Annotated in this window: 47 protein-coding genes and 1 pseudogene; 41 read left to right on the plus strand and 7 right to left on the minus strand. The window is 31.9% G+C overall.

Annotated elements, in window-relative coordinates:
• Positions 1-136: 136 nt before the first annotated feature.
• On the plus strand, positions 137-1168 hold the full coding sequence (locus tag B5G32_RS05160; protein WP_087244782.1) for a MerR family transcriptional regulator: 1032 nt from the start codon (positions 137-139) through the stop codon (positions 1166-1168).
• A gap of 162 nt (positions 1169-1330) precedes the next feature.
• Positions 1331-1873 (plus strand): annotated as a pseudogene (locus B5G32_RS05165) (GTP pyrophosphokinase).
• Between the two features lie 8 nt (positions 1874-1881).
• Here B5G32_RS05165 and B5G32_RS05170 read toward each other — a convergent pair.
• Positions 1882-3552 carry a glutamine--tRNA ligase/YqeY domain fusion protein gene (locus B5G32_RS05170; RefSeq protein ID WP_087244781.1) on the minus strand — a complete coding sequence of 557 codons (1671 nt, stop codon included), beginning with the start codon at positions 3550-3552 and terminating at the stop codon, positions 1882-1884.
• A 132-nt stretch (positions 3553-3684) separates the two neighbouring features.
• Between B5G32_RS05170 and ispF the strand changes: the two genes are divergently transcribed.
• The 6 genes from ispF (at position 3685) to B5G32_RS14375 (ending at position 8098) form a co-directional block, all read left to right on the plus strand.
• Positions 3685-4164 (plus strand): 2-C-methyl-D-erythritol 2,4-cyclodiphosphate synthase, encoded by a 480-nt coding sequence (ispF, locus tag B5G32_RS05175; RefSeq protein ID WP_087244780.1) that lies wholly within the window; start codon positions 3685-3687, stop codon positions 4162-4164.
• Positions 4165-4169: 5 nt separating this feature from the next.
• On the plus strand, positions 4170-5600 hold the full coding sequence (gltX, locus tag B5G32_RS05180) for a glutamate--tRNA ligase (protein WP_087305496.1): 1431 nt from the start codon (positions 4170-4172) through the stop codon (positions 5598-5600).
• An 83-nt stretch (positions 5601-5683) separates the two neighbouring features.
• A complete protein-coding gene (locus B5G32_RS05185; RefSeq protein ID WP_087244778.1) occupies positions 5684-6481 on the plus strand; it encodes a DUF5011 domain-containing protein in 798 nt (265 codons plus the stop codon).
• Entirely contained in the window at positions 6471-7040 is a 570-nt protein-coding gene (locus B5G32_RS05190; protein ID WP_087244777.1) for a rhomboid family intramembrane serine protease, read from the plus strand. Before B5G32_RS05185 ends, B5G32_RS05190 begins: the two co-directional genes overlap by 11 nt.
• Positions 7037-7480, plus strand: coding sequence for a DUF188 domain-containing protein (locus tag B5G32_RS05195; RefSeq protein WP_087936048.1), 444 nt, complete (start codon positions 7037-7039; stop codon positions 7478-7480). Before B5G32_RS05190 ends, B5G32_RS05195 begins: the two co-directional genes overlap by 4 nt.
• Positions 7481-7789: 309 nt before the next feature.
• Positions 7790-8098 (plus strand): UTRA domain-containing protein, encoded by a 309-nt coding sequence (locus B5G32_RS14375; RefSeq protein WP_087936049.1) that lies wholly within the window; start codon positions 7790-7792, stop codon positions 8096-8098.
• A 1-nt stretch (position 8099) separates the two neighbouring features.
• Here the strand turns inward: B5G32_RS14375 and B5G32_RS05205 are convergent, their stop codons facing one another.
• Positions 8100-9065, minus strand: a complete 966-nt coding sequence (locus B5G32_RS05205) for a hypothetical protein (RefSeq protein ID WP_087936050.1) — start codon at positions 9063-9065, stop codon at positions 8100-8102.
• Between the two features lie 125 nt (positions 9066-9190).
• On the opposite strand from B5G32_RS05205, the gene B5G32_RS05210 reads away from it, so the two are divergent.
• The 15 genes from B5G32_RS05210 to B5G32_RS05280 all read left to right on the plus strand — a co-directional run bounded on the left by B5G32_RS05210 (position 9191) and on the right by B5G32_RS05280 (position 23156).
• Positions 9191-10009: a Cof-type HAD-IIB family hydrolase gene (locus B5G32_RS05210; protein WP_087936051.1), complete on the plus strand. Its 819-nt coding sequence runs from the start codon at positions 9191-9193 to the stop codon at positions 10007-10009.
• Positions 10009-10182, plus strand: coding sequence for a DUF4250 domain-containing protein (locus B5G32_RS05215; RefSeq protein WP_087244772.1), 174 nt, complete (start codon positions 10009-10011; stop codon positions 10180-10182). The genes B5G32_RS05210 and B5G32_RS05215 overlap by 1 nt, the downstream gene beginning before the upstream one ends.
• Positions 10183-10509: 327 nt before the next feature.
• Positions 10510-11022 (plus strand): metallophosphoesterase, encoded by a 513-nt coding sequence (locus B5G32_RS05220; protein ID WP_087304512.1) that lies wholly within the window; start codon positions 10510-10512, stop codon positions 11020-11022.
• Positions 11023-11138: 116 nt separating this feature from the next.
• Positions 11139-12341 (plus strand): threonine ammonia-lyase, encoded by a 1203-nt coding sequence (gene ilvA, locus B5G32_RS05225; RefSeq protein WP_087297373.1) that lies wholly within the window; start codon positions 11139-11141, stop codon positions 12339-12341.
• 230 nt (positions 12342-12571) lie between these two features.
• Complete coding sequence (carB, locus tag B5G32_RS05230) at positions 12572-15790, plus strand: carbamoyl-phosphate synthase large subunit (protein WP_087936052.1); 3219 nt, start codon at positions 12572-12574, stop codon at positions 15788-15790.
• A gap of 146 nt (positions 15791-15936) precedes the next feature.
• A complete protein-coding gene (locus B5G32_RS05235; RefSeq protein WP_022356404.1) occupies positions 15937-16482 on the plus strand; it encodes a DUF7010 family protein in 546 nt (181 codons plus the stop codon).
• A gap of 21 nt (positions 16483-16503) precedes the next feature.
• Positions 16504-16824, plus strand: a complete 321-nt coding sequence (locus tag B5G32_RS05240; RefSeq protein WP_087936053.1) for a TfoX/Sxy family protein — start codon at positions 16504-16506, stop codon at positions 16822-16824.
• Positions 16825-16854: 30 nt separating this feature from the next.
• Positions 16855-17823 carry an alpha/beta hydrolase gene (locus tag B5G32_RS05245; protein WP_087297375.1) on the plus strand — a complete coding sequence of 323 codons (969 nt, stop codon included), beginning with the start codon at positions 16855-16857 and terminating at the stop codon, positions 17821-17823.
• A gap of 26 nt (positions 17824-17849) precedes the next feature.
• Positions 17850-18332 (plus strand): ABC transporter permease, encoded by a 483-nt coding sequence (locus B5G32_RS05250; protein ID WP_087297376.1) that lies wholly within the window; start codon positions 17850-17852, stop codon positions 18330-18332.
• 42 nt (positions 18333-18374) lie between these two features.
• Positions 18375-18566 carry a hypothetical protein gene (locus B5G32_RS05255; RefSeq protein WP_087297377.1) on the plus strand — a complete coding sequence of 64 codons (192 nt, stop codon included), beginning with the start codon at positions 18375-18377 and terminating at the stop codon, positions 18564-18566.
• A 41-nt stretch (positions 18567-18607) separates the two neighbouring features.
• Positions 18608-19423 carry an AAA family ATPase gene (locus tag B5G32_RS05260; RefSeq protein WP_087936054.1) on the plus strand — a complete coding sequence of 272 codons (816 nt, stop codon included), beginning with the start codon at positions 18608-18610 and terminating at the stop codon, positions 19421-19423.
• 65 nt (positions 19424-19488) lie between these two features.
• Positions 19489-19971 carry a GNAT family N-acetyltransferase gene (locus B5G32_RS05265; protein WP_087297378.1) on the plus strand — a complete coding sequence of 161 codons (483 nt, stop codon included), beginning with the start codon at positions 19489-19491 and terminating at the stop codon, positions 19969-19971.
• 190 nt (positions 19972-20161) lie between these two features.
• On the plus strand, positions 20162-20773 hold the full coding sequence (locus tag B5G32_RS05270; protein ID WP_087297379.1) for a hypothetical protein: 612 nt from the start codon (positions 20162-20164) through the stop codon (positions 20771-20773).
• Positions 20774-21236: 463 nt separating this feature from the next.
• Positions 21237-22391, plus strand: a complete 1155-nt coding sequence (locus B5G32_RS05275; RefSeq protein WP_239386199.1) for an ATP-binding protein — start codon at positions 21237-21239, stop codon at positions 22389-22391.
• Positions 22392-22787: 396 nt separating this feature from the next.
• Positions 22788-23156 (plus strand): hypothetical protein, encoded by a 369-nt coding sequence (locus B5G32_RS05280; RefSeq protein WP_087297380.1) that lies wholly within the window; start codon positions 22788-22790, stop codon positions 23154-23156.
• 26 nt (positions 23157-23182) lie between these two features.
• Here the strand turns inward: B5G32_RS05280 and B5G32_RS05285 are convergent, their stop codons facing one another.
• The gene (locus tag B5G32_RS05285; RefSeq protein ID WP_087244762.1) at positions 23183-23533 is read right to left on the minus strand and encodes a hypothetical protein; all 351 of its coding nucleotides are present in this window, start codon (positions 23531-23533) and stop codon (positions 23183-23185) included.
• Between the two features lie 110 nt (positions 23534-23643).
• Between B5G32_RS05285 and B5G32_RS05290 the strand changes: the two genes are divergently transcribed.
• Both B5G32_RS05290 and B5G32_RS05295 read left to right on the plus strand, forming a co-directional pair.
• Positions 23644-23979, plus strand: coding sequence for a hypothetical protein (locus B5G32_RS05290; RefSeq protein ID WP_129737755.1), 336 nt, complete (start codon positions 23644-23646; stop codon positions 23977-23979).
• Position 23980: 1 nt separating this feature from the next.
• Positions 23981-24370, plus strand: coding sequence for a hypothetical protein (locus B5G32_RS05295; RefSeq protein WP_087936056.1), 390 nt, complete (start codon positions 23981-23983; stop codon positions 24368-24370).
• Between the two features lie 24 nt (positions 24371-24394).
• On the opposite strand, the gene purF is transcribed toward B5G32_RS05295, so the two are convergent.
• Positions 24395-25798, minus strand: a complete 1404-nt coding sequence (purF, locus tag B5G32_RS05300) for an amidophosphoribosyltransferase (RefSeq protein ID WP_087936057.1) — start codon at positions 25796-25798, stop codon at positions 24395-24397.
• 255 nt (positions 25799-26053) lie between these two features.
• Between purF and B5G32_RS05305 the strand changes: the two genes are divergently transcribed.
• The 8 genes from B5G32_RS05305 (at position 26054) to carB (B5G32_RS05340) (ending at position 41832) form a co-directional block, all read left to right on the plus strand.
• Positions 26054-28147: a glutamine synthetase III family protein gene (locus B5G32_RS05305; protein WP_087936058.1), complete on the plus strand. Its 2094-nt coding sequence runs from the start codon at positions 26054-26056 to the stop codon at positions 28145-28147.
• A gap of 26 nt (positions 28148-28173) precedes the next feature.
• Complete coding sequence (gene asnB, locus B5G32_RS05310) at positions 28174-29754, plus strand: asparagine synthase B (RefSeq protein WP_087936059.1); 1581 nt, start codon at positions 28174-28176, stop codon at positions 29752-29754.
• A 13-nt stretch (positions 29755-29767) separates the two neighbouring features.
• Positions 29768-34249 (plus strand): glutamate synthase large subunit, encoded by a 4482-nt coding sequence (gene gltB, locus B5G32_RS05315; protein ID WP_204209635.1) that lies wholly within the window; start codon positions 29768-29770, stop codon positions 34247-34249.
• An 11-nt stretch (positions 34250-34260) separates the two neighbouring features.
• A complete protein-coding gene (locus tag B5G32_RS05320; protein ID WP_087936061.1) occupies positions 34261-35715 on the plus strand; it encodes a glutamate synthase subunit beta in 1455 nt (484 codons plus the stop codon).
• 25 nt (positions 35716-35740) lie between these two features.
• A complete protein-coding gene (locus tag B5G32_RS05325) occupies positions 35741-36979 on the plus strand; it encodes an ammonium transporter (RefSeq protein ID WP_087244754.1) in 1239 nt (412 codons plus the stop codon).
• Between the two features lie 13 nt (positions 36980-36992).
• Positions 36993-37340: a P-II family nitrogen regulator gene (locus B5G32_RS05330; RefSeq protein WP_191341213.1), complete on the plus strand. Its 348-nt coding sequence runs from the start codon at positions 36993-36995 to the stop codon at positions 37338-37340.
• A gap of 225 nt (positions 37341-37565) precedes the next feature.
• On the plus strand, positions 37566-38645 hold the full coding sequence (locus B5G32_RS05335) for a carbamoyl phosphate synthase small subunit (protein WP_087936062.1): 1080 nt from the start codon (positions 37566-37568) through the stop codon (positions 38643-38645).
• A complete protein-coding gene (gene carB / locus B5G32_RS05340) occupies positions 38638-41832 on the plus strand; it encodes a carbamoyl-phosphate synthase large subunit (RefSeq protein ID WP_087936063.1) in 3195 nt (1064 codons plus the stop codon). The genes B5G32_RS05335 and carB (B5G32_RS05340) overlap by 8 nt, the downstream gene beginning before the upstream one ends.
• 80 nt (positions 41833-41912) lie before the next feature.
• Here the strand turns inward: carB (B5G32_RS05340) and B5G32_RS05345 are convergent, their stop codons facing one another.
• The 3 genes from B5G32_RS05345 to bilS all read right to left on the minus strand — a co-directional run bounded on the left by B5G32_RS05345 (position 41913) and on the right by bilS (position 44620).
• Complete coding sequence (locus B5G32_RS05345; protein WP_087936064.1) at positions 41913-43148, minus strand: MFS transporter; 1236 nt, start codon at positions 43146-43148, stop codon at positions 41913-41915.
• Positions 43138-43992: a zinc dependent phospholipase C family protein gene (locus B5G32_RS05350; RefSeq protein ID WP_087244749.1), complete on the minus strand. Its 855-nt coding sequence runs from the start codon at positions 43990-43992 to the stop codon at positions 43138-43140. Before B5G32_RS05350 ends, B5G32_RS05345 begins: the two co-directional genes overlap by 11 nt.
• Positions 43993-44128: 136 nt before the next feature.
• Entirely contained in the window at positions 44129-44620 is a 492-nt protein-coding gene (gene bilS / locus B5G32_RS05355) for a flavodoxin family protein BilS (protein WP_087936065.1), read from the minus strand.
• A 162-nt stretch (positions 44621-44782) separates the two neighbouring features.
• Here bilS and B5G32_RS05360 point away from each other — a divergent pair, with 162 nt between their 5' ends.
• The 8 genes from B5G32_RS05360 (at position 44783) to B5G32_RS05395 (ending at position 50427) form a co-directional block, all read left to right on the plus strand.
• Entirely contained in the window at positions 44783-45679 is an 897-nt protein-coding gene (locus tag B5G32_RS05360; RefSeq protein WP_087936066.1) for a D-alanyl-D-alanine carboxypeptidase family protein, read from the plus strand.
• Between the two features lie 10 nt (positions 45680-45689).
• A complete protein-coding gene (locus B5G32_RS05365; protein ID WP_087297395.1) occupies positions 45690-46199 on the plus strand; it encodes a dCTP deaminase/dUTPase family protein in 510 nt (169 codons plus the stop codon).
• Positions 46200-47330 carry a CapA family protein gene (locus tag B5G32_RS05370; protein ID WP_087936067.1) on the plus strand — a complete coding sequence of 377 codons (1131 nt, stop codon included), beginning with the start codon at positions 46200-46202 and terminating at the stop codon, positions 47328-47330. It begins immediately after the preceding gene.
• Between the two features lie 113 nt (positions 47331-47443).
• Positions 47444-48031, plus strand: a complete 588-nt coding sequence (locus B5G32_RS05375; protein WP_087936068.1) for a hypothetical protein — start codon at positions 47444-47446, stop codon at positions 48029-48031.
• A gap of 204 nt (positions 48032-48235) precedes the next feature.
• Positions 48236-48799, plus strand: coding sequence for a sugar O-acetyltransferase (locus B5G32_RS05380; protein ID WP_087244743.1), 564 nt, complete (start codon positions 48236-48238; stop codon positions 48797-48799).
• Between the two features lie 198 nt (positions 48800-48997).
• Positions 48998-49615 carry a nucleotidyltransferase family protein gene (locus B5G32_RS05385; protein ID WP_087358601.1) on the plus strand — a complete coding sequence of 206 codons (618 nt, stop codon included), beginning with the start codon at positions 48998-49000 and terminating at the stop codon, positions 49613-49615.
• Complete coding sequence (locus B5G32_RS05390) at positions 49587-49808, plus strand: DUF6718 family protein (RefSeq protein WP_087358603.1); 222 nt, start codon at positions 49587-49589, stop codon at positions 49806-49808. The genes B5G32_RS05385 and B5G32_RS05390 overlap by 29 nt, the downstream gene beginning before the upstream one ends.
• Positions 49809-49968: 160 nt before the next feature.
• Positions 49969-50427 (plus strand): HIT family protein, encoded by a 459-nt coding sequence (locus tag B5G32_RS05395; RefSeq protein WP_087936069.1) that lies wholly within the window; start codon positions 49969-49971, stop codon positions 50425-50427.
• Positions 50428-50595: the final 168 nt, after the last annotated feature.

The following is a 50595-nucleotide window of genomic DNA, read 5'->3' on the forward strand; positions in this document are numbered from 1 at the left end:
ACCGACATGCTTTGGTCCCCGTTGGGTTATCCCCGCGAGGTAAGTCGGTTGCTTTACATCGCATTGCAGGAGCGATGATTTCAAAAGAAATATATATTAAGCGCAAGAACGTGCGCACGGAAAGAAGGGAAATAATATGAAAACAAGTGATTTAGAAAGAGAATTGGGACTAAGTAAACATACAATTCGTTATTATGAAAAAGAAGGTTTTATTACTCCTCAAAGAGATGATAATGGTTATCGTAACTATAGTGATGAAGATTTACAGGTCTTAAAATTAGTTAAATTTTTAAGAGGATTAAATATTTCTATTGATGATGTTAAAGCTATTGTTAATGGACATTTAGATTTTCATGAATGTTTAAGAGTCAATCAGGTTCATTTGGATAATCAAATAGAAAATATGAAAGAAATTAAAAAAACGATTGATAACTATCATGATAAAGATTTACCATTAATTCCAGCTTTACAGGATATTGAAGAAACCTCACATCATTGGAAGTTAGGTATTCAAAAAACAACCAATACTGTATCGTTAGGAAGAAAGCTAACAAAGGCATGGGCTAAAAGACAAATTATTTATGAAGTATTAGGTTCATTATTTTTGACAGGAACAGTCATGATCTGGTTAAGGCTTGTTATAGAACAGTCTTGGATATGGTGGACTCTTTTTGCTTTGATGTTTATCACTTTAACCATTGTGTCGATTGGTGTGGCTAATCGTGCAACAGGTCCATCCATGATGTTAGATAACTCTTTAGACCAGTCTGTAGAATTTTTAAGAGATGGTATTCGCTATTATAAATTTAAAGGAATGATGGATAATTTAAAATATTTCTTTGCAGTGTTAGTGGGTAAAGATGAAAAGATTATGCATTATTATCGTTATGAAGATATTGAAAAAGTCAATGTTTATGCAAATCGTAAATATATGAATGTCATGGGAGCAAGCCTTGTTGCCTATGAAGTCTATGTTCCTGATTTTGAGTTTTTCTTTAAAGATGGGACAAGATTCTACTTTTTCTGGCCGATGATTTTAGATGATGATGCCAGATATATTGCGACAATCCTAGAAGCAAAAGTGGCTCATATCAATGATAAAAATCATGTTCTATATGCTATGAAACATGGTATTAATTTAACAGATTATATGATAAAGCAGAGTTAATTCTCTGTTTTATTTTTTCACATATTTATATGATAATCCTTTTCATAATCTGACATACAATGATGATTGGGTGATGTTATGGACTTGAAAGATGAATTGAATGATCATAAGACTTTTTGGAAAATAATGCAGCCTTATCGACAGGCTATTAAAGTCATGAAAATGAAGTTAGAAAATATTGATGATGAATTGAAGTGTGAAAATGGATATAGTCCCATTCATAATATTCAATCACGTATTAAATCTCCTGAAAGTATCATAGACAAACTGCAACGAAAGCAATATCCTTTAGAAAGGCAATCTTTAGAAAAGTTAAATGATATTGCTGGTTTAAGAGTTATTTGTCATTATATCAATGATATTCAATATATTTCTCAATTATTAATCATGCATGATGATATTATATGAGTAAAGAAAATGAATTATATTGATTATCCTAAAGATACAGGTTATCGCTCTTTGCATCTTGTGTTAGAGGTGCCTGTTTATTTGAAATCTGGAAAAATGAAGCTTCCAGTTGAAATTCAAATGCGAACAATTGCAATGGATTTTTGGGCCAGTTTAGAACATGAAATTTTATATAAAAACAAAGATCAGGTATCACAGGATATTTGTAAAGAACTCCAACAATGTGCCAGTCGTATGGCATTAACAGATTTACAAATGCAAAAAATATATCAGAAAGTACATAAAAAAGATGGGTAGCTCCCATCTTATTTCTTTGGTAATTTAAATGAACTTTTTAAAGAGACAATTCTATTAAAGACAAGATGATCATCAGTAGAATCTTTTGTGTCAACACAGAAATATCCATTTCTTACAAACTGGAATGAATCTCCAGGTTTTGCCTCTTCAATAGCTGGTTCAATATAACAGTTTTCAACAACTGTTAATGAATTTGGATTTAAATTGACACTTCCATCTTCATTGTAAACACCTTTTTCTTCATCCACAAGATTTTCATATAATCTGGCAGTGACTTTCTTTGCGAAAGGTACTGGTACCCAATGAATTGTTCCTTTGACTTTACGACCTGTAAATCCAGTTCCATTTTTTGTGATTGGATCATAAGTACAATGTACAACAGTCACTTTTCCATTTTCATCTTTTTCATAACTTACACATTTAACAAAGTAAGCATTCATTAAACGGACTTCATTACCTGGGAATAAACGGAAATATTTTTTAGGTGGTTCTTCCATAAAGTCATCTCTATCTATCCATAACTCCTTGCAGAATGGAATTTGTTTTACACCTAATTCAGGATTTTCCATATTCACTTGCGCATCTAAGTATTCAACCTGATCTTCTGGGTAGTTGTCAATCACAAGCTTAATAGGATCTAAAACAGCCATAACACGAGGTGCTTTTGGTTTTAAATCATCACGAATACAATATTCAAGCATTGCATAATCAACTGATGAATTGCTTTTTGCGACACCAACTAAATCCATGAAATTCTTTAATGATTCAGGTGTAAATCCTCTTCTTCTTAAAGCAGCAATGGTAACTAATCGTGGATCATCCCATCCATCAACAATACCCTGATCAACTAAACGCTTAATATAACGTTTTCCAGTAATGACATTTGTTAAATAAAGCTTTGCAAATTCAATTTGTTTTGGTGGTTCAGGATATTCAAGTTCTTGGACAACCCAATCATATAAAGGACGGTGATCTTCAAATTCAAGTGTACAGATAGAATGAGTGATATGTTCAATTGCATCTTCAATAGGATGAGCAAAATCATACATTGGATAAATACACCATTGATCACCAGTGTTATGATGTGTCATTCTGGCAATTCTATAAATAATCGGATCACGCATATTGATATTTGGTGAAGCCATATCAATTTTAGCACGTAAGACTTTGCTTCCATCTTCAAATTCACCATTTTTCATTCTTTCAAACAAATCAAGGTTTTCTTCAATACTACGATCACGATAAGGTGAATTTTTTCCTGGTTCTGTTAATGTTCCACGGTATTCTTTGATTTGTTCAGCTGTTAAATCACAAACATAGGCTTTTCCTTTTTTGATTAACTTTACTGCAGCTTCATACATATCTTCAAAATAATCAGAAGCAAACTTGATTTCACCATCATAATGAGCACCTAACCATTCCACATCTTTAACAATAGAGTCAACGAATTCAGTCTTTTCTTTTGTTGGATTTGTATCATCGAAGCGAAGATTAAAAGTTCCGTTATATTTTTTAGCGAGTCCATAATTTAATAAGATAGACTTCGCATGTCCAATATGTAAATATCCATTAGGTTCAGGTGGAAAACGTGTAGCAACTTTTGTGTATGTTCCTTCCTCTAAATCTTTATCTATAATTCTTTCAATAAAATTTTTACTTATAACTTCTTTATTATCCATGTGTCCAACCTTCCTTGTTTCAATATATGCTTTAGTTTACCATATTTTTTGAAAATATAAAACAGTTTCATAAGATATAGTTTTGTATATTCATCTTATTTGTGCTAGAATAGGGCAGAAAGGGTGATGTGTATGATGAGAATTGGACAATCTATTGATATTCATCAGTTAGTAGAAGGTAGACCACTTATCTTAGGTGGTGTGGAAATTCCTTACGAAAAAGGTTTAAAAGGACATAGCGATGCGGATGTTTTGCTTCATGCGATTATTGAAAGTATTATTGGTGCTATGGGACTTGGTGATATTGGAAAGCATTTTCCAGATACAGACCCTAAATACAAAGGGATTTCATCCATGTTATTATTAGAATATACGTATCAGATGATGAAAAAAGAAGGTTACCAGATTGGAAATATTGATAGCTTAATTTTGTGTGAAGAACCTAAAATGGCTCCACATATTGCCAAGATGAAAGACAATGTTGCTCGTGTTCTTCATTGTGACATCACACAAGTTAATATTAAAGCCACAAGAGGCGAAAAGATGGGCTTTGTTGGAAGAAAAGAAGGTATTGTTGCCCAGAGTGTTGTATTATTAAATAAGGAAGGATAGAGAAAATGAGTAAAGTACGTACAAGATTTGCCCCAAGTCCAACAGGTTATATGCATATTGGGAATTTAAGAACAGCTTTGTATGAATATTTGATTGCAAAACATGATGGTGGGGATTTCATTTTAAGAATTGAAGATACTGACCAGCAAAGAGAAGTTGCTGGGGCAGTTGATATGATTTATGATGTTCTTGATAAGACAGGTTTACATTATGATGAAGGACCAGATAAACCAGGAGATGTAGGACCTTATATTCAATCACAAAGATTAGCTATTTATAAAGAATATGCTGATAAATTAGTAGAATTAGGTGGCGCACATTATTGTTTCTGTGATGAAGAAACAATTGAAGAAGCGAAAAAGGAAAATGCTGATCATGAAGAATTAGGATATATCGATCCATGTAAATCATTATCTTTAGAAGAAGCAAAACAAAGAATTGCTAATGGTGAAAAATATGTTGTCAGACAAACAATTCCAAGTACAGGAGTCACTTCTTTTGATGATGAAGTTTATGGACATATTGAAGTTGAAAATGCAGGATTATCTGAAGGTGTATTGTTAAAGAGTGATGGATATCCAACATATAATTTTGCTAATATTGTTGATGATCATTTAATGAATATTACACATGTTGTTAGAGGAAATGAATATTTGTCTTCTACACCTAAATATAATTTGATATATCAGGCATTTGGATGGGAACCACCAGTTTATATTCACTGTCCACCTGTGATGAAAGATGAAACACATAAATTAAGTAAGCGTAATGGGGATGCTTCTTATCAGGATTTAATTTCAAAAGGATATTTAAGTGAAGCTATTTTGAATTATATTGCATTGTTAGGATGGTCACCAAAAGAAGAAAAAGAATTATTTACATTGGATGAATTGATTCAATCATTTAGTGTTGATCGTATCTCTAAATCAGGGGCTATTTTTGATAACGATAAATTAAAATGGATGAATAGCCAATATTTAAAAGAAAAAACTTTAGATGAATTGGTTGATTTATGTCTACCATTCTTACAAAAGGCTTATGATTTATCTGATAAGAGTGATGAATGGATCAGACAGTTAATTGATGTTCATCGTGATCATATCAGTTATGGTGAAGAAATTGTTGAACAGGTTGCATTATTCTTTGAAGATGACATGCAGATCAGTGAAGAAGCTCAAGAATTTATGCAGGATGAATCTATTCCAAATACATTAGCGGTGTTTAAATCACATTTAGAACAATTGTCAGATGAAGAATTTGATGCAGATCATATCTTTGCATGTATCAAGGCAACACAAAAAGAAGCAAAAGCAAAAGGAAAGATGTTATATATGCCAATTCGTATTGCAACGACTGGTATTATGCATGGACCAGATTTAACAAAATCAATTGCTTTGCTTGGAAAAACAAAAGTTTTATCAAGATTAGAAGGGTAATCCCTTCTTTTTTCAAAAGAAAAAGCATTAGACACAAAAATTTCATATTTTAGTGATATAATATTTAATAGGGGGTGTATACTATGCAGAATAAAATTATTGTTTCAATTTTAACCTTTTTTATTCTTGTTGATACAATATTAATTTATTTAGCATTAACAATTTCCCCAATTAAATTAAAAAGAAATGTTTTTACATTTCAATATGGACAAGTTATTCCTACAGATGTTAGTGAATATGTCAATGCGAATCATTCGGTCTTAGAAAATGTGAAATTAGATTTATCACATGTTTCAAAGGAAGTTGGAACATATCAGGCATCTATTACTTATTTTAATGAAACACAATATTTTGAGATTGTGGTAGAAGATACAATTAAACCTAAGTTTCAATTAAAGAAAGTAGAATGGCATGTTCAGTTAGGTGAAACACTTCAAGCTGAAGATTTGATTGAAAATGTTGAAGACCATTCACTTACAAAGGTTTATTTCTATGATGAAAAAAGTGGTAAAAAGAGTGAAACAAAATCTTTTGAAATTGAAGGAACACAGATTGAACGTATCATTGTAGAAGATCAGCATGGCAACCAGTCAAGTTCTTTAAGAGTCAAGGTTGTTGTAGAAAAAAATGCTATTGCACCAACAATTAAAGGTATTGAAAACCTTGAAATTCATGTTGGAGAGAGTGTGGATTTATATGATGGTGTTTATGCGACAGATGATATTGAAGGAGATATTACATCACGTCTGATTGTCGATGGACATGTTGATAATCAAGTACCAGGAATCTATGAGATTATGTATACGGTTAGTGATAAAGATGGAAATACGACACAAGTCGTAAGAACAATTACAGTTATAGAGGTAGAAGATGATAACTAATATTTATGTATTAATTTGTGCAGTTATATTTATATATATTCAGTTTATACAACATGATGATAAATGGAGTTGTGCATTAAAATTAGGAGGATTTTATCCTCCTTATATTCAAGAACGTCATCAATATTGGCGTTTTATAACATGTCACTTTATACATGTAGAATTCTTTCACTTTTTAATGAATGCATATGCATTATATCAGGTAGGACATTTTCTAGAGGCTTGTCTAGGAACAGTTCCTTACTTGTATCTGGTTATTATATCCATGATATTAAGTTCATTATTAAGTTATAGTGCATCACAAATTTCATCACGTTATTATCAGACTTTAACGATTGGAGCCAGTGGTGTTGTTTTTGGATTTTTTGGAGCCATCATTGCTTTAGGATATATTTTAGGTGGTCCGTTTATGAGTGTATTAAATGATTTTGCATTTGTGATTATTATCAATCTGATTTATACATTCATGGATAGACGTATTTCTAAAACAGGTCATATTGGTGGACTCATTGGTGGTATTGTCGCTATGGTTTTGATTTTGGCACTACATATTGTATGAGAGTGATTGTTGATGGCGATGCTGCCATGTATAAAAATGACATTTATCAATTAGCATTAAACTATCAAATAGAGATGTTTGTGTATTTAGATTATGCCCATTTATTAAAGGATGCCCCTTATCCTGTTATAGAATGTGAAATTGGTAAAGATAGTGTTGATATGCGTATTTTATCTGATTTGAAAAAAGGGGATTTACTCATTACTCAAGACTATGGGTTGGCAGCCCTGGCATTAGGAAAAGGCGCTTATGTTTTACATATCTCAGGGCTAAAAATCACATCACAGAATATTGATGAGCTTTTATTAAGACGTTATATTGGGGCTCATCAAAGAAAAAGTCATAAGCATATCAAAGGTCCATCTAAACCAACAAAAGAGAGTAAGGATTATTTTTTAAAACAGTTAGAAACTATTTTGAGTATTTCGTTAAAAAGGTGATAATGTTTCATTCATTTGATGATAAAACATAGTCACTATAGATTGATTATTAATGACGTAGTTGATTAAGTATTTTGATTTAAGTGATGATTCGCTTTGATATAATGAACTCACTATATAGTATTTAATTGTAGAGAGGTATCGAAGACGTGTAAGTAATAAATCATTTCTTTGTATTGAAATAAAAAATATTTTTATTGAATGATGAATTTTTTTGAATACGACTTAAAAGCGTCCATTTGGACGCTTTTTGGTCTTCTTATAGGAATTTGTTTTCGTCTGCGTTTATTGCATAAAGAACTCTATTGAATAGAATATTTAAAAGTTCCAGTTCAAGTTATACCCCATTTAACAGAAGAGATTTTATTATCTTCGTTTTATAATGATATAAAGGAAAATTTTAAACTCAAGATTGTTGGTGCTAATCGTAAGATTAGGGCTGATTTACCAAACAACTTGGAAGTCGAATACTTAAAATGTACACCAACAACACCTATGCTTGAAGTACAACAAGTAACGTATTTAAATAATGGACTCCTTTTGAATGTGTTCGTTCACGTTATACGTATGGTAAAAGGTCTGTCCTTGTTCATAGTCTTTATAATGTTGATTAGATGAATTATATTTTGGCTTCTGCCCATTCAAAAATTGTTTTGATTTGAGGTGGAAGATCATTATGAGATGATAGTATTTGTTTTTTGAGTTGAAGAACTTCTTCAGGTTGATTATGAATATAAGCGACATAAAGAGAAACAATCAAAGTTAATGTTTTGATATTTTCTCTTTGGTGTAAACGAGGATGACTTTGATAAAGAGTTTGAAACTTTGTATAAGCATCCTCAAACTTTTCAAGGTCCTGTAGCATTGCTAAGTGAGCAATGCAATGTTCATAGTAATAAAGTTTTGTGAGGGCAGGAAGTCTTTTGGCATTTTGTTTCCATATAAGTAAAAAATCATAAGCTTCCTGAGGATAACCCAATCTTCCCAATGCTGATGAAACATTCATAAGTGTATTGTAACTCAAGATGGCTTTTTGAAAGACAGGGATACAACAAAGATGATAAGTCATTTGAATATAGAGTTTATAATCATGATATAAATAAGACTGATAATATGTTTTTTCAATATGCGTATAGATGTATGCATATACAAATACAATTATCAACAAACAGACTATAAACAACAAGAAAATCATACTTATAGGCTGATCAAAGATAATACGCATAATAATATAATAAGAAAAAACAATAGCCATGATATTTAAACAGAAATAATAGACTAATAAGGCGAAGATACGTTTTTGAGCGTATTTTGTAGCGTAAGATAAAGATTGCAAATGTTGAATATCTGGATGTTTGGCAAGAAAGTTTTCTAACCAGTCATGAATAGCTGGTATTTTTTTATTTTGAGAAAAATACATGATCCATTGTATCAATATGATACTTATAAAAACGATTGTATAGATTATACGAAAGATAGGTGTATAAGTATAAACATTAATACGCAAGAAGAAAAAGAGAAATATAAAGAATGATAGTATTGTGAGAATAATCATCTGATTTCTTAATTTGTTTTTGAGATTCATTTTTATCCCCTCCTGATAGTCATTATACCATAAATATGCTTATAAAATATGTGATTATCTTGGAAAATAGAATATAGACAAATGATACAAAATTTTATAAGATAGTAAAAAAACAGGAGGTTATGATGAAATATAAATTAATCGCATTAGATTTAGATGGGACTTTAAAGAATTCTGATAATCAAATCACTGCTAAAACAAAAGAAGCTTTAATCGAAGTTCAAAAACAGGGAGTTAAGATTGTTTTGGCTTCAGGTAGACCAACAGCAGGACTTAGACATGAAGCTAAAGAATTATTGTTGGATGAATTTGGTGGATATTTACTTTCTTTTAATGGTGCCAGAGTGGGAACTGTACCGAATCAGGAAACAGTATATGAACAAACATTATCTATTGAAGAAGCTAAAAAGGTGTATATACAAGCTAAACAATACAACTTAGCTTGTATGACATATAAAAATGATAGTATCTATACAGAAGATATTGACGATGAGTATGTTTGCATTGAAGCAAAAATTAATGATATAAGAAAATATCAGGTTTCATCTTTTATTAATATATTAGAAAATCCTATACATAAAGTTTTATTAACGGGAACACCAGAATATATTGCTTCTATTGAAGAAGAATTTAAAAAGCCTTTTGGAAATGAATTAAGTATTTATCGTAGTGCACCATTCTTTTTAGAAGTGATGGCCAAAAATATAGATAAAGCAGCATCTCTTGATCGTTTAGCTAAGAGTTTAGGCATTAAACAAGAAGAGGTCATAGCTTTTGGAGATGGCTATAACGATTTAAGTATGATTGAATATGCAGGACTTGGCGTTGCGATGGAAAATGCAGTTGAAGAAGTGAAACAACGTGCAAAAGTCGTAACGAAATCAAATAATGAAGATGGTATTGCATATGTTTTATCACAAATCTATGAAGGAGTTGAATACTAATGTTACCTAAAGATCCAGCCATGCTTTTAAGTTTTATCAATATGAAACTGAGAGATCAATATGATTCATTAGAATCATTATGTGATGATTTGGATGTTTCACAGGATGAAGTTATCCAAACATTACAAAAGATTGATTACATCTACGATGAACAATTAAATCAATTTAAATAAAAAAGCCTCTACAAATATGAGAAGAATTTTGTTATTTGGGTGTTCTAATAACGAGATTCATTTCATATTATAGAGGTTTATTTTTTTTAGAATACTCTTTTTATAACAAACGTCATTTGAAATACATTTGTTATTATAAGGTTTACTGATAATTGTGTTTTTTATGGGAATTAAACTCATTTTAGATTGGAAATAAGTATAGTATCTTATTCATATGACTTTTTATATCAGAAAAATCTTTATAAAATATTAACATGTCATGAAAGGTGTGTTATCGTAAAGGTATGGTTTATCAACTATACCTTTTATTGTCATGGAGGTGATCAAATGATTTATTTTACAAGTGATTTACATTTAGGACATCAAAATGCTCTGCGTTTATGCAATAGACCATTTCAAGATGTTGATGAGATGAATAGAACATTGATACAAAACTGGAATCAGTTTGTAAAAAAGAATGATTTTATCTATATCTTAGGAGATTTAACAATGAAATTGTCTTTAGATGAAGCTAATCAAATCATTTCAAAGCTAAATGGAAGAAAAATATTGGTGAGAGGAAATCATGATAAAAAGTATGATGAATGTTTGTTTGAAGAAGTCTGTGATTATAAAGAACTAAAGTATCAAAAGAAATTTCTTGTTTTATCACATTATCCTTTTTTAGAGTGGAATCATTCCTTTAGAGGTTCTATTCATTTACATGGACATCAACATAATGATAGGAGTTATAATTTAAAAATGAGAGAAGAAGGTATTTATAGATATGATGTTGGTGTGGATGCGCATGAATATAGACCTGTAAGTATTGATGAAATTTTTAATTTCTTTCATATATAAATTTGTATTTGGCTAAATCGTTAATGTGGTATTTATGAATATGAAAAAAATCAATTCAAATCTATAATGAGTTATGTTATAATGTTGAAAATATATGAAAGAGAGGGAGATTCAATATGTTAGATTTAAAGCATTTTCAAGAAGCCAAAAAGAGAGTTGATGAAGTCATTATTCCTACTCCCTTAATATATAGTGAAGCTTTTTCAAAGGAATGTAAAAATCAGGTTTATATCAAACCTGAGAACTTACAGAGAACAGGTGCTTTTAAAATAAGAGGGGCTTATAATAAGATTGTCAAAATGGATGATGAAGCGAAAGCTAAAGGTTTAATTGCTTCTTCAGCTGGTAATCATGCGCAAGGAGTGGCATATGCAGCTTCTAAATTAGGTGTCAAGGCCACAATTGTCATGCCTCAACATACACCATTGATTAAAGTAGAAGCAACAGAAGCACATGGGGCTGAGGTTGTTTTGGCTGGTGAAGTTTATGATGAAGCCTATCAGAAAGCTTGTGATTTACAAAAGGAACATGGATATACATTTGTGCATCCATTTAATGATGAAGATGTTATTGAAGGGCAAGGAACAATTGCGTTAGAAATACTTGAAGAATTGCCTGAAGCAGATATTATCTTAGTGCCAATTGGTGGTGGTGGATTGATTTCAGGTATTGCCTGTGCTGCCAAACAAATCAAGCCAACAATCAAGATTATTGGAGTAGAACCAGAAGGTGCTGCCAGTGCTTTAGCAGCTATTAATGAAGATCAGGTTGTGGCTTTAAAAGAAGCCAATACAATTGCTGATGGGACAGCCGTTAAAGAAATTGGTGATATGACTTTTGATTATATTAAAGAATATGTGGATGGTATTATTACGGTTTCTGATTATGAATTGATGGATGCGTTCTTATTGCTTGTGGAAAAACATAAACTGATCGCTGAAAATTCAGGTATTTTATCTCTTGCAGCATTAAAGAAATTAAATGAAAAGAATAAAAAAGTGGTATCATTGATTAGTGGTGGAAATATTGATGTTTTAACAATTTCTTCAATGATTAATAAGGGATTGATTGCTAGAGGTCGTGTCTTTACATTTACTGTACAGTTATTAGATAAACCTGGTGAACTTGAATATGTATCTCATGTTTTAGCTCAATGTAATGCGAATGTTATTGGTGTGGAACATAACCAGTTTAAGAACTTTGCACGTTTTTCTGAAGTGGAATTACGTGTCACTTGTGAAACCAATGGAGAAAAGCATATACAAAGAATTATAGATACATTTGCCAAAGAGGGATATGAAATCACAAGAATAAATTGATAATATATTATCTTTTTGATTATTATTTATCATTTTCTTGAATGTATAAATACAAAAATATATACTTATTAAGGATAAGGAAAGGAATGAGAAAAATGATGGATTTTGGTTTAAAAACAACGAATCAAATAGCTGTTTCTCCAGAGTCTTCTTTTTCTTATTTTTTATATTTGTTATAGGACATATCATTTGATTTGATATGTCTTTTTTATGGATAAGGAGGAAAAGATATGCCAAAAAGAGAAGATGTAAACACAGTATTAGTTATTGGTTCAGGACCTATTATTATTGGTCAGGCTTGTGAATTTGACTATTCAGGAACACAGGCATGTAAAGCATTGAGAAGTTTAGGATACAAGATTGTCTTAGTCAATTCTAATCCAGCGACAATCATGACAGATCCAGAAACTGCTGATGTGACTTATATTGAACCATTGAATTTGAAAAGATTAACACAAATTATTGAAAAAGAAAGACCAGATGCCTTATTGCCTAACTTAGGTGGACAATCAGCATTAAACTTATGTGCTGAATTACATAATGCTGGAGTTTTAGATAAATACAATGTCAAAGTTCTAGGTGTGCAGGTTGATGCAATTGAACGTGGTGAAGACCGTTTGGAATTCAAAAAAGCCATGAATGAACTTGGTATTGATATGGCAAGAAGTGAAATTGCCAATACTGTTGAGGAAGCTTTAGCGATTGCTGATAAATTAGGTTATCCTGTTGTTGTGAGACCTGCTTATACAATGGGTGGTGCCGGAGGAGGACTTGTTTATAATGTTGAAGAATTAAAAACAGTTGTTTCTCGTGGTTTACAGGCAAGTCTTGTTCATGAATGTTTGATTGAAGAATCTATTCTTGGATGGGAAGAATTAGAAGTAGAAGTTGTCAGAGATGCTAAAAACAATATGATTACTGTATGTTTTATTGAAAACATTGATCCATTAGGTGTTCATACTGGAGATTCTTTCTGTAGTGCGCCAATGTTGACAATTTCTCAAGATGTTCAAGATCGTTTAAAAGATCAGGCTTTTAGAATTGTAGAATCAATTGGTGTTATTGGTGGAACAAACGTTCAGTTTGCACATGATCCAAAAACAGATAGAATTGTTGTTATTGAAATTAACCCAAGAACTTCACGTTCTAGTGCTTTGGCTTCAAAAGCAACAGGTTTCCCTATTGCCCTTGTTTCGGCTATGTTAGCTGCTGGTTTAACTTTAGATGAAATTCCATGTGGAAAATATGGAACTTTAGATAAATATGTACCAGATGGTGACTATGTTGTTATTAAATTTGCAAGATGGGCTTTTGAAAAATTCAAAGGTGCACAAGATAAACTAGGAACACAGATGAAAGCTGTTGGGGAAGTTATGAGTATTGGTAAGACTTATAAAGAAGCTTTCCAAAAAGCGATTCGTTCTCTTGAAATTGGTCAATATGGTTTAGGATATGCAAAGAATTTCAATGAATTAACAAAAGAACAGTTATTAGAAAAATTAACAGTTCCTACAAGTCAAAGACAATTCATCATGTATGAAGCTTTAAGAAAAGGAGCAACTGTTGAAGAATTATATGAATTAACAAGCATTAAACATTATTTTATTGAACAAATGAAAGAATTAGTTGATGAAGAAGAAATGTTAAAATCATATGCTGGAAAACAGTTGCCAGTAGATGTTTTAAGACAAGCTAAACAAGATGGTTTCTCAGATAAATATTTAAGCCAGATTTTAAATGTTTCTGAAGATAGTATCAGAAATGAAAGAATTGAAAATGGTATTACTCAAGCTTGGGAACCAGTTCATGTCAGTGGTACAAAAGATAGTGCATATTACTATTCTACATATAATGCCAAAGATCATAGTGATATTCATCATGATAAGAAAAAGATTATGATTTTAGGTGGAGGACCAAACAGAATTGGTCAGGGTATTGAATTTGACTATTGCTGTGTTCATGCTTCACTTGCTTTAAAGAAATTAGGATTTGAAACAATTATTGTCAACTGTAATCCAGAAACAGTCTCTACTGATTATGATACTTCTGATAAATTATATTTTGAACCATTAACATTAGAAGATGTTTTAAGTATTCATGATAAAGAAAAACCAGTTGGTGTGATTGCTCAATTTGGTGGACAGACACCATTAAACTTAGCTTCTCAGTTAAAAGCCAATGGTGTGCATATTTTAGGAACAACACCTGAAACAATTGATATGGCAGAAGATAGAGATTTATTCAATGAAATGATGGAAAAATTAGAAATTCCTATGCCAGAATCAGGAATGGCTGTCAATGTTGAAGAAGCTTTAGAAATCGCTAAAAGAATTGGTTATCCATTAATGGTAAGACCTTCTTATGTCTTAGGTGGACGTGGAATGGAAGTTGTTTATGATGATGACAGCTTAAAACAATATATGGCTGCGGCTGTTGGTGTGACACCAGATCGTCCAATCTTAATTGACAGATTCTTAAATAATGCAATGGAATGTGAAGCAGATGCTATTAGTGATGGAACAAATGTTTTCGTTCCAGCTGTTATGGAACATATTGAATTAGCAGGTATTCACTCTGGAGATTCAGCATGTATCTTACCTTCTAAACATATTCCAATGAGACATTTAGAAACAATCAAAGAATATACAAAGAAAATCGCGAAAGAAATGAATGTTCGTGGACTTATGAACATGCAATATGCGATTGCTGATGATAAAGTTTATGTTCTTGAAGCCAACCCAAGAGCTTCACGTACAGTACCTTTAGTATCAAAAGTATGTAATGTTAATATGGTGAAAATTGCAACTGATATTGTGACAATGGAATTAACTGGTAGAGAATCACCAGTACCAAAATTAACTGAAAAGAAAATCCCACATGTTGGTGTTAAACAAGCTGTATTCCCATTCAATATGTTCCCAGAAGTTGACCCAATCTTAGGACCAGAAATGAGATCAACAGGAGAAGTGTTAGGATTAGGAAGTTCATTTGGAGCAGCTATCTATAAAGCTGAAGAAGCGACACAAACAATCTTACCAACTGAAGGAAAAGTATTAATCAGTGTTAACGATATGGACAAACCACAAGTTGTCTCTCTTGCAAAAGGATACTATGATGCAGGATTTACAATTGTAGCAACAGGAAATACATACGCTTTAATTCAAGAAGCAGGTGTACCAGTTGAAAAAATTAAGAAATTAAATGAAGGACGTCCAAACATTACAGATGCCCTTACAAATGGTGAACTTGCTATGGTGATCAATACACCTCATGGTAAACAAAGTGCTCATGATGATAGCTATATCAGAAAAACAGCTATTAAGATGAGAATTCCATATATGACAAACATCGCTGCTGCTAAAGCTGCATTAGAAGGAATTATGGAAATGAAGATTCATGGTAGCCATGCAGTCAAATCTTTACAAGAATACCATAGTGAAATTCAATAAAATCAATGAGAGAATGGAGTTATCTATTCTCTTTTTTTTGGTTAAAAATAGTTGAATAGAAGGATATCGTTGTTGTGGATAATAGTTACTGGTATAATAAACATACAGAAGTAGACAAATTGGAATTTATTGAGGAGAGCTAAAAAATGAACTTGAAAGATTTGAAAAAAGATTGTGCCCAAAAGCAAAAGAAAGGTATTCATTTTATCATTGCATCAGTAGTAATATGGATTATGGTTTTAATCGTACAATTAACAGATTTACCTATATTAACAAAAAATCTATTGACATTTTGTTGCACAGCACCATTATTACCTATAGCTTTTTTAATTTCTAAAATATTAAAAATACAATTTCAAGATAAAAGTAATCCATTAAACTACTTAGGAATACTATTTTCTGCAAATCAAATGATATACCTTTTAATAGCAATGTGGATTTATCCTACATTGCCGGATAAAATGCTAATGGTTATTGCTATGATATTCGGAGCACATTTATTGCCATACAGTTGGTTATATAATTCAAAAACATATATGGTATTGTCAATAATTATTCCAATATTATCTTTGATAGTTGGTTTAAATTTTGCTAATTATACTCTTGCAATAATGATGATACTGATAGAAATAATATTTAGTGTCCTGTTATCATTTGAAAATAAGAGAATAGTAAATGATTATGTCCAATAAATTAGAATTTGAGGTGGAAATATGGCATCAAGCAAGGAATACTTAGAGTTTATTTTAGGGCAGCTATCTGAGTTAGAAGAAATTACTTACCGAGCTATGATGGGAGAATTTATTATTTATTATCGTGGCAAGATTGTAGGCGGTATCTATGATGATAGATTACTTGTTAAACCAGTAAAATCAGCAATTAGTTATATGCCGACAGCTCCGTATGAATTACCCTATGAGGGAGCAAAAGAGATGTTGTTGGTAGATGAAGTTGATAATAAGGAATTTTTGACATGCTTGTTTCATGCAATGTATGATGAACTGCCAGCCCCAAAACAAAAAAAGAAGAAATAAACAACTCCTAATTTGAAAGTGAGATAATCTATGAATAAATTTTTAAAAATTAGTATAATTATAATTGAAGTTATTATTTTCCTTATAGTATTGTTGATGATAATAAGTTTCGTTAATCATAAAATAAAATTAAAAAAAGAAGATAAATTTTTTAAAACAACTGGTAAAATTGTTGAAGTTAATAATCATAATATAAATGTTTATGTAAGTGGAAATTCCAATAGTGATACAACATTAGTATTTATGTCTGGAGGAGGAACTTGTTCACCTACACTTGATTTTAAAACACTATATTCATTATTTGAAAATGATTATCAAATAGCAGTAGTAGAAAAAGCAGGTTATGGTTTTAGTGATATAAGTGATATTGATAGAGATATAGATACAATTTTATTTGAAACAAGAGAATCATTGAATAAAGCAGGTATAAAAAACAATAGATATATTTTATTTCCTCATTCTATGTCTGGAATTGAAGCATTATATTGGGCAAATAAATATCCAGATGAAATAAAAGGAATAGTGGGATTAGATCCATCAGTCCCTAAAGCATACGAGAATATGAAAATAAATAATATGCTCCTTTCTTTAGCTAAATTTGGAGCAGATATAGGACTTACTAGATTTATACCATCTATTGTTAATTCTTCTTCTGCAATTAAAGATGGAAATTTAACAGATGAAGAAAAAAAGTTGTATAGAATTGTTTTTTATAGAAGAACAGCAACAACTTCGATGCTAAATGAAACAAAACAGATAAAAGAAAATGCTAAAAAATTAGAAAGTATTGATATTACTAATGTACCTATGTTATTTTTTATATCTAATGGAGATGGGACAGGATATGCAAAAGAACAATGGAGAAACTTTATTATTGATTATATAAATAGTAAGCAAAATGGAGAATATAAAATTTTGGAATGTTCTCATTATGTTCATAATATTGAATATCAAAAAATATATGATGAAAGTATAAAATTTATAAACAATTTACAATAACAAATTGAAATTTGGAGTGAAACAGAATGATTATAATAATCGAAACCGTAATTTTATGTATTGCGTTTTTTCTAATATGTTTTTGGGGAACAGGTACAGATAACAAAAATTTAAAAAGCTATTCATCTTATCCAGATGAAGTGCAAAATCGAATAAAGAGTATTGCAGAATATCAAGGAAAATTTAAGGAAAGCAATAAAGTGGTTACATTTATATCCAATTTTCTGTTATTTCTGTTCGTACTATTTATATTAGGGTTGTTTATCAAAGAAAATGGCTTCACACATAATTTTCTTTGTTTATGTATTATAGGACAGGGATTGAATATCTTTGACTTATTTATTGTAGACCTTTTATGGTGGCGGAATACAAAGCGTGTTCGTTTAAGAAAAATACCAGAAAAGGAATTGTATCAAAATCCGAAAAAGCATATAGAAGCGTTTATCAGAGCCTTTATTATGTATCTGCTAATTGCTCTGATAGACGGATATATATTGACACTTTTATAGGAATAGATATAAGTAAATCCTAATTTATGGAGGTGTTTCATTATGGATAAACGTAAAAAAATAAAAGTAATTACAACAATAATTTGCCTGTTATTAAGTATATTTGCTTTATATACTTTTATTTTTATTGCAGAAGTTTCTAAAGGATGGAGAATTGTCTTAATTATAATAGCGATATTTTGGATAATTTCAGGAATATCTAACTTATTAGAATATTTTGGAAAACAAAAATGATAAAAAACCTAATTTAGAAAAGAAAGGGTGATTCTTTATTCATGATATATTTAAGAAGTTTTCAATTGAGTGATTCACAAATATCTAATCCTCATATCTATCCTTATAATGTTTTTAGAAATAAAGATATAGAGCCTTTCGTATTTACTCCAATAACAGTTTTTTATGGAAATAATGGTTCTGGTAAATCGACATTACTTAATATCATCGCTAATAAATTGAGGTTAAAAGGTAAAGAAAATGCTACGAGTAATTCATATGGTATAAAAGATTACTACAATGAATTTTGCTTTAAATGTTCTTATTGTCTGGGTGAAGATGAACTTGGTCATAAGATTAAATGTTTGCCAGAGAATAGTTGCTATATCAAAAGTGAAGATATTTTATATAAGGTGAAGAAAATTCAACAAAAACAAGTATTATCAGATGGAATGCTATATGACTATGTAAAAAAGGGGATGACGAAAGAAGAAGCAAGAAAATATTTGGAGTCAAAAGAAGGTGCTAGACAGATGGAATATATCATGTTTGCCCAAGAAAAATATTCTAATGGGGAAACATCTATGCAGTATTTTGATGATTTTTTGCAACCTGATGCGTTATATTTATTAGATGAACCAGAAGTATCTCTTTCTCCTGCTAATCAAGTCGCATTAGCAAAAGAAATTAATAATATGGCAAGATGGTTTCAGTGTCAATTTATTATCGCAACACATTCACCTTTTATGTTAGGAACTCTGGATGCGAAAATATATAATCTTGATTCAAAAGAATATGCCATTATGAAATGGAGTGATTTAGAAAATATGAGATATTTTTACAATTTTTTTAAAGAACATGAAAAAGAATTTGAATAAATCTTTCTCTATACGAAATATTGATTTCTAAGTTGATAAATAGTAATTTAAGGAGAAGTGATATTGTGATTAGAATTGAAAAAATAAATGCGAAAAATATATGGGATATACTAAAGCTACATGTGAGTAAGGAACAAGAATCGTTTGTTGCACCTAATGATTTGAGTATCATAGAAGCATATATATCGATAACAGGAAATGGACACGCTTTTCCATTTGGTATTTTTGAAGATGAAATTCCTGTTGGTTTCTTGATGATAGGTTATGATGTAGATGAATCTTTTGATAACCCACCACAGATAGCTTATGGTAACTATAGTATCTGGCGATTGATGATTGATGAAAAATATCAAGGCAATGGATATGGAAAAGAAGCCATTCGTTTAGCTTTAGAGTTTATTAGGACATTTCCGTGTGGTAAGGCAGAATATTGCTATTTATCTTATGAACCTGAAAATATAAATGCAAAAAGACTTTATTCAAAATTTGACTTTATAGAGAATGGTGAAATGGATGGCGAAGAAATAGTTGCAGTTTTAAAATTATGATAATAAGTAAGACTTGAGAATGAGGTACATGATTGATTTCAATTCTGGTTTTAAATGGTTTATTAGCATTTCAAATCCTAAGTTTTTCATGAAATAGTATTTCGCATTAATATTTTCATAAGATTTGTTTATTTTGAATGTTATTATCAACATTGGTATAATGATAATAGATAAAGAAAGGATGAGTCTTATGAAAAAAGTTCTATTATTTGTTGTATGTGTTTTTGTGTTGATTGGGTGTACAAGTTCAAAGAAATCAAACAATAATAATGCTGAAAATGAATCTACAACATCAGGTGTAATCAATTATATTTCTGAAACAGCTTTAACTCAAAGTGTTGTTGGTGATACAGAAGATGATTATCCTGTCTATGAATATGAATTAAGTCAGCCTTTGAAATCTGCAAGTATTTGTGTATATGAAAAAGAAAATGAATGGGAAAAACAGATAATATCTTACGAAGATGATATATATTCTCATGGACAAATAGCTATTGTTTTAGGTGATGAAACATACGATATTTATTTGATCCATTCAGAAACTGAAAATAATATAATCAAATATAATTTTTCTCAACATTATTTAGAATCATTAAATAGCAATAAAGTCATGTTTGCAAATACATTAGATAATAAAAAAATCGAAGCAAATGAAGAAATTGTCCTTTTTACAGTACTTGGAAAAAAAGATAATCCAATTGATCCACCTAACCCTGAAAATTTTACTAAAGAAAATTGTGATTATGGTATTGAAGTAACTATTACTTTTCATGACACAAAACAAGCACCAAGAAGTGAATAATAATCAATAAAAAGTATATATAATTTTTAAAGGTTATTTCAGATAACACTTTAAGAGAAAAACTTATTGAAGAACTTATAGGAGTTCTTCTTTGTTATAATATAACTACAGATTCTGTTGTTATTATTTCATTTTTATTAGCCTTACCTAATGAAAAGATAAACATAAGCATGAAAATATAAATTTAATCTTTATATAAGTAACATGTATTAATGGTTCTATCTCAATAAAGAGATAGTATTGTTTTGAAAGATATTATTGATGGCGTAGAAAAAAGGATTTAAGGAAAAGAATTATTGAAAGAGTTTAATAATGAATATTATGGTCATACTTTTTGAATAGTTACTTTTTCGTTTCATATGATTTGAAACGATTTTTTTCTTTCATTGCAATAAAAATGCAACGATAATATTTTTCGTTGCAAAACGAATGGAACAATAATATATTCAGGGAGGAGACTGTTATGAAAGAATCTAGAAATTTAGAGTTTAAAGAAACGATACAATCCAACACATTTCTCAAGACAGTCAGTGCTTTCGCAAACTATGGAACAGGAAGAATTATTTTTGGAATTAATGATGATGGTCTGGTTAAAGGAATAAAAAATGCAATAGATTTTTGTTTAAGTATTGAAAACAAAATGAATGATAATATGAATCCTGTACCATTATATGATTTAAATATTAATGATGATTCAACAATAACTCTAACTGTTTATGAAAGTGATTTGAAACCTTATTTATATAAAGGTAAAGCATATAAAAGACATGATACTTCAACTATTGAAGTAGATAGACTAGAATTGAACAGACTTATATTAGAAGAAAGTCATCAATCATATGAAGAACTTGTTTCTCAAAAACAGGATTTAACATTTCAATGTTTAGAAAAAGCTTTAAAAGATAAATTGGCTATACAAGGATTAAATGAAGATATTTTGAAAACATTAGATTTATATACAAAAAATCATCAATATAATAATGCAGCAGCATTACTTGCTGATCAAAATAATTATAAGGGTGTTGATATTATAAAATTTGGGCAAGATATTGATGAAATTATGGATAGAATTATTTTAGAAAATAAATCTATTTTATTGTTATTGGAAGAAAGTGTTGAAATGTATAAAAAATATTATCAATATGAAAAGATTGATGGAACTTCTAGAAAGATTGTCAATCGTATCCCAGAAAATGCGTTTCGTGAAGCTATAGCCAATGCTATGATTCATCGCTTTTGGGACATCAATGCATTTATAAGAGTAAGTATGTTTGATGATAGAATCGAAATAAGTTCTCCAGGAGGTCTTCCTTCAGGAATGAGTGAAGCAGAATATCTCGATGGACAGATTTCAATGCTTAGAAATCCAATTATAGGAAATGTATTCTATAGATTAAGATATATAGAAATGTTTGGCACAGGAATCAAAAGAATCAATAAATCATACTATGATTCAATAACGAAGCCAGAATTTAAAGTCTATGAGAACTCCATAATAATCATATTACCAACTGTATTAGATATTACTAATTTAACAAGTGAAGAACAACAGATTATACAGCTTTTTCATGGAAATTTAAAATTATCAAGAGCAGAAATAGAAAAAAAGTCATTATAATAAGGCAAAGCTTATTAGAATACTGAATTCATTATCTGATAAAAATATTATTGATAAGTCGGGGAAAGGACGAGCTACTAAATATCAGTTACGATAGAGAAAAAAGTTTATTTACAAAATACAGATAATAGTAATGAGGATATTTTTCAAAAGTTAACTATCGTACAAGAAGAACGAATAAATATATTATAGGAACTTTAGCCTATGCAAATGGATGTTTGTATAGGCTTTTTACATATATGAATTATATATGTTTAGTAAATATCTAGTAGGCAATTGCGATAATGCTTTGTTTTAATAAAATCTTAACTTAAAATAAAGACTATGAATATATCATTAATATCTTGCTTTGTTATACTGAAATCAAGATAAGAAAATGGAGGGGGAGAAAATCATATGTTGTATATGACAATGCCAGAATTTGCTTTCTTTATGGGACTTACATCTTATGTCATAAGAGATGTTTTTTCTAAGAGACATGTTTTTAATGGCTCAAAAAGATTACATATAATAGGAAGTATAGTTATAGGGTTATTGTTGTTTTTATTATATTTACATGATGAAATGAATTTAAATGATTTAAAGATTTTAATGATATATGTTCTATTTGTAGGTATGGATTTTTATAAAATGCAAAATCATCATTCTATTACGGAACATTTTTCATGGCTTTCATCAAGACAAGAAAATATGATTTTAAAGGTTTGTGGAACTTCTATAGTCATTGCACTATTAGCTTTGTTGGTCATGATTAAGTTTATATAAAAAAGAAATAGCCTTATTTTGCTATTTCATTGAGAATATATCGTTTCTAATTGATTGTCCAAGTTTTTTTGTTTGATTTCTTTGATTTGATTTTGACTATTATCAATTGTTATTTCTAAAGGGTATTTCTTTCCTGAAAGCATAGAGCCATAACCCTGAATTTGATAAACACCATCTTCTATTTGATTTAGCTTATATTTTTTATAGTAATAATGACCTGAACCATAAGGAATATGAATAATAATCTGGGATTGTTGTTCATGGACTTGATCAATATATAAATAGATAGGAACAGTTGTGAAAGTGTCTATGATAATCCATGCTATGAGAAGGGATATAAGCCCTCCAATAATGAGACGTATTTTCTTTTTATTCATGATGTCCACTCCTCTTTTTCATTATATAACAGAAAACGATGTTATCTAAACAAAAAAGTGAATACACAAAAATTTCATATTATTTTGATATATATAAGATGGTGATCAAAATGGAAGAAATCATTCGAGAAATTGTTTATATATGTGTTATGTTTATTGGGATTATATTATATGAAGTGATGAGTGATAAATGTCTGGTTTGTATTCTAGATAAGCCTTTGTTTCCAGATTTATTTAAGAAAGAATGGAAAAGAGAAGTTATACAGGATTGGCTGGCAGTCTTATTCTTATTTGTATTTCCAGGTCTTTTTTTATCTTTTGGAATAGCATATATCAAAATAGCAATACTAGGTATTATTGTAGTTTATGAAAGCAAAACTTTACGTAGACTGAAAATCAGTCAATATGTTGCTGATAAGCACTTTTTTAAGAGGGAAGAAGAGTAAAATGTTATATATGACTTCAGCAGACTATTTGTTCTTTGTAGTTGCTTCGACATTGATTATTAAAGATGTGCTCTGTCGAGATTATCAGGCATATGGCTATTGGAATACATATAGTTATTCTAAAGGAATTTATTTTACTGGTTTGGTTATTGTTATTTTACTTTGGGCATATGTTTGTGATTTGTTTTCAGGGTTTGATGTGAACTCTTTAAAATTGTATATCATATTTTTAATTTTCTTAGGCGTTGAAATTTATAAATCTATGACACAGCAGTTAATAAGTGAAAAATTATTATGGCTATCTTCTAAGCAGGAAAATAAAGTATTAAGGATTTGTGGGACGGTTCTTGTTATTGGGATGTTGGCTTTGATTATTGCGATAAAAATATAAAAGGTTTGTCGTTTTGACAAACCTTTAATCGTCTTGAAAATCATTATCATATAGTGGTGTGACATATTTTCTATTGAAACAAGCCATACATAAATCACAGGTATGTTCTTTTTCAAAATGAATAGATTTTTGAAGTCCTTCTTCACTGATGAAGGCTAAGGAATCAGCACCAATATATGCGCAAAGTTCCTGAGTTGTCATCTTGTGAGAAATTAATTCATCAAGAGTAGAAGTATCTACACCATAAAAACAAGGATATTTGATTGCCGGTGAAGCAATTCTGACATGAACTTCTGTAGCACCTGCTTCTTTTAATAAAGTCACAATACGTTTGGATGTTGTTCCTCTGACAATAGAGTCGTCAATCATGATGACTCTTTTTTGATTCACAATTGAAGAAACAGCCGAAAGCTTCATACGAACACCCTGATTTCTTAGTTCTTGCGTAGGCTGAATGAATGTTCTTCCGACATATTTGTTTTTAATTAGTCCCATTTCATAAGGAATGTGGGAAGCTTCTGAATATCCAATGGCAGCAGATATAGATGAATCTGGTACTCCAATCACAATATCAGCATCTACTGGACTTTCTAAATAAAGTTGTTTTCCAGCATTTTTACGTGTTGTGTGAACATTGATGCCATCAAGGATGCTGTCAGGACGAGAAAAATATACATATTCCATCGCACAGATTTTATCATGGATAGGTTGCTTTGTATAAAGACGAGATAACAATTGATTGCCTTTGACTCTGACTATTTCTCCTGGCTCGACATCTCTTAGAAATTTAGCGCCTACAATATCTAATGCACATGTTTCTGAAGCAAAGACATACGCGCCATTAGGGAGCTGTCCAATAGCTAGTGGTCTTAATCCATAACGATCTCTGACAGCATAGAGACGATCTTCTAAAAGAATGAGGAAAGCAAAAGCTCCATCTAATTTTTCTAAAGAAGCACAGATACGATCTATCATATGTCCTTTTTGACGTTTGATTAAATGTCCTAAGATTTCAGTATCAGATGAAGATGAAAAGATACTGCCTTGTTCTTCAAGTTCAGCTTTCAATACATTAGCATTCACAATATTTCCATTATGACAAATTCCCATATCACCCACCATGGTTCTAAAAAGTAAAGGCTGTACATTCATAATACCTCCACCACCAGCAGTTGAATAACGCACATGACCAATAGCGTGAATACCATTCATCTGATGAATCTTTTCACTGTTAAAAACTTCAGTGACCAAACCTTCTCCTTTATGAATAGAAAGTTTATGATCGTTTGCAACTAAAATACCGGCTCCTTCCTGCCCACGATGCTGAAGGGCATGTAAACCATAATAACAGAGGTTAGCTGCATTTGGATGCTGAAACACACCGAACACACCACACTCCTCATGAATTTCTTTTAAATCATTTATCATTGTTGTTCTCCTTATATTTTATAGAAGAATAGGAGATACATATATCAAAATTTGTTGTATAAGATGTTACATAAAAATAAATATTACGGGATTCAATATCTCCTATTCGTCTTTATTATAACGGAATAATTGTATTTTTTCAATCAAATATAATAATAATTTATTAAAATGATAAAAAAACATTGACAAAAACACGAAGCTGTATCATAATGCAAAATAAGTAAACGGATAGGTTTACATAAAGGAGTGATAGATATGGAAAAGAAAATAACAGATATTTTTGGAACTTTGGTATTTGATGAAGAAGTCATGGAAGAAAGACTTGCGAAGGATACTTTCAGAGAACTTCAAAAAACAATTAAAGAGGGGAAATCTTTAAATATCAAGATTGCAAATGCTGTGGCGAATGCGATGAAAGATTGGGCTGTGGAACATGGAGCTACACATTATACGCACTGGTTTCAACCGATGACAGGTGTAACAGCTGAAAAGCATGATGGTTTTATTGGTACAAACAAAAATGGGAAAGTTATTTTAGAATTTTCTGGCAAGGAATTAATTAAAGGAGAACCTGATGCGTCATCTTTCCCGAATGGGGGATTACGTGCAACATTTGAAGCCAGAGGATATACAGCTTGGGATCCGACATCTTATGCTTTTATTAAAAATGGCGTTTTATGTATTCCTACAGCATTCTGTTCTTATTCAGGGCATGCTTTAGATAAAAAGACACCATTATTAAGAAGTATGCAGGCTATCAACAAACAGGCATTACGTATCTTAAAATTATTTGGTAACGAAAATGTTAAGAATGTCAAAACAACAGTGGGACCTGAACAGGAATATTTCTTAGTCGATAAAAAATATTATGAACAAAGAAAAGACTTGATTTATACAGGACGTACTTTATTTGGTGCACCATCTCCAAAAGGACAGGAAATGGAAGATCATTATTTTGGAACAATCAAGAGTAGAGTTCAAGAATTTATGAATGATTTAAATGAAGAATTATGGAAATTAGGTGTCTTAGTGAAAACTGAACACAATGAAGTTGCACCAGCTCAACATGAGTTAGCACCTATTTTCTCTACTACCAATATTGCGACTGATCATAACCAATTAACAATGGAATTGATTCAAAGAATTGCAAAAAAACATGGTTTGGTTGCTTTATTACATGAAAAGCCATTTGATGGTATCAATGGAAGTGGAAAGCATAATAACTGGTCATTATCAACAGATACAGGTGTGAATTTATTAGAACCTGGAGATACACCACATGAAAATGCTCAATTCTTATTATTCTTATGCGCTGTGATTAAAGCGGCTGATGAACATCAGGATTTGTTGAGATTATCTGTTGCGACTGCAGGTAACGATCATCGTTTGGGAGCTAACGAAGCACCGCCAGCTATTATTTCTGTTTTCTTAGGTGATGAATTAGCTGAAATCTTAAAAGCTATTGAAGAAGATCGACCATATGATTCTAAGGAAAAAGAAGTCATGAAGATTGGGGCTCATGTCTTACCTAAATTTCCTAAAGATACAACAGATCGTAACCGTACTTCACCATTTGCTTTTACAGGTAATAAATTTGAATTCCGTATGCCAGGATCAAGTTCATCTATTGCAGGATGTAATATTGTTTTAAATACAGTGATTGCAGATGAATTAAAAGAATTTGCGGATATTCTAGAAAAAGCACCGGATTTTTCTTCAGCATTACATGCATTGATTCAAGGAACAATCAAAGAACATAAACGTATTATTTTCAATGGTAATGGTTATGATGATTCTTGGGTAGAGGAAGCCAAGAAACGTGGACTATTAAACTTACGTACAACACCTGATGCTTTACCATATTTTATCAAGGAAAATAATATTGAATTATTTAAAAGACATAAAGTCTTTGATGAAGAAGAAGTGCATTCTCGTTATGAAATTATGATGGAAGAATATGTCAAGATTTTGCATATTGAAGCTTTAACAATGGTCAATATGTCTCAAAAAGAAATCTTACCAGCTGTTAGTCAATATTCATATGACTTAGCACAAACTTGTGCAATGAAAACAGAAGTTGCCAAGTTAGAAAATGTTTATGAAAAAGAAACTTTAAAAGATGTTTCAGCATTATTAGATCAAGCTTTTAAAGCAACAAAACATTTAGACAAAGTCTTAAAAGAAGCTGAAGCGATTGAAGACTTTGAAAAGGCAGCTTTCTATTATCGAGATGAAGTCATTCCAGCTATGAGTGCTTTACGTACACCATGTGATGAATTGGAAACATTAACTGCCGAAAATGTATGGCCATTCCCAACATATGGCAAACTGTTATTTGGTATTTTATAAAATTATATAAGAGAGGGGTTATGACAATGTGTTCGATTATGGCGTATTGCGACAGCAATGTAGAAAAAGAGATTTTTTTAAAGGGTTTTGAAAGAACACATACCAGGGGACCTGATGCTATGCGTATTATTGATACAGGTAAAGGGCTATTGGGATTTCAACGTTTATCCATCATGGGATTAAATGAGTATGGTATGCAACCATTTCAAAGAGGGAAGCATTATGTTGTCTGTAACGGTGAAATCTATGGTTTTAGACCAATGAAAGAAGAATTGATGAAGCAGGGCTTTGACTTTCAAGGGGAGAGTGATTGTGAAATCCTGCTTCCTCTTTATCAAAAAATGGGTGTAGACATGTTTAAAGAATTAGATGGAGAATTTGCATTGATTCTTTTTGATGGTGATACAAAAGAATTTATTGCTGCTAGAGATCCGATTGGAATTCGCCCATTATTTTATGGTTATGATGATCATCAACACATTGTCTTTGCTTCAGAAGCCAAAAATTTAGTTGGCATCTGTGATAAGATTGTACCTTTTCCACCAGGACATTATTATCAAAATGGGGAGTTTGTTTGTTATAGAGATATGAGCCTGGTGGAAAACTATCATCATGATGATTTCAATACAATCTATACAAATATACATGATTTATTAGTCAAAGGTATTGAAAAAAGACTGGATGCAGATGCACCACTTGGTTTCTTATTAAGTGGAGGATTAGATTCATCACTTGTCTGTGCAGTCTCATCACGTCTGCTAAAAAAACCAATTCGTACTTTTGCGATTGGAATGGATAAAGATGCTATTGATTTAAAATATGCCAAAGAAGTGGCTGAGTTTACTGGCAGTGAACATACCGAAGTGATTATCACAAAAGATGATGTTCTAAGTGCTTTAGAACCTGTTATTGCCACTTTAGGAACATATGATATTACAACAATTCGTGCATCTATTGGTATGTATCTTGTCTGTCAGTATATTCATCAGCATACAGATATCAGAGTTTTATTAACGGGTGAGATTTCAGATGAATTATTTGGTTATAAATATACAGATTTTGCGCCAAATGCAAAAGAATTCCAAAAGGAAGCTGAAAAACGTATTCGAGAAATTTATATGTATGATGTCTTACGTGCTGATCGTTGTATTAGTGTTCATTCCTTAGAAGCACGTGTGCCTTTTGGAGATTTGGCTTTTGTGGATTATGTTATGCATATTGATCCTGCTTTAAAAATGAATAATTATGGAAAAGGAAAATATTTATTGCGTAAAGCGTTTGACAGAGGATATTTACCTCAAGATATCTTAATGCGTGAAAAAGCAGCTTTTTCAGATGCGGTAGGACATTCATTAAGTGATGAAATCAAAGCTTATGCGAATAATTATTATAGTGATCAGGAATTTGAAGAAAAAAGAAAGAAATATGATTTTGCCCAACCATTTACAAAAGAGTCATTATTATATCGTGAAATCTTTGAAAAATATTATCCACATCAGGCACAAATGGTGAAAGGATTCTGGATGCCAAATCCAAATTGGGAAGGTTGTCAGGTCAACGATCCTTCTGCCAGGTTTTTAGAAAATTATGGAGATAGTGGAAAGTAGAAAGGATGATTTGATGAAAGAGTATAATCAGGGATTGCATCATGTCAGAGAACATGATGCCTGTGGTATTGGCGCTGTCGTTCATATTGATGGACGACAGGATTATCAGGTTGTTGATCAGGCACTTACAATTGTTGAAAAACTAGAACATCGTGCTGGAAAAGATGCCAGTGGAGAAGTCGGTGATGGGGTTGGAATCTTATTACAGATTTCACATCGTTTCTTTAATAAAGTTGCACATAATCTCCATATCGCTTTGCCTCAACCATATGATTATGCTGTGGGAATGTTCTTTTTACCACAGGATACACTGACAAGACAAAAAGCTATGAAAACTTTAGAACGCATTGTCATGAAACATCAGGCCACATTTCTAGGGTGGCGAGAAGTGCCATGTCATGAAGATATCTTAGGTCAAAAGGCTAAGGATTGTATGCCTTATATTATGCAATGCTTTATTGAAAAGCCTAAAACTTGTCAACAAAGAATGGACTTTGAAAGAGTTTTATATGTGATTCGACGCGAATTTGAAAAATCTTCACCACAGACATATGTGGTTTCCTTATCTTCATCAACAATTGTCTATAAAGGGATGTTTCTTGTTCATCAGTTAAGACAATTCTATGATGATTTACAAGATCATGATTATCATAGTGCCATAGCATTGGTTCATTCACGATTTTCTACCAATACCAATCCAAGCTGGCAAAGAGCACATCCTAATCGTATGATTGCTCATAATGGAGAAATTAATACAATTAGAGGTAATGCGAATCGTATGCTGGCCAGAGAAGAAACATTAGATTCAAAGTATTTTTCATCAGATATGACAAAGGTTTTCCCAATTGTTGATGTACATGGTTCAGATTCAGCCATGCTAGATAATACATTAGAGTTCCTATATATGAATGGGATGCCATTAGCTAAAGCTATGATGCTATTGATTCCAGAACCATGGAAAAATACAGCCATGTCACAAGAGAAAAAAGATTTTTATCATTATTATGCGACAATGATGGAACCATGGGATGGACCTGCTGCTATCTTATTTTCTGATGGTATTTCCATGGGAGCTACTTTAGATAGAAATGGGTTAAGGCCATCACGTTATTATATTTTAGATGATCAGACTTTGATTTTATCATCAGAAGTTGGCGTTTTAGATATTGATGAAAGTCATATTGTCAAAAAATCACGTCTTCAACCAGGAAAAATGTTATTAGTAGATACTCAAAAACAGCAGCTGATTGAAGATGATATATGTAAAATGAGCTATGCTAAAGAACATCCTTATGGAGAATGGTTGGATTATTATTTATTACATTTAAAAGATTTACCAGCTCCAGATAAAAAATCACATATTCATAGTCAAAGTGACCGTGATATCTTATATAAGATTTTTAGTTATACATATGAAGATGTCAAAGATATGATTTTACCTATGGCCAAAAATGGTGTAGAACCTACAGCATCCATGGGAACAGATATTCCACTTGCTATGTTGAGTCAAAAACATCCAACATTATTTCATTATTTTAAACAACAGTTTGCTCAAGTGACCAATCCACCTATTGATTCTTTAAGAGAAGAAGTGGTTGTAGATACAACGGTATATTTAGGATCTAATGGAAACTTATTACAGGATCAATCTGATAATTGTCAGGTCTTAGAAATTAATAATCCTATTTTAGACAGTCGTGATATGGATAAACTCAAACAGTTAAATCGTGATGGCTTCCATAGTCAAGTCATTTCTTTATTATATTACAAAGGGATTTCCTTAACAGAAGCTTTAGATCAGTTATTTCTTGATTGTGATAAAGCTTATCGTCAAGGTGTCAATATCTTAATTCTTTCTGATAAAGGTGTCGATGATAATCATTTGGTTATCCCTTCATTACTGGCTGTTTCAGCTATTGAAAGTCATTTAGTGAAAACCAAAAGAAAAACAGCGATGTCCATTGTTTTAGAAAGTGGTGAACCACGTGATGTTCATCAATTTGCCTGTTTATTAGGTTTTGGTGCTACAGCTATTTATCCATATCTGGCCCATGAATGTATCATGGAAATGATTCAACTTAATATGTTGGATAAAGAGGAAAATAAGGCTATTGAAGATTATAATCATGCCATTTTAAAAGGTATTGTCAAGATTGCGGCGAAGATGGGTATTTCTGCTTTACAGTCATATCAGTCTGCACAAATCTTTGAAGTTGTCGGTTTAAAAGAAGATATTATGGAAAACTATTTCCCTCATACAGTTTATCGTGTGGGAGAAAAAGGTTTGACAGATATTGAAAATGATATTCGTTACTATCATGATCATGCCTTTGATCCATTAGGATTAAAGACAGATACATCATTGAAAAGTTTAGGTTTTCATAAATTTCGACGTGGACCACAAAGTGAAGTTCATATGTATAGTCCAGAAACAATTGTTTTACTTCAAAAAGCGACTCAAAGTGGAGATTATACATTATTTAAAGAATATTCACGTCAGTTGGAAAGTCAACCCTTTGCTTTACGTCATTTATTAGAATTTGATATGACACAAAGACAATCTATTCCTTTAGAAGAAGTAGAAAGTGTTGATGATATTGTCAAACGTTTTAAAACAGGAGCGATGTCTTATGGTTCTATTTCTAAGGAGGCACATGAATGTTTAGCTGTGGCAATGAATCGTTTAGGTGGAAAATCAAATTCTGGTGAAGGTGGAGAAAATCCAGACAGATTATATACTGAGGCGAATAGTGCTATTAAACAGGTGGCTAGTGGACGTTTTGGTGTCACAAGTGAATATCTGGTCAGTGCCAAAGAAATTCAAATTAAAATGGCACAAGGTGCAAAACCGGGTGAAGGAGGCCATTTACCAGGACAGAAAGTTTATCCTTGGATTGCCAAAACACGTTATTCAACACCTGGAGTCACTTTGATTTCACCACCACCACATCATGATATTTATTCTATTGAAGATTTGGCACAATTGATTTATGACCTGAAAAATGCCAATCGTGATGCGCGTATTTCTGTCAAACTTGTTTCAGAATCAGGAGTTGGAACGATTGCATCAGGTGTTGCGAAAGCAGGAGCTCAGGTTATATTGATTTCTGGTTATGATGGAGGAACAGGGGCTGCCCCACAAAGTTCGATTCATTATGCGGGATTGCCTTGGGAATTAGGACTAGCTGAAGCTCATCAGAGTCTTATCGAAAATGATTTAAGAACACGTGTTGTTTTAGAAACAGATGGAAAATTAATGACAGGAAGAGATGTAGCTGTGGCAGCATTATTAGGTGCAGAAGAATTTGGTTTTGCGACAGCCCCATTAGTGACAATGGGTTGTGTGATGATGCGTGTCTGCAATCTTGATACTTGTCCAGTCGGTATCGCAACACAAAATGCTGAACTTAGAAAACGTTTTAAAGGGAAACCAGAATATGTTATGAATTTTATGATTTTTATTGCTCAGGAATTACGTGAAATCATGGCACAGCTGGGATTCCATAGCATAGATGAAATGGTAGGACATATGGAAGTTCTGAAAGTCAAACCAGAATATCAGGAATTAGAATCATTCTTTACAAAAAAGGATCTCAATGTGCATTTCCAAAAAGAAAATGTTTTTGATTTCCACTTAGAAGATAGTCAGGATTTAAAAGTCTTGTTACCAAGATTCCTTTCTTATCTGGAAACAAAGCAGCCACATCAGGAGACAATACATATTTCCAGCCTTGATCGTAGTTTAGGAACATTGCTGGGAAGTGAAATCACAAAACGTTTCCAAAACAATCTGCAAGATGATACTTATCAGATTGAATGTATTGGTGGAGCCGGACAATCATTTGGAGCCTTTATACCAAAAGGTCTCACAATGCAAGTTGAAGGAGATGCCAATGATTATTTTGGAAAAGGATTATCTGGTGGAAAACTGATTATTCATCCTTCTTCAAATGCTCAATTTGTGGCTCAAGATAATGTCATTGTTGGAAACGTTGCCTTATATGGAGCAACATCAGGAGAAGCCTATATCAGTGGTCGTGCTGGAGAGCGTTTCGCTGTGCGTAATTCAGGAGCAATAGCGGTCGTAGAAGGTTGTGGAGATCATGGATTGGAATATATGACGGGAGGAAAAGTTGTTGTCTTAGGAAAAACTGGAAAGAACTTTGCAGCTGGTATGAGTGGAGGAATCGCTTATATCTTTGATAAAGATCATGATTTATATTTACGTTTAAATAAAGAATTAGTGACAATGCAGGAAGTGAAACAACATAGGGATATAGAAGAGTTAAAAACTTTACTGCAAAAACATGTGCAATATACAGGATCGTTACTGGCTAAAGATATTTTAGAAAGTTTTGAAGCCTGGTTACCACATTTTAAAAAGATTGTTCCAGTGAATTATGCCCGTATGTTAGAAGGTATGGAAAGCTTTGAAAAACAAGGATATTCACATGACGAGGCAGCTTTAATGGCCTTTAAGCAAGTTCATCAATAGGAGGGTAATTTATGGGAAAAATAACAGGATTTTTAGAGTTTGAAAGAGAAGATAACTTAACTCAATCACCAGAAACAAGAATTGCTGGTTTTCAGGAATTTCACATCCCTCTTTTGGATGAAAAACGTCGCCAACAGGGAGCTCGTTGCATGAACTGCGGTGTTCCATTTTGTCAGTCAGCCATTGAAATCAATCATATGGTTACAGGTTGTCCTTTACATAATCTGATTCCAGAGTGGAACGATGAAATCTTTCATCATAATGATGAACGTGCACTCTCACGTCTGTTAAAAACAAATCCCTTCCCAGAGTTTACAGGACGTGTGTGCCCGGCTTTATGTGAAAAAGCATGTGTATGTGGATTGCATGGAGAAGCTGTAACGATTAAAGATAATGAATTATTTATTATTGAAAAGGCTTATCAGAATCAATTGATGAAAGCTGAAAAATCATCTGTATGTTCATTTAAAAAAGTGGCGGTTGTAGGAAGTGGTCCCGCAGGATTGACTGTTGCCTACAAGTTAAATCAACGTGGACATCAGGTCAGTGTTTTTGAAAAAGATGATCGTTTAGGAGGATTGCTGATGTATGGTATTCCTCAAATGAAACTTGAAAAACAAATTATTGAACGTCGTATTCAATTGATGAAAGAAGAAGGTGTTCAATTTTATACGAATGTTCATGTTGGAAAAGATTTGACGAAGGAAGATTTGTTGAAGGATTATGATGCGATTGTTTTATGTTGTGGAGCAAAAAAAGCACGTGATTTAAATGTGGTAGGTAGAGAAGCCAAAGGCATTTATTTTGCAGTGGATTTTTTAAAAAGCACAACACAGGATATATTGAATCAAACTTCTTTTCGTATTGATGCCAAAGGAAAGCATGTCGTTGTTGTAGGAGGTGGAGATACGGGTAATGACTGTGTTGGAACATGTATTAGACAAGGATGTGCATCAGTTACACAGCTGGAAATGATGCCATCTCCGCCTCATCAAAATACACGTCCATGGCCAATGTGGCCTGATGAATTAAAAACAGATTATGGACAGGAAGAAAGTCTAGCTGTTTTTAAGCAGGATCCACGTGTTTATGCAACAACAATTAAAGAATGTATTGAAGAAGATGGGCAACTCAAAGCTGTCAAAACGATTCAGGGGAGAATAGTTGATGGTCAATGGGTTGAAAAAGAAGATAGCGAAAAAATGCTGAAGGCAGATTTGTTGCTGATTGCAGCAGGATTTGTAGGTATTGAAGATGATATTAAAGAGCAGTTTGATTTATCTGTGAATCAACGTCAGGTTGTCATGACAATGCCAAAGAGCTATGCGACAAAGGAAGAGAAGATTTTCGTTGCAGGGGATATGCATCGCGGTCAATCTCTTGTTGTCTGGGCTATTGCGGAAGGAAATGAATGCGCCAAAGAAGTGGATCGATATTTAATGGGATATAGTTATATGAATGAATAATGAATAGAGTTAGGGGGTCTATGATATGAATTCAGGGGATATTGGTTTTATGTTAATATGTAGTGCTCTGGTGTTATTAATGACACCAGGCCTGGCTTTCTTTTATGGGGGACTTGTTCGCCGTAAAAATGTTGTTAATACAATGATGACATCTGTTTTTGTCATTGGTATTGCAGCTATTATGTGGGCATTATTTGGATACTCACTGGCTTTTGGAAATGATCATTTTGGAATTATTGGAGATTTCAGCTGGTTAGGTTTACAGGGCATTGAAGGAAGTACAACAGATTATGTTTCTACAATTCCTCATTTAGAGTTTGCTATTTTCCAAATGATGTTTGCAATCATTACACCTGCTTTAATAACGGGGGCAGTTGCTGGTCGTATGAAATTTAAAGCTTTGTTTTTGTTTATTATTCTTTGGTCAGTCATTGTTTATTATCCAATGGCTCATATGGTCTGGGGACTTGGTGGCTTTCTGGCTAAAATTGGTTCGGTAGACTTTGCTGGTGGAAATGTTGTTCATATCAGTTCTGGTGTCAGTGCATTAGTTTTATGTATTGTCCTAGGAAAACGCAAAGACTATTTACGCGTACAATATCATGTTCATAACATTCCATTTGTTGTCTTGGGAGCCAGTTTACTGTTGTTTGGATGGTTTGGTTTTAATGCAGGCAGTGCCTTACAGGCCAATGAACTGGCTGTTCATGCCTTTATAACAACTGGTTTATCAGCAGCAGCTGGAATGCTGTCATGGATGGGTATGGATGTATGGATGAGTGGAAAACCAACACTGGTAGGAAGTGTAACAGGTATGGTTGTGGGTCTTGTTGCCATTACCCCGGGAGCAGGATATGTTCCTATTTGGGCATCAATCATTATTGGGCTTGTTGGAAGTCCTATTTGTTATCTGATGATTTCTAAAGTGAAACAGAAATTGGGCTATGATGATGCTTTGGATGCTTTTGGATGTCATGGTATTGGCGGTATCTGGGGTGGTATTGCGACTGGATTGTTTACACAAACGTCTATTAACGATGTTGCCAGATGGAATGGTTTGTTCTTTGGAGATACACAATTATTCATAGCACAAATCATCAGTATCGTTGTTACGATTGCTGTGGCTATTATTGGAACGCTTATTTGTATAGCCATTGTCAGATGTTTCACAACACTTCGTGTTTCTAAACAGGAAGAACAAAAAGGATTAGATATTTCTGAACATCAGGAAAATGCATATCCATCTTTTAATGGATTGGATTAGGAGGACAGTGAATATGATCAAAATTGAAGCGATTGTGAGAGAAGAAAAATATGAAGAAGTGAAAGAAGCACTTGCTCGTATTCATGTGAATGGTATGACAGTTTCTCAGGTAATGGGATGTGGCACACAGCATGGCTACACAGAGTATGTTCGTGGGCAGGAAGTTGAAGTCAATATGTTGCCAAAGATTAAATTTGAGATTGTTGTCAGCAATGAAGATTGGGCCAATAAAACAATTGATGCCATTTGCCAGGCAGCTTATACTGGAGAAGTAGGGGATGGTAAGATTTTTACTTATAAGCTTAATAATGCTATGAAAATTCGTACACGTGAAACGGGCGAAAAAGCAATTAATGAGTAATGATTAATAATTTAAAATTATGATAATAAAAAATTATGAAAAAATATCTTGATAATTATGTTAAATTTGACTATACTATACAAGAATAAATAGAAAGGAATGAGAATTATGGTGGGAAAACAAGTTATGGATACAACGATTGTTAGAACATCTTTTTCTCATTTTTTATATTTCTAAAAACATATCTTTTATGGATATGTTTTTTTATGATATAAGGAGGTAACAATGAAAGCATATTTGATATTAGAAGATGGACATGTCTTTGAAGGTGAACATTTTGGTGGTCATAAGGAAGTCATTAGTGAGTTTGTCTTTAATACATCTATGACAGGATATCTGGAAGTCTTGACAGATCCTTCATATGCTGGACAAAGTGTTGTCATGACATATCCATTGATTGGAAATTACGGTGTTTGTTTGGAAGATCAGGAATCAAGACAACCATATGTAGAAGGTTTTGTTGTGAATGAACTGGCAAGATTAGGTAGTCATTTTAGAAAAAATATGGATTTAGAAGATTATTTGAAGAAACATGATATTGTGGGAATTCAAGGTGTTGATACACGATATATTACAAAATTAATCAGAAATAAGGGTTGTATGAATGGTTTGATTACAACTCATCATTATGATGATATCAGTGAAGTGTTAAAACGTATTCATGATTATAAAGTGACAGGGGTTGTGGAGAAAACAACATGTTCAAAGCCTTATGTTTTAGGGCAAGGACAATATAAAGTGGCTTTATATGATTTTGGTGCGAAGCAAAATATTGCCAGAGAGCTGGTAAACAGAAATTGTGAAGTAACAGTTTTTCCAGCTGATACACCAGCAAAGACCATTTTAGAAGGACACTTTGATGGAATTATGCTTTCAAATGGTCCTGGTGATCCTGAAGAATGTGTAGATATTATTGAAAATATGAAGATTTTAAGTCAAAGTGGCATTCCTATTTTTGCTATCTGTTTAGGACATCAGTTAATGGCTTTAGCACATGGTTTTCAAACAGAAAAGATGGTTTACGGTCATCATGGTGCCAACCACCCAGTTAAGGATTTGAAAACAAATCGTGTTTATATTTCAACACAAAATCATAATTATGTTGTCAAAGAAGAATCATTGGATAGCCAAATGGCAAAAATGTGGTTCCAGAATGTCAATGATGGAACATTGGAAGGCATTGAATATTTACAGGAACCTATTAAAACAGTGCAGTTCCATCCAGAAGCATGTGCTGGACCATTAGATACATCATATTTATTTGACGAATTTATCAAAATGATGGGAGGAAATCAAAATGCCTAGAAATCATGATATTCAAAAAGTATTAGTGATTGGGTCAGGACCTATTATTATTGGACAAGCTGCTGAATTTGATTATGCAGGAACACAGGCTTGTAGAGCCTTGAAAGAAGAAGGAATAGAAGTTGTCCTTATTAATTCTAATCCAGCCACAATCATGACAGATAAAGATATTGCTGATAAGGTTTATATAGAACCATTAACTGTACCAGTTGTGAAACATTTAATTGAAGTTGAAAAACCAGATAGCATTTTACCGACACTTGGGGGACAAAATGCTTTAAATATTGCGATGGCTTTAGCTGATGAAGGATTTTTAGACAAACATCATGTGCGTACGATTGGAACTTCAACAGATACAATCAAACTGGCTGAAGATCGCTTAGAGTTTAAAACATTAATGGAAAAGATTGGAGAACCATGTGCTGCTTCAATTGTCGTGAATCATGTAGATGAAGCCATTGAGTTTGCGAATAAAATTGGTTATCCAGTTGTTATTAGACCAGCATATACATTAGGAGGAACAGGTGGTGGAATTGCCAATAATGAAGAAGAATTACATCATATTTGTTCTAATGGATTGCGTTTATCACGTGTGAGTCAGTGCCTCATTGAAAAAAGTATTGCTGGATGGAAAGAAATTGAATATGAAGTGATGCGTGATGGACATGGTAACTGTATTACAGTATGTAATATGGAAAACCTTGATCCAGTTGGTGTACATACGGGAGATAGTATTGTTGTGGCACCAAGTCAAACTTTATCTGATAAAGAATATCAGATGTTAAGAAGTTCGGCTTTAAATATTATTACAGCCTTAAATATTCAAGGTGGATGTAATGTGCAGTATGCTTTAAATCCAGATAGTTTTGAATATTGCGTTATTGAAGTTAATCCACGTGTTTCGCGTTCTTCAGCTTTAGCTTCAAAAGCAACAGGTTATCCAATCGCCAAACTGGCAGCGAAAATTGCTTTAGGTTATACATTGGATGAAATTAAAAATGCAGTTACTGGAAAAACATATGCTTCTTATGAACCGACGTTAGATTATATTGTTTGTAAGATTCCAAAATGGCCATTCGATAAATTTGTTGGGGCATCTAGAAAACTAGGAACACAGATGAAAGCCACAGGAGAAGTCATGAGTATTGCTCATAATTTTGAAGGCGCATTTATGAAAGCTTTACGTTCTCTCGAACAAAATGTTTATGATTTACATATTCCTGAAGTCGATGGACTTTCATTAGATGAATTAAAAGTCAAATTAAAAGATGTTGATGATCATCGTATCTTTGTAGTAGCACAGGCTTTAAGACAAGGAATGAGTGAACAGGAAATTCATGATATAACACGTATTGATTGCTGGTTTATTGATAAAATCAAACATTTAACGGAAGTCGAACAACAATTAAAAACAGAACCACTGACTGTTGAATTATTAAAACTTGCTAAAAGATTAGAATTCCCAGATCAAATTATTGCTAAGTATACAAATCATACAACTCAAGATATTCATCAAATGAGATTAGATCATCATATTGAAGCTGTTTATAAAACAGTAGATACATGTGCAGCTGAATTTGATGCAACAACACCTTATTATTATTCTGTATATGGAGAACATAATGAAGTTGATCCTCGTGATGATAAAAAGAAAATTATGGTTTTAGGTTCAGGACCAATCCGTATTGGACAAGGGATAGAGTTTGATTATTGTTCTGTTCATTGTGTCTGGGCGTTAAAGGAAGCTGGCTATGATACAATTATTGTGAATAATAATCCAGAAACAGTATCAACTGACTTTGATATAGCTGATCGTCTGTATTTTGAACCATTGACACCTGAAGATGTAGAAAGTATTGTGCGTTTAGAAAAACCAGATGGTGCCATTGTACAATTTGGTGGACAAACAGCCATCAAGCTTACAAAAGCCTTAATGGAAATGGGAGTTCCTATTTTAGGAACATCAGCTGATAATGTTGATGCAGCAGAAGATCGTGAAAGATTTGATGAAATCTTACAGCGTTGTGATATAGATCGTCCAAGAGGTTCAACAGTTTTCACAACAGAAGAAGCTTTAGAGGTTGCTAATCGTTTAGGATATCCAGTGCTTGTCAGACCATCATATGTCTTAGGTGGAGCAGGTATGGAAATAGCGTTAAATGATGGTGACATCAAGAAATTTATGGAAATCATCAATCGTCAATATCAGGAACATCCTATCTTGATTGATAAATATTTATCTGGTAAAGAAGTTGAAGTCGATGCTATCTGTGATGAACATGGTGTATTGATTCCAGGTATCATGGAACACGTAGAACGTGCAGGAGTGCATAGTGGAGATAGTATCTCAGTATATCCACCACAAAAGATTAAACAGGAAATTAAAGATGTGATTGTGGATTATACACAAAGACTAGCAAAAGCGTTACATGTCATTGGATTGATTAACATTCAATTTATTGTTTATGAAGATCAGGTCTATGTCATTGAAGTCAATCCACGTTCTTCACGTACTATTCCTTATATTTCTAAGGTTACTGATATTCCTGTGGTAGATGTCGCAACACATGTCATTATGGGAAAAACAATCAAGGAACAAGGATATGAATATGGATTGGCTAAAGAAAAAGAAACAGTGGCTATTAAGATGCCAGTCTTCTCATTTGAAAAGATTACTGGTGCAGAAATCAGCTTAGGCCCTGAAATGAAATCTACAGGAGAAGTTTTAGGTGTGTCTAAAGACTTTGATGAAGCCATTTATAAAGCATTTATTGCGACAGGTATTGATTTGCCAAAGAAAAAGAATATTATCTGTACGATTAAAGATAGTGCCAAAGAAGAATTCTTACCAATTGCAAAACAATATCATCAATTTGGGTATGACATTTATGCAACAATTGGAACATTTACGTATCTTATTGAACATGGAATTCCTGCTCATCTTGTCAATTATATTGCTGATAAGAAAAATACAATCTTTGATTTAATGTTAACTGATACAGTTGATTTAATCATTGATATACCAACAAGAAACAATAATTTAAAAGATGGATTTATGATTCGTCGCTTTGCAGTAGAAGCAGGTATTCCAATTTATACATCATTGGATACAGCTCAAGCATTAATTAACTGTCTTGAAAAAAGACATCATGGTGATACATCACTTATTGATATAACAAAAATTTAATAAAAGAAAAATGGGTGTCATATTTTGGTGACATCCGTTTTTATCTGTAATAAAAAAGACTCCATATAAAGAGTCTAAAATTATTGATGCAATTTTTCTGTTTTTTTGAAGAATACAAAACCAATGAAGAACATGATAGCTAATGAACCTACACCTATATTCATCATCCCTGTTACTTGAGAAATAAGGGAAACAAGAGTTGTTCCCATGAATGATGCCCCTTTACCACAAATATCATATAAACCAAAATATTCACCAGAACGATTGGCTGGAATGATTTTAGCATAATAAGAACGTGATAATGATTGAATAGCTCCTTGGAATATTCCAACACCAACAGCTAAAATCCAGAATTGATATTGTTGTTGGAGAGTGATTCCATATAATGCAATGAGAAAATAAGCGAGAATACAAACTTTAATCAGTTTTGTATTTTCAATAAGATTACTTAATTTTCCAAAGATTAAAGCAGCAGGGAAGGCAACAATTTGGGTTAATAACAACGCTAATAATAAACCAGTTGTATCTAAACCTAAAGCAGTTCCATAAGCCGTTGCCATATCAATGATAGTATAAACACCATCAATATAAAAGAAAAAGGCAAGCAAGAAGAATAACACTCTTGGATTATCTTTTAATTCACTAAAGATATTTTTTAAACGTAGAAAACTCGCTTTAACATAATGGTTTTCTTTTTCTAAATAATATGTTTGATGATATCCTAGAATTAAAGGAACTGACAATAATAACCACCATAAAGCAATCAAAAGAAAACAAATACTCATAGCTGTTTCCATTGTTAATGAAAGTTGTTCATAGAATAATACAAGGGCTAAACTGACTATAAAAGGTATACAGCTTCCAATGTATCCCCAGGCATATCCTTTAGCAGAAACATTATCCATACGTTCTGGAGTTGTAATATCTATAAGCATAGAATCATAAAAAACCAGACTTAATGAATAAGCAGATTTTGCAATCACAAATAAACATAAAAACCATAACCAGGATGAAGTAAATCCAAGTAAAATACAACCCAATGCGCCAATGAGTAAAGCAACCATGAACAGCTTCTTTTTCCATCCTTTAAAATCAGAAGCAGTTCCTAATATAGGACCAAGAATAGCTGTAATGATTGTGGCTATAGATGTTGCATACCCCCAAAAAGCTAAATAGTTTGTTTCAGAGATATGAGCGCTGTCAGCTAAGAAATTAAAATAAATAGGCATGATTGTAGATACAAGTAATGTAAAAGCAGAGTTTCCAATATCATACATAATCCACTTCTTTTCTAAAGATGTTGTTTTAGATGTCATATTCTTTCTCCTTTTCATACGATAATACTGGAATATTTTCCCAACCTTCTTGAGCACTGTAATGTGCTAAAAAATCATGACTGAGTGGTTCGTTTTTTGTTAAGTATGTATAATAATTTTCACTGAGTTCAAGACAGTGTGGAATGGCTTTTTTCATTAATTTTTCTAAACGTAGATTACTATCTTTGCATGCTTCGTGGTCTTTTTGATCCATCAACAATCCACGATAACCTTTATATTTACCTGAAATCAATAAAAAGACTTTCACTAATGTTCTGATGAATGGATTATGACTTGCTAGAAAACGATTATATGTTTTCATGGATTTTAATGTTGATAAGATCTGTTGAACACTAAATTGATTAAAAAAAGTTTGAATCACTTTGGCATTTTCCATAGTGGGATGTAAATGCTGAGTTAAATCTGTGTATAACGGTTTTTGATGATTCTTGATCAATAAATATTTATCCATTTCACATTCAATTAAGGAATGTGAAACATGTGAAGCTTGCATTTTCTTTTCAATATAACTATGACATTCATAGTCCAATGCAAAATGAGCAATAAAACCTAACATATAGGCTATTTTGGCTTCTTTATGACTTTTTTCTAAAATAACATGACGAGAATTTTCAAATAAGTCATAAGCTTTTTGTTTATGCATGGCACTTCCCCAACGATTCAAATCATTATGATGATAAATCTGATAATAGAAAAAAATATCAGGACCATGTAAACCTATTTCATAAAGTTCAATATTGTCTTGAATGATTTTTTGAAGATGGGGTGAATAAACTTTTTTCATTTCTTCCCCAAAACAATAATGTGTATATATGGCTGGCATATATCCCCCTCCTAACGTGTATATATTACCACAAAAATATTAAAAGAATGTAAAAAATACTTAAAAAAATTGTAATATTCATATGATTAAAGAGATAAAAAGATCATCATAAGTATGAATCCTATGATGATCTCGATTATTGAATGACTGAAAGTTGTTGGATAAATGATTGTAAATCCTCTGGGCTAGGATGTGATAATGCCTGATCAAAATTTTCAATCATAGGAATAAATTTTTCCGGCTGTTTTTGTGCCATTTGTTCATAACGTTGTCTGACACTCATAGGCATTTTTCCTTGACACATAAATTGTCCCACAATTTGATTATCATCAGCAATGTTTGTTTGGACACGTTTTAAAATACCATCAAAATATTCTTGACTACCACCAAAACCAGCAGTTCCAAATAAAAAGATTTTTTGATGATGGAGTTGTTTTAAATAATCCTGAATTGATTCATCACATGTTCCTTTATCTGTCCAGAAACCTACAAAAATATAATCAGCCATCAATGGTGCTAAGTCAGCCTTTCCATAATAACAACATTCTCCTTTTATATGATTTTTAATAGTTTCAGCCAACATTTGTGTATTTCCTGTTGGACTTGAAAAAATAATAGCATATTGCATAGAAATATCCTCCTTTTTTATGACGATATTATATGAATTTGTGTGAATGTTGTCAAATGAAATAAATTAAGTAAATATTAAGGAATTTTTCGTAGAATTGGTTTATAATGGTAGCTAAGTAAGGGTATAGTTTTAATAAGTCGTTATGTTATGGAGGTAATCATGAAAAAAATTGTCATAGGGATACTCTCTTTTATGTTTATGTTAACAGGATGTCAATCACAAGACAAGGAAGCTCCTGTTTTGACATTAACAAAATCAAGAGTTCAAATAGCATTAAATGATACATTTGATTATAGTCTTTATATTGAAAAAGCCAGCGATTCACAAGATGGTGATTTAATGGATCAGGTGAGCTACTGTGATATAGATACATCTACGGTAGGGAAGAAAACTGTCCATTATTCTGTAGAAGATCAGGCTGGAAATAAAGCTCAAAAGGATTTGATTGTAGATGTTGTGGAATATGTGGGGGATTTGATTAATCCTATCACAGCACAGGCGGATATTGTTGAAAATCCTGATGATGTGACTGTTCTTGTCAATAAGTTACATGAAATACCTGAGGGATGGAAGCCTGATGATTTAGAAAAAGTGATTGATTGTAGTCAAAAGTTGCGTCATGAAGCGAATCAGGCATACACGCAATTTTATCAGGCAGCCAAGGAAAAAGGCATTGAGATTTATACCATTTCAGGCTATCGTGAACCAGAAACACAACAGCTTTATTGGGATAATTCTGTAAAAGTGTTTGGCCAAGAGCATGCTATTCAATATAATGCCTATCCTCGTCGTAGTGAACATGAACTAGGCTTATGTGTAGATATATCCTATACTATGGATGGAGATCGTTTAAGTGAAAAAGTGGCTGATAGTCCACTGGGAAAATTCATTGAAAGTGATGCTTATAAATATGGCTTTATTTTGCGTTATCCTCAAGATAAAGTCCGTATTACAGGTTATGGGTATGAACCATGGCATATTCGTTATGTAGGTGTAGATTTAGCTACACAATTACATCAGGAAAACAAAACGTTAGAAGAATATTATGAAGGTTAAGGAGAAAAATATGACAACAGCAAAATTTTATAAAGTATCTTATCAACAATTTGAGGAAGCTTATTTAGATTATGATGCACATGCTTCTAAGCAACAGATTCAATCTGTTTATGATTCTATTCAATTACCTAAACGTGCGACTAAAGGTTCAGCGGGATATGATTTTTATACACCTATTCATATATGCTTAAAACCACAGGAAACAATCAAGATTCCAACTGGTATTCGTTGTGAAATGAATGAAAGATGGGTTTTAATGATTTATCCTAGAAGTGGACTAGGATTTAAGTATCGTCTACAATTAAACAATACAGTGGGAGTTATTGATAGTGATTATTTTTATTCAGATAATGAGGGGCATATCTTTATTAAGATGACAAATGATACAAATGAAAATAAAACTGTAGAAGTCTTACCTGGACAAGGGATTGCGCAAGGAATCTTTATGCAATATGGTCTTGTTGAAGATGATGATGCAAATGAGATTCGTAATGGTGGATTTGGGAGTACAACTAAATAAATGAAAAAGATTATCCAATTATTGATATCTGTTTTATTGATTTCTGGCTGTCAAAATACACCAAAAAAAGAAAAAGTTCAGGAACCAAAAAAAGATGATACAGTTTCGTTTGTCGCCGTTGGGGATAATTTAATGCATCAAAGATTATTGGATGAAGCAAAAACGGATGATGATTATGATTTTTCATCCTACTATACAAACATAAAGCCATATATTGAACAGGCTGATTTGGCTTTTGTCAATCAGGAAACAATATTAGGTGGGGGCAAAGCATCTGGCTATCCTTATTTTAATACTCCTGATGCTATGGCAAAGAATTTACATGATGTTGGGTTTGATATTGTCAATGGTTCTACTAACCATGCCTTAGATCAAGGATATGAAGGAATCCAGCATTCTATCCATGTTTTTAAAAATTATCAGGATATGCATTATATTGGATTATATCAGTCTCAAGAAGAACGTGATCAGATCCAGGTTGTTGAAAAGGATGGTTTACGTATAGCTTTTTTAGCATATAATCAGATGTTAAATTATACAGAAGATTATCCATCTTATTGTATTAATGATTTTGATGAAGAAAAAATGAAAAACGATGTAGAAAATGCAAAGGAGATCAGTGATATTGTGATTGTATCTTGTCATTGGGGTATTGAAAATGATTTGGAGCCACAACCATTTCAAAAGAAAAATGCGAAGTTTTTAGCTGATTTAGGTGTTGATATCGTTTTAGGAACACATACGCATACTTTACAGCCTGTAGAATGGATTGAAGGTCAAGATGGTCATCAAACACTTGTAGCATATAGTTTGGGTAATTTTATTAGTGGAATGTTAGAAGAAGATTCTCAATTAGGTGGAATGCTGACATGTGATTTTAAAAAAGATGGAAGTGAGTGGTCTATTCAAAATGTCACTTTAGTACCACTTATGAATCATTATGAAACAACGAATCAAAAGAATATCATTGATACAAGAGAGAAATTTACAGTATATAGATTAAAAGATTATACAGATGAACTTGCTAAAAAACATGCTTTACAAGGATACAATGGGATAACAATTTCAAAAGAACGCATGCAAGAAAAAGTAAAAGAAAGAGTAGGAAGTCATATTCAAATTGATATGTAGGGAACAGAAATGTTCTCTTTTTAAATACAATGATTATAGGAGATTTTGTAAGTGGTGATTTTGTTGAATAGCTTATCTTCTGTTGATATAATATGGGATATAGGAGAAAAAATATGACTAGAAAGAAAATACCTTCAATTGATGAATTAAGAGATTATCGAGAAAAGCAAGAGGCTTATCTTCAAGATTGTATTAAGAATCATAAAACATTTGTTATAACTGGTCCAAAATTTCAAGGAGAGAATATTTGGGGAGCTAAAAGTACCTTGCCTTTAATGGAAGCTGCCAAAGAAGTTGGTGCATCTTTTGAGGAAATATGGCAGTTATGTCGTAAATTAGCAACTCTCACACATGCTCCCATAACAAAAAAAGAATATGAAAGAATGATTCCTTTTTCTAAAAAACCACATACAGTCGATACAGTTTTGCAATTTTTAGAAACAAATATTCCCCAATATAACCATAAAAGACACTGTTTAGATTTTGATATTGTCGCCTATTTTTATTGTTATGCATTGATTTCACTTTCAGATTATAGACAAGAAGATTGTCAAAAACAATTATGGTATGCTGTTGATGACTTTATGGAAAGAGATCGAAATATGGCTATGGTTTTATTAAGAAACATGAAAGTTTTAGAACCGATACGTCCGTTTTTAACACCAATGAAAGAAAAGTTGGAAAAAGCAACAGAAAGTTAAATATATTTATTGAAAAATAAAGATGAAATAAAAACATATATGTGAGAAGGAATGTGTATTGGAACATCACTAGGAGTCATTATAGGACTGTTTACTGATAACATTCCTATATATATGTTTTGGGATAAGTATAGGTTTATGTGTTGGTTTAGGAATAGATTCTTTAATCAAAAAATAAGTGGTAGTTTAAAATTATAAAAAGGAATGATAAGATTGAAAACAGAAAAAGAAAAAATGATTTCTGGAGAAAAATATAATCCTGCTAATCCTAGACTTGTTCTTGAACGAGCACGAGCAAATAGAATATGTACTAAGTATAATAAAAGAAGTTTTAATGAGATCAATATGAAATCACGATTAATGAGAAAATTAATAAATACTAACGGAAAATTTTGGATTAAACCACCATTTTTTTGTGATTATGGATATAATATTTTCATTGAAAAAAATGTTATGCTTAATTATGGTTGCGTCATATTAGATGTTTGCCCTGTAAAAATAGGAGAGCATACTTTAATAGGACCAAATACCCATATTTATACAGCTTGTCATTCATTAGTTCCAGATGAAAGAATTTCAGATATTGAATTTGGCAAACCTGTAACTATTGGTAAAAATGTATGGATTGGAGGAAATTGTACTATTTTACCGGGAGTGACTATTGGGGATAATTCGGTTATTGGTGCTGGAAGTGTTGTAACAAAAGATATTCCAAACAATTCTATAGCAGTAGGCAATCCGGCAAAAGTGAAATCAAAAAATGAGTGATATAAATTAAAATACTATTAGTAGGTGATAGAAGAAATGAGTAAATTGGAATTTGTTTACATATTTATAATTCAATATTAAGTCATTTTATTCTCGAATAGAAGAAATAATAGTTTTATAACATTTATACCAATTTGATGAAAAAGACGTTAAAGTATGAGAAAAGGAAATATACTAAATAATAGAGGTGATGTTTCAATGTATATCTTAGATAAGGTTGGATTAAATATAAGCATCTTGGATTCATTATCCTACAAATCCAGTTTAACAGTTAGTATGAAGCGAACACTACGACATTTTGACAAAAGAGATGTTTTAGAAGATATTCGAAATGCTAGACAATGGTATAATAAGCAAAGTATATTATATAAATTACCTATTGACTTACGTATAAAAAGTATGGGATCAGCTTCTATTAAATTTGATAGGCATCCTGACTCAACATTTTCTAGTGTATTTAATGATATTTTAGGATTTAGATCAATTTGTTCAAATTATGAAGAAGTTCTTTCGCTTGAAACAGAAGATAAAATAAGAGTTGTTGATATGTCTAAGGGTAAAACTCGTGATGATGGGTATAGAGGAGTCCATGTTTATTACCAAAAAGACAATTTTCATTACCCCATAGAGATACAGTTCAATACCTACTATGATAGACAATTTAATGACTGGATGCATGATAAATTTTATAAAAGAGGATATTCTGATCAAGTAGGTATTATCTTGCGAAAACTATACGAAGGTGGTAAAATAAAATCACTAAAAGAATTTGAGGAGGTGTTAGCAAATGTGTTATCTCATTGCGAAGAGATTTAAGAAATCAGGATGTGTAGCATTACAAACTGAAGCAGGAGAAGAAATGGCTCAATTTGCTGATGCTTTACAAGAAAAATTAGGATATGATATTCAAATAATAACTATTAGTAGACCAACTGCATATGGAGAATATGAACCATATCATTTTGTTAATAGTTATGATGAATTCAGTAAACAAGCAAGTCAATTGTAGAAAATTGAACATTATTATTTTAAGGTTTTTCTTTGTAATAACAACAAGGAATGCCTTTTTTATTCTTTTTAGAAGTTATAATAATCCTTGAGAATTATCTTATATAGAAGTAGAATCTAATAAAGATACTGTTAAATCAAAATTTAGTGAGGTGATTAAAATGTGTTTAATTTGTGACAGAATAAAAATGATAAAGAATGGTACAAATCCATATTTTGTAAAAGAACTTGAAACTGGTTATGTGGTTATTGGAGATAATCAGCATTTTAAGGGATATACTTTATTTTTATATAAAGATCATAAAACAGAATTATTTCATTTAGAAACAATCAAAAAAATGAAGTTTTTAGAAGAAATGTCTATTGTAGCTGAAGCAGTTTCTAAAGCTTTTAATGCAGAAAAAATGAACTATGAATTATTGGGAAATGGAGATACACATCTTCACTGGCATTTATTTCCAAGAGTCAATGGTGATTTAGGAAAATATGGTAATAATGGTAAGGGACCTGTCTGGTGGTATCCAATGCAAAAAATGTATGATGATTCTAACTGTCCTACAAATGAAGAATTAAGGATAATGAAATCAAGATTATTAATGGAGTTAGATAAACTCTTGTAAATACAGATTTTTAATAAATTCATATGATTATATGTTGACATAATGTGTGAAAAAATGTTTTTAGCACTCTATACTTGACTCTGCTAAAATAGAGGACTATAATATAAATAGAAATAAGGAAAGAGAATAAAAAAGGCATTCCTTACTTCTCATATCAAACATTGTTCA

The sequence above is a fragment of the Massilimicrobiota sp. An80 genome, from assembly GCF_002159255.1.
GTDB lineage: Bacteria > Bacillota_I > Bacilli_A > Erysipelotrichales > Coprobacillaceae > Allocoprobacillus > Allocoprobacillus merdigallinarum.

Excerpts from the sequence above, each read along its gene's own strand:
- B5G32_RS05270 (WP_087297379.1), top strand. The coding sequence starts at position 20,162 with ATGAAAAAAGTTCTATTATTTGTTGTATGTGTTTTTGTGTTGATTGGG.
- carB (WP_087936052.1), top strand. The coding sequence starts at position 12,572 with ATGCCAAAAAGAGAAGATGTAAACACAGTATTAGTTATTGGTTCAGGA.
- B5G32_RS05350 (WP_087244749.1), bottom strand. The coding sequence starts at position 43,992 with ATGCCAGCCATATATACACATTATTGTTTTGGGGAAGAAATGAAAAAA.
- B5G32_RS05285 (WP_087244762.1), bottom strand. The coding sequence starts at position 23,533 with ATGAATAAAAAGAAAATACGTCTCATTATTGGAGGGCTTATATCCCTT.
- ispF (WP_087244780.1), top strand. The coding sequence starts at position 3,685 with ATGATGAGAATTGGACAATCTATTGATATTCATCAGTTAGTAGAAGGT.
- B5G32_RS05320 (WP_087936061.1), top strand. The coding sequence starts at position 34,261 with ATGGGAAAAATAACAGGATTTTTAGAGTTTGAAAGAGAAGATAACTTA.
- B5G32_RS05330 (WP_191341213.1), top strand. The coding sequence starts at position 36,993 with ATGATCAAAATTGAAGCGATTGTGAGAGAAGAAAAATATGAAGAAGTG.
- bilS (WP_087936065.1), bottom strand. The coding sequence starts at position 44,620 with ATGCAATATGCTATTATTTTTTCAAGTCCAACAGGAAATACACAAATG.
- B5G32_RS05235 (WP_022356404.1), top strand. The coding sequence starts at position 15,937 with ATGAACTTGAAAGATTTGAAAAAAGATTGTGCCCAAAAGCAAAAGAAA.
- B5G32_RS05370 (WP_087936067.1), top strand. The coding sequence starts at position 46,200 with ATGAAAAAGATTATCCAATTATTGATATCTGTTTTATTGATTTCTGGC.
- B5G32_RS05220 (WP_087304512.1), top strand. The coding sequence starts at position 10,510 with ATGATTTATTTTACAAGTGATTTACATTTAGGACATCAAAATGCTCTG.
- B5G32_RS05215 (WP_087244772.1), top strand. The coding sequence starts at position 10,009 with ATGTTACCTAAAGATCCAGCCATGCTTTTAAGTTTTATCAATATGAAA.
- B5G32_RS05250 (WP_087297376.1), top strand. The coding sequence starts at position 17,850 with ATGATTATAATAATCGAAACCGTAATTTTATGTATTGCGTTTTTTCTA.
- B5G32_RS05255 (WP_087297377.1), top strand. The coding sequence starts at position 18,375 with ATGGATAAACGTAAAAAAATAAAAGTAATTACAACAATAATTTGCCTG.
- B5G32_RS05170 (WP_087244781.1), bottom strand. The coding sequence starts at position 3,552 with ATGGATAATAAAGAAGTTATAAGTAAAAATTTTATTGAAAGAATTATA.
- B5G32_RS05360 (WP_087936066.1), top strand. The coding sequence starts at position 44,783 with ATGAAAAAAATTGTCATAGGGATACTCTCTTTTATGTTTATGTTAACA.
- B5G32_RS05280 (WP_087297380.1), top strand. The coding sequence starts at position 22,788 with ATGTTGTATATGACAATGCCAGAATTTGCTTTCTTTATGGGACTTACA.
- asnB (WP_087936059.1), top strand. The coding sequence starts at position 28,174 with ATGTGTTCGATTATGGCGTATTGCGACAGCAATGTAGAAAAAGAGATT.
- B5G32_RS05325 (WP_087244754.1), top strand. The coding sequence starts at position 35,741 with ATGAATTCAGGGGATATTGGTTTTATGTTAATATGTAGTGCTCTGGTG.
- B5G32_RS05295 (WP_087936056.1), top strand. The coding sequence starts at position 23,981 with ATGTTATATATGACTTCAGCAGACTATTTGTTCTTTGTAGTTGCTTCG.
- purF (WP_087936057.1), bottom strand. The coding sequence starts at position 25,798 with ATGATAAATGATTTAAAAGAAATTCATGAGGAGTGTGGTGTGTTCGGT.
- B5G32_RS05380 (WP_087244743.1), top strand. The coding sequence starts at position 48,236 with ATGATAAGATTGAAAACAGAAAAAGAAAAAATGATTTCTGGAGAAAAA.
- gltX (WP_087305496.1), top strand. The coding sequence starts at position 4,170 with ATGAGTAAAGTACGTACAAGATTTGCCCCAAGTCCAACAGGTTATATG.
- B5G32_RS05260 (WP_087936054.1), top strand. The coding sequence starts at position 18,608 with ATGATATATTTAAGAAGTTTTCAATTGAGTGATTCACAAATATCTAAT.
- B5G32_RS05395 (WP_087936069.1), top strand. The coding sequence starts at position 49,969 with ATGTGTTTAATTTGTGACAGAATAAAAATGATAAAGAATGGTACAAAT.
- carB (WP_087936063.1), top strand. The coding sequence starts at position 38,638 with ATGCCTAGAAATCATGATATTCAAAAAGTATTAGTGATTGGGTCAGGA.
- B5G32_RS05240 (WP_087936053.1), top strand. The coding sequence starts at position 16,504 with ATGGCATCAAGCAAGGAATACTTAGAGTTTATTTTAGGGCAGCTATCT.
- B5G32_RS05290 (WP_129737755.1), top strand. The coding sequence starts at position 23,644 with ATGGAAGAAATCATTCGAGAAATTGTTTATATATGTGTTATGTTTATT.
- B5G32_RS05190 (WP_087244777.1), top strand. The coding sequence starts at position 6,471 with ATGATAACTAATATTTATGTATTAATTTGTGCAGTTATATTTATATAT.
- B5G32_RS05385 (WP_087358601.1), top strand. The coding sequence starts at position 48,998 with ATGTATATCTTAGATAAGGTTGGATTAAATATAAGCATCTTGGATTCA.
- B5G32_RS05160 (WP_087244782.1), top strand. The coding sequence starts at position 137 with ATGAAAACAAGTGATTTAGAAAGAGAATTGGGACTAAGTAAACATACA.
- B5G32_RS05275 (WP_239386199.1), top strand. The coding sequence starts at position 21,237 with ATGAAAGAATCTAGAAATTTAGAGTTTAAAGAAACGATACAATCCAAC.
- B5G32_RS05185 (WP_087244778.1), top strand. The coding sequence starts at position 5,684 with ATGCAGAATAAAATTATTGTTTCAATTTTAACCTTTTTTATTCTTGTT.
- B5G32_RS05365 (WP_087297395.1), top strand. The coding sequence starts at position 45,690 with ATGACAACAGCAAAATTTTATAAAGTATCTTATCAACAATTTGAGGAA.
- B5G32_RS05390 (WP_087358603.1), top strand. The coding sequence starts at position 49,587 with ATGTGTTATCTCATTGCGAAGAGATTTAAGAAATCAGGATGTGTAGCA.
- B5G32_RS05345 (WP_087936064.1), bottom strand. The coding sequence starts at position 43,148 with ATGACATCTAAAACAACATCTTTAGAAAAGAAGTGGATTATGTATGAT.
- B5G32_RS05210 (WP_087936051.1), top strand. The coding sequence starts at position 9,191 with ATGAAATATAAATTAATCGCATTAGATTTAGATGGGACTTTAAAGAAT.
- B5G32_RS05195 (WP_087936048.1), top strand. The coding sequence starts at position 7,037 with ATGAGAGTGATTGTTGATGGCGATGCTGCCATGTATAAAAATGACATT.
- gltB (WP_204209635.1), top strand. The coding sequence starts at position 29,768 with ATGAAAGAGTATAATCAGGGATTGCATCATGTCAGAGAACATGATGCC.
- B5G32_RS05205 (WP_087936050.1), bottom strand. The coding sequence starts at position 9,065 with ATGAATCTCAAAAACAAATTAAGAAATCAGATGATTATTCTCACAATA.
- ilvA (WP_087297373.1), top strand. The coding sequence starts at position 11,139 with ATGTTAGATTTAAAGCATTTTCAAGAAGCCAAAAAGAGAGTTGATGAA.
- B5G32_RS05245 (WP_087297375.1), top strand. The coding sequence starts at position 16,855 with ATGAATAAATTTTTAAAAATTAGTATAATTATAATTGAAGTTATTATT.
- B5G32_RS05305 (WP_087936058.1), top strand. The coding sequence starts at position 26,054 with ATGGAAAAGAAAATAACAGATATTTTTGGAACTTTGGTATTTGATGAA.
- B5G32_RS05335 (WP_087936062.1), top strand. The coding sequence starts at position 37,566 with ATGAAAGCATATTTGATATTAGAAGATGGACATGTCTTTGAAGGTGAA.
- B5G32_RS05375 (WP_087936068.1), top strand. The coding sequence starts at position 47,444 with ATGACTAGAAAGAAAATACCTTCAATTGATGAATTAAGAGATTATCGA.